At 59.6% G+C, this 55,672-nt stretch carries 55 protein-coding genes, 8 tRNA genes, 1 other RNA gene and 1 pseudogene (2 of these 65 cut by a window edge); 23 read left to right on the top strand and 42 right to left on the bottom strand.

The window, feature by feature from the left end; all coding sequences use genetic code 11:
• A protein-coding gene (locus CF15_RS00605) for a hypothetical protein (RefSeq protein WP_168371185.1) crosses the window boundary here: on the top strand, positions 1 to 166 show its 3' end. 170 nt of this gene lie to the left of the window's left edge; the window shows 166 of its 336 coding nt (coding positions 171–336); its start codon lies off the left edge, out of view; its stop codon occupies positions 164 to 166.
• Positions 167 to 173: 7 nt separating this feature from the next.
• Here CF15_RS00605 and CF15_RS00600 read toward each other — a convergent pair.
• The 5 genes from CF15_RS00600 to ppcA all read right to left on the bottom strand — a co-directional run bounded on the left by CF15_RS00600 (position 174) and on the right by ppcA (position 3,463).
• Positions 174 to 261 (bottom strand) — tRNA-Leu (locus CF15_RS00600).
• A gap of 60 nt (positions 262 to 321) precedes the next feature.
• A tRNA-Ser gene (locus CF15_RS00595) sits at positions 322 to 452 on the bottom strand.
• Positions 453 to 542: 90 nt separating this feature from the next.
• Complete coding sequence (gene speE, locus CF15_RS00590; RefSeq protein ID WP_083494390.1) at positions 543 to 1,460, bottom strand: polyamine aminopropyltransferase; 918 nt, start codon at positions 1,458 to 1,460, stop codon at positions 543 to 545.
• A gap of 171 nt (positions 1,461 to 1,631) precedes the next feature.
• Positions 1,632 to 1,709, bottom strand: a tRNA-Val gene (locus CF15_RS00585).
• 245 nt (positions 1,710 to 1,954) lie between these two features.
• Complete coding sequence (gene ppcA, locus CF15_RS00580) at positions 1,955 to 3,463, bottom strand: phosphoenolpyruvate carboxylase (protein ID WP_168371184.1); 1,509 nt, start codon at positions 3,461 to 3,463, stop codon at positions 1,955 to 1,957.
• Between the two features lie 155 nt (positions 3,464 to 3,618).
• On the opposite strand from ppcA, the gene CF15_RS00575 reads away from it, so the two are divergent.
• From CF15_RS00575 to CF15_RS00565, 3 genes are all read left to right on the top strand, one after another.
• Positions 3,619 to 4,563, top strand: a complete 945-nt coding sequence (locus CF15_RS00575; protein ID WP_058370067.1) for a homoserine kinase — start codon at positions 3,619 to 3,621, stop codon at positions 4,561 to 4,563.
• A 17-nt stretch (positions 4,564 to 4,580) separates the two neighbouring features.
• Positions 4,581 to 5,744, top strand: coding sequence for a trans-sulfuration enzyme family protein (locus CF15_RS00570; RefSeq protein WP_058370066.1), 1,164 nt, complete (start codon positions 4,581 to 4,583; stop codon positions 5,742 to 5,744).
• A gap of 64 nt (positions 5,745 to 5,808) precedes the next feature.
• Entirely contained in the window at positions 5,809 to 7,908 is a 2,100-nt protein-coding gene (locus CF15_RS00565) for a S16 family serine protease (protein ID WP_058370065.1), read from the top strand.
• Here the strand turns inward: CF15_RS00565 and CF15_RS00560 are convergent.
• From CF15_RS00560 to CF15_RS00545, 4 genes are read right to left on the bottom strand one after another with little or no spacing between them, the layout of a single operon-like run.
• A complete protein-coding gene (locus CF15_RS00560) occupies positions 7,905 to 8,783 on the bottom strand; it encodes a protein-tyrosine phosphatase family protein (protein WP_058370064.1) in 879 nt (292 codons plus the stop codon). The two genes, CF15_RS00565 and CF15_RS00560, sit on opposite strands and share 4 nt — an antisense overlap.
• 45 nt (positions 8,784 to 8,828) lie before the next feature.
• Entirely contained in the window at positions 8,829 to 9,233 is a 405-nt protein-coding gene (locus CF15_RS00555) for a CopG family ribbon-helix-helix protein (protein WP_058370063.1), read from the bottom strand.
• A 10-nt stretch (positions 9,234 to 9,243) separates the two neighbouring features.
• The gene (locus CF15_RS00550; RefSeq protein WP_058370062.1) at positions 9,244 to 10,110 is read right to left on the bottom strand and encodes a metal ABC transporter permease; all 867 of its coding nucleotides are present in this window, start codon (positions 10,108 to 10,110) and stop codon (positions 9,244 to 9,246) included.
• Positions 10,111 to 10,140: 30 nt separating this feature from the next.
• Positions 10,141 to 11,118 carry a metal ABC transporter substrate-binding protein gene (locus tag CF15_RS00545; RefSeq protein WP_058370061.1) on the bottom strand — a complete coding sequence of 326 codons (978 nt, stop codon included), beginning with the start codon at positions 11,116 to 11,118 and terminating at the stop codon, positions 10,141 to 10,143.
• Positions 11,119 to 11,197: 79 nt separating this feature from the next.
• On the opposite strand from CF15_RS00545, the gene CF15_RS00540 reads away from it, so the two are divergent.
• Positions 11,198 to 11,998 carry a metal ABC transporter ATP-binding protein gene (locus CF15_RS00540; RefSeq protein WP_070807795.1) on the top strand — a complete coding sequence of 267 codons (801 nt, stop codon included), beginning with the start codon at positions 11,198 to 11,200 and terminating at the stop codon, positions 11,996 to 11,998.
• Positions 11,999 to 12,046: 48 nt separating this feature from the next.
• A complete protein-coding gene (locus tag CF15_RS00535; protein WP_168371183.1) occupies positions 12,047 to 12,886 on the top strand; it encodes a Rossmann-like domain-containing protein in 840 nt (279 codons plus the stop codon).
• A gap of 29 nt (positions 12,887 to 12,915) precedes the next feature.
• Here CF15_RS00535 and CF15_RS00530 read toward each other — a convergent pair whose 3' ends face one another.
• From CF15_RS00530 to CF15_RS00510, 5 genes are all read right to left on the bottom strand, one after another.
• Entirely contained in the window at positions 12,916 to 13,608 is a 693-nt protein-coding gene (locus CF15_RS00530) for an RNA-binding protein (protein ID WP_058370058.1), read from the bottom strand.
• 26 nt (positions 13,609 to 13,634) lie between these two features.
• A complete protein-coding gene (locus tag CF15_RS00525; protein WP_058370057.1) occupies positions 13,635 to 13,979 on the bottom strand; it encodes a hypothetical protein in 345 nt (114 codons plus the stop codon).
• Between the two features lie 62 nt (positions 13,980 to 14,041).
• Positions 14,042 to 15,169 carry a hypothetical protein gene (locus CF15_RS00520; RefSeq protein WP_168371182.1) on the bottom strand — a complete coding sequence of 376 codons (1,128 nt, stop codon included), beginning with the start codon at positions 15,167 to 15,169 and terminating at the stop codon, positions 14,042 to 14,044.
• Complete coding sequence (locus tag CF15_RS00515) at positions 15,166 to 17,871, bottom strand: ATP-binding protein (protein ID WP_058370055.1); 2,706 nt, start codon at positions 17,869 to 17,871, stop codon at positions 15,166 to 15,168. Before CF15_RS00515 ends, CF15_RS00520 begins: the two co-directional genes overlap by 4 nt.
• Before the next feature lie 370 nt (positions 17,872 to 18,241).
• Entirely contained in the window at positions 18,242 to 18,616 is a 375-nt protein-coding gene (locus CF15_RS00510; RefSeq protein ID WP_058370054.1) for a class II SORL domain-containing protein, read from the bottom strand.
• 100 nt (positions 18,617 to 18,716) lie between these two features.
• Here CF15_RS00510 and sfsA point away from each other — a divergent pair, with 100 nt between their 5' ends.
• Complete coding sequence (gene sfsA / locus CF15_RS00505) at positions 18,717 to 19,469, top strand: DNA/RNA nuclease SfsA (protein ID WP_058370053.1); 753 nt, start codon at positions 18,717 to 18,719, stop codon at positions 19,467 to 19,469.
• Positions 19,466 to 20,266, top strand: a complete 801-nt coding sequence (locus CF15_RS00500; protein WP_083494387.1) for an HAD-IIA family hydrolase — start codon at positions 19,466 to 19,468, stop codon at positions 20,264 to 20,266. The genes sfsA and CF15_RS00500 overlap by 4 nt, the downstream gene beginning before the upstream one ends.
• A 13-nt stretch (positions 20,267 to 20,279) precedes the next feature.
• Here the strand turns inward: CF15_RS00500 and CF15_RS00495 are convergent, their stop codons facing one another.
• The 4 genes from CF15_RS00495 to hemB form a co-directional block, all read right to left on the bottom strand.
• Positions 20,280 to 21,083 (bottom strand): SDR family oxidoreductase, encoded by an 804-nt coding sequence (locus tag CF15_RS00495; RefSeq protein WP_058370051.1) that lies wholly within the window; start codon positions 21,081 to 21,083, stop codon positions 20,280 to 20,282.
• A 26-nt stretch (positions 21,084 to 21,109) separates the two neighbouring features.
• Complete coding sequence (locus CF15_RS00490; RefSeq protein WP_058370050.1) at positions 21,110 to 21,805, bottom strand: RNA 2'-phosphotransferase; 696 nt, start codon at positions 21,803 to 21,805, stop codon at positions 21,110 to 21,112.
• Between the two features lie 24 nt (positions 21,806 to 21,829).
• Positions 21,830 to 23,089, bottom strand: coding sequence for a phosphoadenosine phosphosulfate reductase family protein (locus CF15_RS00485; RefSeq protein ID WP_058370049.1), 1,260 nt, complete (start codon positions 23,087 to 23,089; stop codon positions 21,830 to 21,832).
• 110 nt (positions 23,090 to 23,199) lie between these two features.
• Positions 23,200 to 24,249 (bottom strand): porphobilinogen synthase, encoded by a 1,050-nt coding sequence (hemB, locus tag CF15_RS00480; RefSeq protein WP_236698061.1) that lies wholly within the window; start codon positions 24,247 to 24,249, stop codon positions 23,200 to 23,202.
• 111 nt (positions 24,250 to 24,360) lie between these two features.
• Between hemB and CF15_RS00475 the strand changes: the two genes are divergently transcribed.
• Together CF15_RS00475 and ffs are read left to right on the top strand one after the other, a co-directional pair.
• Entirely contained in the window at positions 24,361 to 24,993 is a 633-nt protein-coding gene (locus CF15_RS00475) for a hypothetical protein (protein ID WP_058370048.1), read from the top strand.
• Positions 24,983 to 25,294, top strand: an RNA gene (gene ffs / locus CF15_RS08425) — signal recognition particle sRNA. Before CF15_RS00475 ends, ffs begins: the two co-directional genes overlap by 11 nt.
• 216 nt (positions 25,295 to 25,510) lie before the next feature.
• On the opposite strand, the gene CF15_RS00470 is transcribed toward ffs, so the two are convergent.
• Entirely contained in the window at positions 25,511 to 25,984 is a 474-nt protein-coding gene (locus CF15_RS00470) for a hypothetical protein (protein ID WP_236698181.1), read from the bottom strand.
• A gap of 84 nt (positions 25,985 to 26,068) precedes the next feature.
• Entirely contained in the window at positions 26,069 to 27,391 is a 1,323-nt protein-coding gene (locus CF15_RS00465) for an RsmB/NOP family class I SAM-dependent RNA methyltransferase (protein WP_236698059.1), read from the bottom strand.
• 116 nt (positions 27,392 to 27,507) lie between these two features.
• On the opposite strand from CF15_RS00465, the gene CF15_RS00460 reads away from it, so the two are divergent.
• A complete protein-coding gene (locus tag CF15_RS00460; protein WP_058370046.1) occupies positions 27,508 to 27,858 on the top strand; it encodes a DUF7980 family protein in 351 nt (116 codons plus the stop codon).
• Here the strand turns inward: CF15_RS00460 and CF15_RS00455 are convergent.
• The gene (locus tag CF15_RS00455; RefSeq protein ID WP_058370045.1) at positions 27,829 to 28,650 is read right to left on the bottom strand and encodes a nitrilase-related carbon-nitrogen hydrolase; all 822 of its coding nucleotides are present in this window, start codon (positions 28,648 to 28,650) and stop codon (positions 27,829 to 27,831) included. The genes CF15_RS00460 and CF15_RS00455 overlap by 30 nt on opposite strands.
• A gap of 433 nt (positions 28,651 to 29,083) precedes the next feature.
• On the opposite strand from CF15_RS00455, the gene CF15_RS00450 reads away from it, so the two are divergent.
• Complete coding sequence (locus tag CF15_RS00450; protein ID WP_058370044.1) at positions 29,084 to 29,353, top strand: hypothetical protein; 270 nt, start codon at positions 29,084 to 29,086, stop codon at positions 29,351 to 29,353.
• Positions 29,354 to 29,573: 220 nt separating this feature from the next.
• On the opposite strand, the gene CF15_RS00445 is transcribed toward CF15_RS00450, so the two are convergent.
• From CF15_RS00445 to CF15_RS09345, 9 genes and pseudogenes are all read right to left on the bottom strand, one after another.
• Entirely contained in the window at positions 29,574 to 31,214 is a 1,641-nt protein-coding gene (locus tag CF15_RS00445; RefSeq protein WP_236698058.1) for an amino acid permease, read from the bottom strand.
• Between the two features lie 125 nt (positions 31,215 to 31,339).
• Positions 31,340 to 31,417 (bottom strand) — tRNA-Arg (locus tag CF15_RS00440).
• Between the two features lie 85 nt (positions 31,418 to 31,502).
• On the bottom strand, positions 31,503 to 32,285 hold the full coding sequence (tpiA, locus tag CF15_RS00435; protein ID WP_083494574.1) for a triose-phosphate isomerase: 783 nt from the start codon (positions 32,283 to 32,285) through the stop codon (positions 31,503 to 31,505).
• Positions 32,286 to 32,445: 160 nt separating this feature from the next.
• A complete protein-coding gene (fbp, locus tag CF15_RS00430; RefSeq protein ID WP_058370043.1) occupies positions 32,446 to 33,624 on the bottom strand; it encodes a fructose-1,6-bisphosphate aldolase/phosphatase in 1,179 nt (392 codons plus the stop codon).
• 856 nt (positions 33,625 to 34,480) lie between these two features.
• A complete protein-coding gene (locus tag CF15_RS00425) occupies positions 34,481 to 35,098 on the bottom strand; it encodes a hypothetical protein (protein ID WP_058370042.1) in 618 nt (205 codons plus the stop codon).
• A 187-nt stretch (positions 35,099 to 35,285) separates the two neighbouring features.
• Positions 35,286 to 37,127: a ribosome biogenesis/translation initiation ATPase RLI gene (locus CF15_RS00420; protein WP_058370041.1), complete on the bottom strand. Its 1,842-nt coding sequence runs from the start codon at positions 37,125 to 37,127 to the stop codon at positions 35,286 to 35,288.
• A 460-nt stretch (positions 37,128 to 37,587) separates the two neighbouring features.
• Positions 37,588 to 37,995, bottom strand: coding sequence for a hypothetical protein (locus CF15_RS00415; RefSeq protein ID WP_058370040.1), 408 nt, complete (start codon positions 37,993 to 37,995; stop codon positions 37,588 to 37,590).
• 34 nt (positions 37,996 to 38,029) lie between these two features.
• Positions 38,030 to 38,647, bottom strand: a complete 618-nt coding sequence (locus CF15_RS00410) for a phosphoribosyltransferase (RefSeq protein ID WP_058370039.1) — start codon at positions 38,645 to 38,647, stop codon at positions 38,030 to 38,032.
• Between the two features lie 322 nt (positions 38,648 to 38,969).
• Positions 38,970 to 39,149, bottom strand: a pseudogene (locus tag CF15_RS09345) (30S ribosomal protein S17e); the annotation flags it as partial.
• A gap of 140 nt (positions 39,150 to 39,289) precedes the next feature.
• On the opposite strand from CF15_RS09345, the gene thsB reads away from it, so the two are divergent.
• From thsB to CF15_RS00385, 4 genes are all read left to right on the top strand, one after another.
• Positions 39,290 to 40,990 (top strand): thermosome subunit beta, encoded by a 1,701-nt coding sequence (gene thsB / locus CF15_RS00400; protein ID WP_058370037.1) that lies wholly within the window; start codon positions 39,290 to 39,292, stop codon positions 40,988 to 40,990.
• Between the two features lie 136 nt (positions 40,991 to 41,126).
• On the top strand, positions 41,127 to 41,729 hold the full coding sequence (locus tag CF15_RS00395) for an adenylate kinase family protein (protein WP_236698180.1): 603 nt from the start codon (positions 41,127 to 41,129) through the stop codon (positions 41,727 to 41,729).
• A complete protein-coding gene (locus tag CF15_RS00390) occupies positions 41,698 to 42,345 on the top strand; it encodes a translin family protein (RefSeq protein ID WP_058370035.1) in 648 nt (215 codons plus the stop codon). The genes CF15_RS00395 and CF15_RS00390 overlap by 32 nt, the downstream gene beginning before the upstream one ends.
• 82 nt (positions 42,346 to 42,427) lie before the next feature.
• Positions 42,428 to 42,682 carry a hypothetical protein gene (locus CF15_RS00385; RefSeq protein WP_168371181.1) on the top strand — a complete coding sequence of 85 codons (255 nt, stop codon included), beginning with the start codon at positions 42,428 to 42,430 and terminating at the stop codon, positions 42,680 to 42,682.
• A 50-nt stretch (positions 42,683 to 42,732) separates the two neighbouring features.
• Here the strand turns inward: CF15_RS00385 and CF15_RS00380 are convergent.
• Positions 42,733 to 42,820: transfer RNA gene (locus CF15_RS00380), tRNA-Ser, on the bottom strand.
• 76 nt (positions 42,821 to 42,896) lie between these two features.
• Here CF15_RS00380 and CF15_RS00375 point away from each other — a divergent pair.
• Positions 42,897 to 43,628, top strand: a complete 732-nt coding sequence (locus CF15_RS00375; RefSeq protein WP_236698057.1) for a helix-turn-helix domain-containing protein — start codon at positions 42,897 to 42,899, stop codon at positions 43,626 to 43,628.
• Here the strand turns inward: CF15_RS00375 and CF15_RS00370 are convergent.
• Positions 43,591 to 43,977, bottom strand: coding sequence for a nascent polypeptide-associated complex protein (locus tag CF15_RS00370; RefSeq protein ID WP_058370033.1), 387 nt, complete (start codon positions 43,975 to 43,977; stop codon positions 43,591 to 43,593). The two genes, CF15_RS00375 and CF15_RS00370, sit on opposite strands and share 38 nt — an antisense overlap.
• Before the next feature lie 166 nt (positions 43,978 to 44,143).
• Between CF15_RS00370 and CF15_RS00365 the strand changes: the two genes are divergently transcribed.
• Positions 44,144 to 45,427, top strand: a complete 1,284-nt coding sequence (locus CF15_RS00365; RefSeq protein ID WP_058370032.1) for an MBL fold metallo-hydrolase — start codon at positions 44,144 to 44,146, stop codon at positions 45,425 to 45,427.
• Positions 45,428 to 45,666: 239 nt separating this feature from the next.
• On the opposite strand, the gene CF15_RS08705 is transcribed toward CF15_RS00365, so the two are convergent.
• The 3 genes from CF15_RS08705 to CF15_RS08700 all read right to left on the bottom strand — a co-directional run bounded on the left by CF15_RS08705 (position 45,667) and on the right by CF15_RS08700 (position 47,194).
• Positions 45,667 to 45,825, bottom strand: a tRNA-Tyr gene (locus CF15_RS08705).
• A 73-nt stretch (positions 45,826 to 45,898) separates the two neighbouring features.
• A complete protein-coding gene (locus CF15_RS00355; protein ID WP_058370031.1) occupies positions 45,899 to 46,741 on the bottom strand; it encodes a hypothetical protein in 843 nt (280 codons plus the stop codon).
• A 96-nt stretch (positions 46,742 to 46,837) separates the two neighbouring features.
• The gene (locus tag CF15_RS08700) at positions 46,838 to 47,194 is read right to left on the bottom strand and encodes a DNA-directed RNA polymerase subunit G (RefSeq protein WP_269082823.1); all 357 of its coding nucleotides are present in this window, start codon (positions 47,192 to 47,194) and stop codon (positions 46,838 to 46,840) included.
• A 143-nt stretch (positions 47,195 to 47,337) separates the two neighbouring features.
• Here CF15_RS08700 and CF15_RS00345 point away from each other — a divergent pair, with 143 nt between their 5' ends.
• Together CF15_RS00345 and tgtA are read left to right on the top strand one after the other, a co-directional pair.
• Entirely contained in the window at positions 47,338 to 47,796 is a 459-nt protein-coding gene (locus tag CF15_RS00345) for an Lsm family RNA-binding protein (RefSeq protein ID WP_058370029.1), read from the top strand.
• Positions 47,793 to 49,373 (top strand): tRNA guanosine(15) transglycosylase TgtA, encoded by a 1,581-nt coding sequence (tgtA, locus tag CF15_RS00340; RefSeq protein ID WP_058370028.1) that lies wholly within the window; start codon positions 47,793 to 47,795, stop codon positions 49,371 to 49,373. Before CF15_RS00345 ends, tgtA begins: the two co-directional genes overlap by 4 nt.
• A gap of 41 nt (positions 49,374 to 49,414) precedes the next feature.
• Here the strand turns inward: tgtA and CF15_RS00335 are convergent, their stop codons facing one another.
• The 3 genes from CF15_RS00335 to CF15_RS00325 all read right to left on the bottom strand — a co-directional run bounded on the left by CF15_RS00335 (position 49,415) and on the right by CF15_RS00325 (position 50,856).
• Positions 49,415 to 50,161 (bottom strand): proteasome assembly chaperone family protein, encoded by a 747-nt coding sequence (locus CF15_RS00335; protein ID WP_058370027.1) that lies wholly within the window; start codon positions 50,159 to 50,161, stop codon positions 49,415 to 49,417.
• Positions 50,158 to 50,670, bottom strand: coding sequence for a PUA domain-containing protein (locus tag CF15_RS00330; RefSeq protein ID WP_058370026.1), 513 nt, complete (start codon positions 50,668 to 50,670; stop codon positions 50,158 to 50,160). Before CF15_RS00330 ends, CF15_RS00335 begins: the two co-directional genes overlap by 4 nt.
• Before the next feature lie 62 nt (positions 50,671 to 50,732).
• Positions 50,733 to 50,856, bottom strand: a tRNA-Pro gene (locus tag CF15_RS00325).
• A 180-nt stretch (positions 50,857 to 51,036) separates the two neighbouring features.
• Here CF15_RS00325 and CF15_RS00320 point away from each other — a divergent pair.
• Positions 51,037 to 51,393: a hypothetical protein gene (locus CF15_RS00320; RefSeq protein WP_058370025.1), complete on the top strand. Its 357-nt coding sequence runs from the start codon at positions 51,037 to 51,039 to the stop codon at positions 51,391 to 51,393.
• 130 nt (positions 51,394 to 51,523) lie between these two features.
• On the opposite strand, the gene CF15_RS00315 is transcribed toward CF15_RS00320, so the two are convergent.
• Positions 51,524 to 51,793, bottom strand: coding sequence for a 50S ribosomal protein L38e (locus CF15_RS00315; RefSeq protein ID WP_058370024.1), 270 nt, complete (start codon positions 51,791 to 51,793; stop codon positions 51,524 to 51,526).
• A gap of 113 nt (positions 51,794 to 51,906) precedes the next feature.
• A tRNA-Thr gene (locus tag CF15_RS00310) sits at positions 51,907 to 51,982 on the bottom strand.
• A gap of 139 nt (positions 51,983 to 52,121) precedes the next feature.
• On the opposite strand from CF15_RS00310, the gene CF15_RS00305 reads away from it, so the two are divergent.
• Positions 52,122 to 53,123 carry a methionine synthase gene (locus tag CF15_RS00305; RefSeq protein WP_058370023.1) on the top strand — a complete coding sequence of 334 codons (1,002 nt, stop codon included), beginning with the start codon at positions 52,122 to 52,124 and terminating at the stop codon, positions 53,121 to 53,123.
• 73 nt (positions 53,124 to 53,196) lie between these two features.
• Positions 53,197 to 54,417, top strand: a complete 1,221-nt coding sequence (locus tag CF15_RS00300; protein WP_058370022.1) for a tRNA (guanine(10)-N(2))-dimethyltransferase — start codon at positions 53,197 to 53,199, stop codon at positions 54,415 to 54,417.
• Between the two features lie 39 nt (positions 54,418 to 54,456).
• Here the strand turns inward: CF15_RS00300 and CF15_RS00295 are convergent, their stop codons facing one another.
• Positions 54,457 to 55,362 carry an MBL fold metallo-hydrolase gene (locus tag CF15_RS00295; protein WP_058370021.1) on the bottom strand — a complete coding sequence of 302 codons (906 nt, stop codon included), beginning with the start codon at positions 55,360 to 55,362 and terminating at the stop codon, positions 54,457 to 54,459.
• Positions 55,363 to 55,622: 260 nt separating this feature from the next.
• Positions 55,623 to 55,672: the end of a helix-turn-helix transcriptional regulator gene (locus tag CF15_RS00290; protein ID WP_058370020.1), read on the bottom strand. It continues 382 nt past the right edge of the window; the window shows 50 of its 432 coding nt (coding positions 383–432); the start codon falls outside the window, past its right edge; its stop codon occupies positions 55,623 to 55,625.

Raw genomic sequence — 55,672 nt, 5'->3', positions numbered from 1 at the left:
CTGCCGGAGCCTAGAGGGCTGCATAACAGTAATGGAGCCGGTGACCGGGATCGAGGCGAGACTCTGCAGCCAGAGTGGCAGCCTAGCCTGCTCTAGGCAAGTCTACGTAATGAGGACCAGGGGCGGCAGCCTCTACATAGGGCCCGTGGTGTACAATGGAGGGTAGGTAGGGGTGGTGCGGGGGGTGGGATTTGAACCCACGCAGGCCTATGCCAGCGGGTCCTCAGCCCGCCCCCTTTGACCTGGCTCGGGCACCCCCGCGCCCAGCAGGCCCTCCCGGGGGATGGACAGAGCCCCCCGGGAGGTTTTGAAGCTTAAGTGTGGCGCCGGGGGCGGGATTTGAACCCGCGCGCCCCTCCACGGGGCAGTGGGTCTCCCGGAGCCTTGGGCAGCCGGAAAGGGATACATGCAGGTCTCGAGCCCACCGCCTTGGACCGCTCGGCCACCCCGGCGCCCAGGTGACCGGATAGCCTTAACATCGGACTGGGGGCTTTTACACTTGCTTCCCCCGGGCATAAGCCCACGCAAAAACCCAGCACAGCCTATACAGGAACATAGACGGGGTTACTATCGGTGGCTACGTCGGTGTAGCGTTCAAGGCTGTCACGTATGGGTTTTGGCAAAGTGAACATCCACTCGTGTGTAGCGCCATCGTAGAAGCGTAGAGTCCCCCTAATCCTCTCCCGGATCAGCCTGTCCACATCTGCGGCCCGGAGAGCCGCAGGATCAACGGCGTCGGAGGCTGCCACAAAGCCCCAGAGCCCATTATAGCTTCTCACATAGGTAACATAAGGCCTTACAATACGGAACACCGAGGCCATGGTGTTCCTTACAGTGGCGTAGACCCTTGGAGTGAGCACCGGCGAGGATGCCTGAGTCACCACTATCCCGCCGGGCTCCAGGACGCCGGCGACGAGCTTATAGAACTCAAGCGTGTAGAGGAGAGCCGCCGGTCCTCCCTCCATGGGGTCCACCAGATCAAGTATAACTGCGTCGAACCGCTCACTAGTCTCAGAGAGGAACTTGCGTCCATCCTCTAGCACTAGCTCCAGCCTCTCATCGTCGAAAGCTCCCTGGTGCCACTCGGGCAGATGCTTCTTAGCAAGCTCCACAAGCTCCTTGTCTATATCAACCATGGTTACGTGCTCCACACAGCTGTGCCTCAGCACCTCTCTGACAGTGGCGCCCTCTCCACCACCAATTACCAGAACCCGCCGGGGGCAGGGATGAGACAGCAGCGTCGGGTGTACCAGGGCTTCATGGTACCAGTGCTCGTCAAACAAGCTACTCTGCACCTTGCCGTCGAGGACAAGGGCCTTCCCTATGCCTGCAAGCTCAGCTATAAGGTATTCCTGGAACCTCGTAGATCCTGCAGCGTATATCTTCTTCACACTACGTATACACGCCTCTCCTTCATCCGTCCACTCGGCCACTATCCTCCAGGGAAGCTTATGCGCCAAGACGCCGCCCCCAAAGCCTCGCCTTTCTTAAAGCTCTGGAGCCCTCCCCTAAGCCCAAGAGGGGGAGTGCGTCTTGAGGGGGAGTAAAAGCATGGTGGAGAAGCAGCTATGAAGCGCAGGACAGGACGCACCAGAATGAGCGCAAGGAGCCTCTGAGAGGAGGCTGGAGAGTGGTGGGCCCGCGGGGATTTGAACCCCGGACCTCCGCCGTGTAAGGGCGGCGTCCTAACCAGGCTAGACGACGGGCCCGCCCGCGGGCCTCCATGCACCAAGGATGGCATGATCCTAACTCGTGGTTATAAGCTCTACGCCGGCTCCCCAGGATGAGGGTGAGGAAGCATAACTCGTCCAAGGGCTCTCATAGCTCAATTTTAAGCGCCAGCCCTAATGCCTTGAGGGAAAGCGGTGATGACGTTCGCTAGGGGCGAGCGCAGGCGATGAGCGTGTATGGCGGAGGCTGAAGAATCTCGTTAGCTTCATCCTACAGGTGGGTCTCAGCCCAGGCTCCCGCGGAGGACGCCTGCACGGGCTATGGCCTTCTCCGCAGCCTCCTTAAGCCCAAGCCTTATAGCGCGCTCAGCGCTCTTGAGGGCTTCCACATACTCCTCGGTGGGTTCCGGCGGGTCGCCTCCGACAATGCTCTTGGCCATCTCAACATCCTGCTCAAGGAGGCTAAAGGCTTTAGGATCCTTTATGAAGCTAGCTGCCACCTCAGGCACGTAGAACCTTAGATCATATTTTATGTCTTGCTTTAGCAGCGGCAGTGCATGGAGTAGATGCTCGACAGCATCGCTACCAAGCTCCTTCTCTACGCGTCTAAGCCCTCGGCCAAACCCTATGAGTGACGGGGGTATACCCATTGTGTATAGGCTAGCAGCGTAGGATATGGCTCTTGGGAGCTTGAGGCTCCTAGGAGGCTTCATGGAGAGAAGCTCCCGGTCCGCCGCGAATGCCAGGCTGGCCTCAATGCTCCGTGGATACTCTCCGTGGGAGAGCCTAGCCCTTCTACGGGGGACAAAGCTGGCTATATAGGGTATTATGTCGACTATACGCAGCACTAGGCGTAGGTACTCCGCGGTGAACACCTTGGCTATGCTTATTAGCAGCCTCTCCTCCTCCTGGCTAAGCAGCCTAGGCTGCGCGTGAAGATTACGGTGCAGCTCATCCACCACCTTCTCTACGGCCTTCGGCCCCTGGTCGTAGCGGAGGCCAGACTGGATGGTTACAGTCGAGTAGCCGGCATACTGCTTGACGAACTCTCTAACACTCCAGGGCGAAAGATGGCCGCGGAAAGGAAGCGCGCCAACACCCATTATAGGGTGTACACGTGTATTCTCCTTCTCGGCCCAGCGGTGGAGACGGGAGAGGGCATAGACCATAGCTATACTGGAGGCCACGTGGCCGTAAGCTAGCGCGGTGTCCGACTTGCCTAGGAGGACGCGGTAGTGGCTGTAGTGCAGTCCTAGGTAGGTTAGCAGCGCGTTCTTCATGCCCTCTAGTATCTTATCGACATGCAGGAGTGACTCCATGTCCTCAACGAGCGGTATAACCTCTATGTGGCCGGTCTTTACGCCGAGCTCCTCCTCTGCGAGCCTCTGAATCTTGAATATCCTGCGCTGAAGCACATAAACCTCATAGCCACTAGAACACATAGGAGTTATTATATACTTGACTGCCTGGCTGCCCGTCCTGACTATCGACCTCTTGTTGGCTGTTAGAACGCCCCAGAGCACCATTACCTGGCGCTCCGGGTCCTCAAGCCTCTCCGAGGGTATCCTAGGCGTTATGAGGAAGTCCTCCCCGGGCTGCAGCCCATAGCGGAGGGTCTCCTCAACAACCCACGCTACCTGGTGATAAGGCGTGAGCTTCCCCTCATAATCTATCATCTTCTCATCCAGCCCTAGGCCTCCACGATCCCTAGGGAGCAGGTCGCGCAGAGCCTCTTCGACCTCCTCCTCCGCGGTAAACCCTCTGCTTGCGGAGTCTGGATGCTGGGTAGCCATTGCTAGAGGCACTGGGTACCCTAGCACAGCCTCACTACCCCCAGCATCCCGGGGGGAAAACCCACATTTAAGCTACTCTCCTAGAGCTAGGGCTCCCCGAGGCATAGGGGAGTGACACTAGCAAGGAAGGGCCTCGAGGTGCCGGGGGGTCATGCATGCACGGAGGCGTGAGGGTTAGAGCATGTTCCAGCAGCGCCAACCTGGGCCCGGGCTTCGACAGCCTAGCGATAGCCCATACGGCGTTCTACGACGAGGTGGAGGCTCGCCTCACCCCGGGGAGGGGGCAGGTGGTTGTAGAGTCCGTCTATGGCCCCTACGCCCATGGAGCTGGCAGAGCCGAAACCGCCCGCAGAGCGGTAGAGGAGCTGCTAAGACTCGCCAAGAGGAGCATTGAAGGCCACAGCATAGTTCTCCGCATCTACAAGGGTGTGCCTCCTGGCCGGGGACTTGGGAGCAGCGGCGCCTCCGCAGCAGCGGCGGTAAAGGCTGTCCAGATACTCCTAGACCTCAAGGTTCCTGACAGCATTCTCGTCGAGGCTGCCGGCCGGGGGGAAGCGGCTGCCGCCGGTGAGCCGCACTACGATAACGTGGCTGCAAGCCTACTAGGTGGCCTTGCCATAGCAGCGCTTGACAAGAACGGTAGGCTTCATGTTACCAGCATAGACGTGGACGCTTGGATGACCCTCATAATACCTAGGGCCGAGGTAGGCTCCGCAAAGACAAGGTTCATGCGCCAGGTACTCCCCAGGGAGATGGAGCTAGATAGGGCAGCCAGGAACTGGGGTAGACTGGCGCTGCTGGTTGCTGCGGCGGCACGAGGAGACCTCAGAACCTTCGGCGCGATGATGATGCAGGACGAGATAATAGAGCCCGCCAGGTCCAGGTTCATACCATGCTACGACGTCATAAAGAATGCTGCCCTCGATGCAGGAGCTCTCGGTGTCACAATAAGCGGCGCCGGGCCCTCCATGATAGCGCTCACCGAGACTCGGGACAAGGCACTCAGGGTAGCAGACAGCGTGCTTAAGAATTGTAAGTGCTGCGATATAGAGGAGGTGAAGGTTGCGAGAACGGCTGGACCGGCCAGCGCGATAAGGTAGAGGGGAGAGGAGCAGGGATGAAGCGCTACAAGGCTACCAGAGCTATACACGGGGTCCATGAAGGACCCATCACCGCAGAGGACGTAGTTCCGCCTATAAACATCTCCGTGGTATACCGGTTTATCGAGGCAGCAACCAGCCCCGATGAGGAGATAAAGTACGGGCGCGAGAATAATCCAACCACAATGCGTCTCGAGTCGACGCTCGCCGAGGTAGAGTCGGGAGAATGGTGCCTTGCATTCAACACTGGCATGGCAGCCATAGCCACGCTTATTCTCAGCTTAGCGGGCCCGAGAAGGAGGATTGTCGCGAGCAGGCTTCTCTATGGCTCGACGAGAACGCTTCTCGAGAAGCTTACAACAGTGGGTAAGGACTTTGAACTTGCCTACGCAGGGCCACCATGGGACGAGCTGCTCGCCGCCATGAAGCCCGGAGATATAGTGCTTGTAGAGACTATAGGCAATCCCACCCTCCGAGTGCCACCCCTACGAGAGATGGCAAAGGAGTGCATTAACAGGGAGTGCACGCTCGTGGTCGACAACACATTCGCGACCCCCGTTATCTACAGGCCGCTGGAGGATGGCGCGAGCATTGTTGTTGAAAGCCTAACCAAGTACATAGCCGGTCATAACGATGTGCTGGGCGGCGCCATCTGCGGCCGCGAGCCAGGCCTCCGCAAACGCGTCTGGGAATGGAGGAAGCTCATGGGGACCATACTCCAGCCTCTAGACGCCTACCTGGCCGCCAGAGGGCTCAAGACGCTCCACCTACGTGTTAGATACTCCTCCGAATCAGCTATGACTATAGCAAAATGGCTTCGGGAGAGGCCCGAGGTGGCCAAAGTCTACTACCCAGGCCTCCCCGAGCACCCCGACCACGGCACCGCGGAGCAGCTATTCAACGGCCTCTACGGCGGTGTCGTATCCTTCGAGCTGAAGGGCGGGGCCCAGGCCGCCAAAAGGTTCCTCCAGGCGCTGAAGACGGTAACGCCGTCCCCGAGCCTGGGCGGCGCCGAGAGCCTCGCAGCCTACCCCTATGAGAGCAGCCACCGGGACCTCAGCGAGGAGGAGAAGAGGAGGCTAGGCATAACCCCCGGCCTCATAAGGCTCAGCGTGGGGCTAGAGGACCCGGAGGACATAATCTCTGACCTAGAATCAGCACTTATGAAGGCACGGGGCTAGGCTGGAAGCGCGACCGCTACCTGTATCAGAAGCCCGGGGGCTGGAGGGCCCTGGGGCTAGGGCAATGACGCCAGGTAGGCCTCTAGTGCTTCTCTCACTCCTCTTCCTCACTATGGCTACCATAGTAGCCCCCGTCGCGGGATCCACAGCCCCCGGGTACAAGTGGATTAACACTGTTGTAGTTAATGTACCCGGTGTTGTAGAGACGCCGGAAGGCTACAAGGGGGCTATGTCGCGGCTTATAGTCACCGTGGCCTGGCCGGGTAGCGGTATAGTCTACTTCTCCGCTAACCCGCTGACCGAGCTGGACACACAAGCAGCCGCCCGCATGGCGGCTCTCGTAGCCTCTATACTGGCTGGGGTTAACTACTACTCCTACGACTACTTCATAAGGCTCGAGTCCAACGCGACAACCATTGGCGGGCCTAGCGCTAGCGGGGCCATGACAGTCGCGATAATAGCCGCGCTGAGGGGCAAGAGGATACCGGAGAACTTCTCGATGACGGGTATGGTAGACCCCGATGCCACCCTCGGCCCCGTGGGCGGTGTACCCGAGAAGCTTGAGGCCGCTGCCAAGGCTGGTGTGAAAGTCTTCGTCATACCCGCCGGGCAGCGCTACAGCATAGACCTTAACACCGGGGATAGAGTGGACGTAGTTGCCCTTGGCAGGCAGCTTGGGGTCAAAGTAGTAGAGGCGGGCACCATAGCAGAGGCGTACGAGGCCGCCACTGGGGATAAGCTCTATACCCCGAAACAGCTCAACCTTAATTACCCTGCATGGCTGGCGGAGTCTCTTAAGAGGAGCATAGAGGTATACCGGGAAGCCGCCTCCACCAATCTGACCTGCGCCGAGGAGCTGCTGGCAAAACTGCCAGGTTCTATAGCAGACCAGCTCCACGGCATAATAGATGATGCCGGCCACAGCGTTAACGTGGGCCGAAGCCTCGATGCGGCAGGCAAGCTGTACGCTGCAGCCTCGAGATACTTTGCAGCCGCGATAGAGGCTACCTATGCTTGCGGTATAGCTAAGGCCTTCTCCAGCGACCAGCCGGCGACGACGATAATCGAAGAAGCTAGGAGCTACATAGACGCTGCCAGCGCCATGCTCGGCGACGCATACAAGCTGATGCATAGATTCCTGGAGGGGAAGAGAGACATCAGCGATGTAGAGCTGCAGCTGCTCACAGCCTCCGCTTCGAGGCTTTCCGATGCAAATGAGAGCTTAGAGGAAGCTGCCTCACTGCTGAAGACGGCGAGCAAGTCCTCCGGGCTTGCAGCGGCAAGCATTCTTGACAAAGCACTGCAGGAGGCTATCTACAGCTACTACCGCTCAATGACTGCAAGCCAGTGGCTCGAGCTAGCCCTAGCTGCGCCCAGCGGAAAGCCGATAAACATAGATACCTTGCCCAGGGTAGTGGATACCTACACCTACTTTGCCGAGTCAGCATTAAGCTACCTGCAGACCCTCGGAGTGGACGTGAGCGACGTAGCTGAAAGGGTGGCGGAGGCCAAGCAGCTCGCGGCCCAGGCGGCAGAAACCGGGGATAGGGTACAGCTTCTCCAGGCACTAGCCTACTCGGTGCAAGGGCTAGCCCAGGTCGACGGGAAGCTCCACCAGGTGTTCAACACCGGGATATCGGTGCTCGATGCATCCAGGAAGAGCCTAGACATACTGGTCGAGAAGCTGCTGGGCCTCGGGCTCACCCCACTCCTCCCAATGATGTACCGAGAGTACGCTGAGACCCTCGTCGACGTCGGAGGCAAGCTCGATCTCTACGTGCAGGCCTCAAGCTATGCACTGCTCCTGGCCATCATAGGAGGAAGCCGCACGGGGGCAAAGCCGCCAGCCGCAGCCGGGGCCACTACGGGAGGAGTGGGTGGGGCAGCAACCACCGTTACCATAACACATACGGTTACGGCGAAGGAAACGGTTACAGTAACCAAACCCAAATACTATACGCGCACAACGGTAAGCACCACCACGTTAACTAAGACGCTGGAAAAAACCACAACATTAACCATTAAAAGCACGACAGCAGGGGTTGCAGCAAACAATACACCTACACGGAGAGGCGCGGGCCTAGGCACGCCGGCAGCCTGCGTGGCCTTTGCCGGGATAGCGCTTGCTCTAGGCGCCCTGCTGGGGAGAGTGCTGAGAGGCTAAGAGAGCCAGGGCACATCCTCCGGCTTTCTAACCCTTACCACCGGCTCCACATCCACGCCCATAGTAGCGAGTATCGAGGCAAGACCTTTGCTCAGCTTCCCATGGTCTACCTGTGGTATCCTGCGTATCGCCGCCGGATGGGATCTCCTCGGAACCCATATGGTGAGTTCTAGAGCCACTTTCTTGCCGGCCTTCCTCGCCGCCATGCCCGCCACAGTGTAGCCGGCAATGTCGGCTAACAGCCGTGCCGCTCTGGCCAGGGACGTGTCAAGCTCTAACGCGCTGCGGAACAGCTCCTCCGGCTCAGCGCCCAGGTAGGAGGATAGACTGAGAGAGAGCAGTGCGGCATACTCGGGAAAGGGGTCGTCGATATCGCGGCTCCTGGAGAGCTCGCTGGCAGTACCGCTTCTCACAGCGAGCGAGTAGGCCTCGAGAACACTGCGCTGGGGCAGTGTCTCAAGCCCGCAGCCCGTCGTCCTGACGACCTCCGACTCGGCTGCGAGGTACGGCCTCACACCCATCTTCGCGACGAGCCAGGCGGCCGCCACAGTGGAGCTCCTCCCACAGCCTCGGAGACAGTGGACGAGCGCAGGCTCCTCAATGGACTCTATGATGTAGGACAACTCTACCAGTGTAGGCGCGTTATACTCGCCTATAGGCCGCCAGACGAACTTCACGCCACCCATGCCCTGAAGCAGCCGGGGGTCGTAGCCCCCGCTGAAAGCGTGCTCGGATGGAGACGCTAGAGAGACTACTGTACGGAACTTGGACAGCACCTCCTCTAGGTCGTCTGGCCTCGGCATAGGGGATACTGCTAGCCTGCCTTCAACCACCCAGCGGGGCTTCAAGCCCTCTGCGGGAGTGAAGTGCTCCATCCATGCAGGCACCCCCAGGGGGTAGGAGCGGCGCTCCCGGCGGGGCTAGTCCTCCAGGCCCCCATGCACGGTCGCGAATGGTATGTATCTCACACTGCATCCCTTTAGAGAGGAGAGCTCGGAATGCATCTCGGCTATCCTCTCCGAGGGCCCCTTAACAACTACTATCTCAATACAGTGGCTGTTAAGGTGTATGTGAGTTGTGGTCATAACTATATCCTTATACTTGTCTAGTAGGGAAGCCACCATGCCGGCATCGAAGCTGCTAACTATTATCATTACACCACTGCATACATGGTCGTTGAGATAGTGGCGGTACTCGTTTAGGAACGATATGAGAGCCTTCTCTACTAGCTTAGACCGGTCTACCCTCATCTTCATGGCGAGGGAGTCAAGCTCGTCGGCCACCGCCCTGGGGAGTGAGACGCCGAAACGCCTCCTTCCGGACAACGAGATCACCTCACCGTGCCAGCAGTACAAGCCCTATGTAGATGGTGAGCATGACTAGCCCCGTGGCGCCGGCGGGCGATATTCCTAATAACAGGCTTAGGGCGAGCCCCAGCCCTGCCGCGGTTACCGAGGAGACCACGGATAATAGTATTGCATCGCGCGCGCTACGGGCAGACATCGCAGCCGCTGCGCCAGGTAGGAGCATTAGGACATGCTCGAGCACGAAGCCTACAACCCGGACCATAACGCTCACTACCAGGCCCATTACGGTGAAGAATGCTAGGTCGTAGAGCCAGATTGGGATGCCGGATATCCTGGCCAAATCCCTTTCTATTCCTATGAGTATTTGCTCCCGGTAGCTTAGAGCCGCCAGGACCAGCACGAGGAGAGCCACTATAACGGTCATCCAGGCCTCAAAGGGAGTCACGAGCAGAGGGTCGCCAAACACTACCGCTGTGATCTCTGCGCCGCTGCTCACAGCCTCAGCATAGTAGACCAGTACTACGCTAAGCGACGCCGAGAACGATACAAGCACCGAGGTAGCCACATCGGGGTCAAAACCCCTAAATATCATATAGCCTGCCACGTATATCAACACTACTGCCAATGGAGTTGCAACAACGTAAGCCCTCGCGTTGAGGTCCCCGGCAAGTAGGACGGCGCCTATAGCAGCCAGTAGGGCCGAGTGGGGACTAGCACCCGCCAGGAAGAAGAGGCGGCGGGCAGCTATAAGGCCGCTCATAAGCCCAAAGGCCAGCCCAGCCGCAAGCACCGAGACCGCCGGGTAAACTGACACAGCCTGCCAGTAGCCATATAGGGAGAAGCCTGCAATAGAAAGGACCAATGCTATAAGGACGGCTCTATGCCTCCCCTTCACCGCTGACACGCACCCCCATGAAGCGCTCGGCTAGCTCTCCTGGATCGCGCTAGACAGCTTCTCCACATCCGTCACAACAGCTCTCAGCTTATTGACCATAGTCCCCGGGCCGAAGGGCGATGGCACACGGAGTACTGGGACATTATGCTTCTCTGCTAGTTCGAGAAGCTTCTCGTCTGCAGGAGTTGCAGGCTCACCATTGAACACAGCTATTACCGCAAGCTTAGCCTTACCCTCCTTCATCAGCTTCTCTACCTCCTCTATATCCTTTGGCGTGACTTGGACACCCGCATCCTTCTTAAGCAGCTTAACCACACGTATTCCCATCCAGCTTACCGCATACTGCGTGTAGGGAAGCGATGCAACCGCGGTAGCGTTTAGCTTAGGAATACTAGACATTAGAGCTTTTATCTGCTCCTCTATCCACGCGGCCTTCTCTAGATAGTGTTTCCTGCAGCTTGGCCTCAACGCTGAAAGCTTCTCAGCAACAGCCTTTACGAACACAATGTAGTTGCCTGGATCGTATATTATCATGTGGGGATTCCTCTTCCCGGTATCCGGGTTGATGAGAAACCTCATACCAGGTATATTGGGGACCTCTAGCAGCTTACTGCTCTCAACGATGTCCCTGAGCTTAAGCTCGAATGGTGCATGAGCTAGTGAGATGACGAGGTCTGCCTTCTTTACATGACTTATATCCTCCGGTGTGAGCTGGTACTCATGTGGATCAATAGCCGATGATGCTATCGGATAGACGCTGTCGTCGCTGCAGAGCAGCTGCTCTACGTCATACTTTAGGTTGGGGAACGTTACAGCTACTAGCAGGCCTTTACCGCCTCCTGTTACGGTGGTGCTCCCTAACGCAGTGGACACCGTCGTGGCCGTGGGGGCGGCCTTCCCGGTGGTTGCAGCGGGGGAGCTTCCACCACTGCTCATCATATATGCTGCTACGGCTACAGCTACTATTACGGCTACTAACGCTATCGCCATGACAGCCCTAGAGGTCATTGCATGCTGCCCGGATCCGCCTCCTCATGCACAGTACTTATAATGTTTACCCAGCTAGTGTGCACAACAGGGGCCTGTGTTGGAGCGCTGCAGCAGGGCAGAGATAGACATACACTCGCTCCAGGTAGGTTATGGGTCCGAGACTGTGCTCACAGTTGACCACCTGCACTTAGAGGGGCCAGCCCTGGTGCAGGTGCTAGGCCCTAACGGGGCCGGCAAAACCACCCTCCTCAAATCAATCCTCGGGCTGGCACCCCTAAGAAGCGGCCAGGTACTAGTATGCGGCCGAGATGTAACCGCCAGGCCTAGCAAGGCGGGGCGGTTTATAGGCTACGTGCCGCAGATAGTAACGACGGCTACACACTTCCCCGTAACCCCCTGGGAGCTTGTAGAGTATGAGATACATGCCCGGCGCCGCCTCCTGCAGAGGAGAGGCTGGAGAGAGACGCAGGCCCTAATCGAGGACTCTCTAAAGGCCGTCGGCCTGCCCCCGGAGGCATGGCATAAGCCGCTCCGCAGCCTGAGCGGGGGCCAGCGCCAGCGGGCCTTCATAGCCAGGGCCCTGGTGTATGAGCCGCCAATACTGCTGATGGACGAGCCGCTCTCAGCCGTGGATCCTAAGGGGAAACGGGACCTGGCCAACCTCATAGCATCGCTTGCAAAGAGCCGTCTCGTCGTCCTGACCAGCCATGACCCCATTATGTTTCTCAAGTATACAGACATGATAATACTTGTTAATCGTAGGGTAGTGGCCGTTGGTCCTCCCGAGATCGTGCTAAGGGAGGACATTCTCAGGGAAGTGTATGGCGAGTCTATACTATACGTCAAGGAACATGTACACATAAGCGACGAGCATAGGGTAGTCAGCTACAAGCACTGATTTCACCCCGCCCGGTACTACACAGCCCTCCATGCAGAGGATGCTGTGTTGAAGCCCCGATGTAGCCCAGACCTCGTGCCGAGGGATAACCTGCTCCGGCGAGCCCTGGAGACTTCTCTAAGAGCTGTAAGGGAGGCCTACCCTTCTCTCGACGAGAGGATCGAGGAGATAGTGCTCGCAAGGAGGTTCATTCTCGTACGTCTCCGGGGGCCTGGAGTGGGGCTAGCCTTTGTAGGCGACTACGAGCCTCCCCCCGAGGAGCTTGTACTCAGGGAGGTACGGGTATCCGAGCTGGTACGCTATGCCTGGGGCCACCCTACTCTGACGGGGCTGGCCCTGGCTGCAGTCAACGCAGCCACGGACGCTCTAGTCAAGGACTCTCCTAGTCTACCCGGCCTAGTTAAAGGCGGGGACGTGGTCGAGATAGTTAATCCGGGCCCCGGCGAGCTGGTAGCACTTGTGGGCTATATTGAGGGCATTGCACGCCGGCTGGCCGAGAGAGGAGCCCGTGTAGTAGTATACGAGGACAACCCCACCCATAGGGCGCTTGCTCGTAGAGACGGGTTTAAAGTAAATCCTGGAAGCCAGCTTCTCCTCGACGCGGATGACTTCGATATAGTTCTTGCAAGCGGGGCTAGCCTGGTGGAGCCACGCATAGGCCTAGTACTCCAGGCGGCTAAGAGGGCCCGTCTACGCGGCTTCGTAGGCCCTACGTCAAGCTTCCACGCTGCTGGGGCCGAAGCTCTCGGGGTAGACTTCGTGGCGGGAGTCAGCGTCCCAAGGCATAATGAGGACGTCGTAGTTAAGCTTGTAAAAGCCGGGTACGGGTTTAGGCGCGTATCAAGCCATGTTACCAAGTGGGTCTGGCTGAGCAGGCAGAGCTACTAGAGCTATAAGGCCCTCAAGGAGTAGAGCGCCTACCGGCCGCGTAGTACGCTATATATTATTTTCTCTAGCTCCCCCCTCTCCACCTCGCTTATTGGCGGCCTTTTACCCGGCGTGCAGCCCTCTATCCTCCCTCTGCTGCAGTACATCGCCTCGCTCAGCTGTCCTCTGAGCTCGACAGGAGGGAGTATCGCCACGGCTCGCAGGTCGCCTTTCCTCACATCCTTTATGTTTGTAACCACGGTGTAGGTGAACACGCCCCGTGCACGTGTGATGTAGAGGTTGTCGGCGTTGGGGTGCTTTGCCACGCTTAGCACTTCAACACATTCTATGTCAACAGCGTGTAGGGGGTCGTTATCGTCTCCGAGGCTGAGCCTTGCGGGAAGCCCGTAGAGCATCCTAATGGCGTACTTTACGTCGGCCATTACCCGCCTGGCCCTCTGGTCTAGCTGGGCTCTCTCAAGCCACTCTCGCGGCAGTAGTATGGAGGCTAGCTGCCGTGAAATCTCCTGGAGTTTCCTGGCTTCCTCGCTGCGGGCGAGCATCGTCGGCGGCATGAAGCTGTACTTCATCTGCATTAGGATAGAGCGCGCCTGGGCGTGTAGCTCCTGGGCCTTCTTCCAGTTTACGGGCAGGGGCAGCTTCTTGGACTTTATTATGGACTCCAGCATTCCGAGCGCGTGCTCGGCCATGAGTATCCGGTAGTCGCTCCGTGTATCGCTCAAGAGGACTGCACCCCTGGGGCTTGGTGCTACTCCTCGACCGCGGCTAGCTTCTCGAGCGCCATTCTCATCTGGGCGTAGACGAGGGGCTTCTTCTCCGCTATCTTTCTGGCAAGCTCCTCCACGTTCTTGGAGAAGCTGTAGAGGCCGTAGGGCGTGTAGAAGACGTCGCTACAGTGCCACATGTGAGGCTTTATAGCGCCCTCCGCAACGGTCTTGGCGTAGACCCAGTCGTAGTAGCTCGCGGCCGCTATCAGCATGCCGTCCTCGTCGCTGCAGTAGAGGAGGATGCATTCGCTAGACTCCTCTACCTCCACGACCTTCCTGCATACCCCGGTTTTCTTCAGCGTGTCGGCAAGCTGCTCGCGCGGCACCAGCCACCCCGGGGGGAGCGGGAGGGGCGAGCTGGGGACCTAATATCCTGGCCTCATACGTGCTAGTATGCGTGGAGGCTGCACCTGGCCAGTCCATGGCTGCAGAGCCGGAGTGCAGCCTCTAGCCGCTCCCTGCCCTGCCGGTACACCTCGAGCAGGTCTAGCACGTCGCGCTCCACCAGCTCTATGAGCAGCTCCTCCTCCTGGGGTGTTAGCCCCAGCCGCTCCCTGCCGGCAGCTATAGCCTCCATAGCCTTTCTCATGCTCGAAGCGGCCACGCCCACGCCGGCCGCCGATGCAATGCTTGAGGACAGCTTCTCCAGTAAGCGCCTTGTAGCGCTTAGCCTCTCGTAGGCTTTCCGTATCCTCGCTGCAACCGCCACGAGGTCCTCCAGCCCGCTCAGATTCATGAGGTCGGAGGCGCTATCATATGCTGACAAGATGCTCCCGATCACCCGGGAGAGCCAGCGGCAGAGCGGCGTCTCCGCGCCCATGCCCTCACGGCATATGTTGAGGGCCTCTGAGAGATCGCTCATACTGGAGCCAAGGGCTTCGAACAGCTGGGCCACCTCGGTAAGCCTGGCCGCCACCGCCTCAAGGTGCTCTAGAGCGGCCTCGAAGCTCTCAGCCTCTACCAGCTTTGACGCCAGCAGTACCACATCATGGATCTTCGCCAGCTCCCTAGCCTCGAGGCTACGGCCTGCATTATAGATGCTGAGTAGCTGCCTGCTAACGTCCTCCCAGCGGGTGGCTATGCGTCTAGCATTATATGCTACGTCGTTAAAGGTTGTAGCGCCTGCCCTAAGGAGAGAGCGGGTAACGGGAGCCAGCGGGCCGCTGGCATTAACCACAGCCACTACTGCCTTGACGGCATCCGGGGGAGGGCACTCCTCCACCTCGACATGGGCCTCCGCCACCGCTCTGGCTAGGGCCTGGAGGGCCTGCCTGCATACCGTTGAGGCCTCGAGGCGTGCCTTGTCGTAGCTCGATGCAGCCACGTAGTCCCTGACCGTCTTGAGCCTCGCGGCTATCTCGTAGCGCAGGGTCTCGGGCAGTGCCGTGAGGGCTGCCCTAGCCGTCTCCAGGCTTGCCTCTATACCGTGGAGCGCCTCTTCCATCGACTTCTTGGAGCTGAGGGCTGCCTCGTACTCCTCTACGAGGCTTTCAAGCGCCCATACCATAGGTATCACCCTGCTAGGGCTTCTTCTCTAGCCTCCTGGCCGGCGTAGCTAGCCTGGGTATAATCAGAAATTATCGAGTCAATTAGGCTTATTATCTTGTTCTTGAGGTCCTCTATCCCAGGGCCCTCCTGCTCGGAGAGAGTTCTCAGCCTCCCCACGAGGCTGACAGCCTTCGCCAGGTAGTCCATTGCCTCGGATAGGCTCTTAACGTTAGAGAGGTCGCTGGCTACCGCTTCCTCCGCTCTTCTGCGCAGCGCCTCCGGCAGAGCTGCCAGCTCGGCCTCAAGCCTCTCGTAGACCCTGCCGAGGGAGGCCAGCTCCTCGACAAGCCTTGAGGCTGCCGGGATAAACGGCGCCATGACCAGCCGTGCCAGCGCCTGCGCAGGGCCGCTGCTCCCTACCTCTTCCATGAGCGAGGCTGCTTCTTCAGCAAGCCTAGCCGCCTCGGCGAGCACACCGTGCCTCGGCAGGCGGCGGGAATAGGCTAGCAGCTTCTCGGCCAGCTCCGCCAGGTCCTCCGGGTTCTCCTCCGGCCGGTAGCTCTCGATGCCGAGCAGCAGTGCGACAATGCGTGGAGCCCGTATACCCTTGATGCCGGTGCTGCAGGATCCGGCTACGCCGGCTACAGCAGTGTACCCATTCTTCTCGAGCAGCGAGTAGATCCCCTCAACCTCGCTGAATACCTTGGCCGGGCTTGCCTGCCTCGGGGGAGCGGGGCCACCTAGGAGCTTAGCTATCCTCTCGCCCAGGCTCCATGCCCGCTGCTGGAGCCTCGCCGCCTCCTCGACCATCCTCCTCGCTGGCTCGACCCCCACAGAGCCTATGAGCGCTGCAAGGGCGTATGCCGTCTCGCCGTACTCGCGCTCCACGAGCCTAGCCCTAGCCTCTATGCTGGCTAGGCCGCGGCTGCCCCTAGATGCAAGCACCTCTATCAAGAGGCTACGCAGAAGATCGGCGTAGAGATTCACAGCCCGCCGGTCGTTGCCAGACAGGTTCTCGGGCAGGCAGCCCGATGTAGACACCGAGAGGCCGTAGAGCAGAGAGTAAATGAAGAGGCTCAGCCTTGGCCCCGCCTCGGCTACTAGGCCGCCGGAGAGATCGGCTACCGCCTCGAGGAGTCTAGGCAGCTTAGCCTCCCTGCGCTCCCGCCTTGTGTCTACTACGAGTACCGCCAGCCGCTCGCCGGAGAGCATCCTGCAGGCTATGCTCCGGGCTTGAGACTGGGCCAGCCGGAGAGGGAGCACCGCCAGCTTCATGCCATGCTTCCCGATCATGCTCTCCAGGCCTAAAACCTCGGACAGCTTAGCGCTATAGTCTAGCAGCTCGCTGAGGGACAGCGTTTCAACGACCTCTGCTACCTGGCTCGGCCCTACCCTCCTGGCGCATCCCACCAGAGGCGAGCTGCTGGCCACGGGGTAGATGCGGGCCACCATACCTGGCTTGAGCGCCGCCGCTGGCTCGTCGAGCCTCTCCAGCGGCGGGCTTAGGAGGTCGGGGCTCAGCGCCTCTATGAGCTGAGCCGCGTGGGGGTCGTCACTGTAGATCTCCCTGGCCACGTCGGCCGCCAGGGAGAACAGCTCGCGGAGCGACTGGGGCTCGTAGATCATGAGGCCGCCGCGGCTCCAGGCCTGCGCCACATGCTCCAGCGCGGACACCGCGTGTTCTACTGAGGAGGCCTGGAAGCCCTTCGCGCGCGCGTAACGGGTAATCCAGCTCTCCGCCTCAGAGAGGAGATCCTCCACCCTCACAGCCGTCCTCGAGTACACCACGGCCAGGCTGGCCTCGGGCAGCACCTCGCGGCCCAGCATCTTCTCGAGGAGCGAGAGCGGGACGGGGCCTACAAGGGCCGCGAGAAGCGGTACCAGCGCCTTATCCTCGACAAGCCTCCGGACCTCCCTGTAGCCCGTCTTGTCAAAGAGCGGCACCCCCTCGACTATCTCTCGGGAGAGGGCCTCCTCGCCTAGAAGCAGACTCTCCACCTTCTCGGGGCCACTCCGGAGCGCGCTAGCCAGCTTAGCGGCCACGGTGTCTACCAGCATCCGCGCCCAGGCTATACGCCCCTTAGAGGCCCACCAGACCGTGTTGGCCAGTAAGTCCGTGGCCTCGCCCAGGCTGTCGCCGAGCTTCTCCCTGACCATCCTCTCTATAACCTGCTTGGGGAGCAGGGGGAGTGTGAAGACGCGGCTGCGCCAGGCCACGGGGCCAAAGACGGCCTCCTTGAGGGTTGAGGAGGGGCCGAAGGCGAGCACGAGGTATACACTAGTGCTACGGGTCCTTATCGCCTCGGCGACGCCGCGGAAGGGGGAGGTCTCATACTCCACCACTCCGCGTAGGAGGTCGTAGCTCTCCTCCACCTCGTCCACGAGGAGTACCGTTACACCGTCTCCTCTGCCCAGCTTCTCTCTAGCATACTCCTCCAGAACTCTAGGCAGCTCCGACTCATGGACGCTGCCATGCCGCTCTATGATATACTCGACTATGTCTGATAGCTCGACCCTCAGCGCTCTGGTCCCTATTCTCCCAGCGTACCACTCCAGGTGGCGGAGCAGCGTAGTCTTCCCGGAGCCGTAGGGAGCCACTATAACCGGCATCCAGTACTCGTCGGCGTCGCCTCTCACATAGCTGGCCAGGAGACCCTCGAGAGCAGCCCTTATCCTACGGTGCTCCTCGCTTAGATCACACCAGCCCGTCTCAAGGCAGCTGGTCTCCATCCAGAGGGTCCCTTAGCGAGGTATAGTCCTAGCCGCCAAGCCGGAGTAGTAAAAACCCTCAGACACATAGGGACTTGTAACGCTGGATGTGATGACCCCGCGCCTACGGAGCCCTGCACCGAGGCAGCGCCGGGCTGTGAAGAGGGTCTTGAGTGCTGATTCCCCCTAGCCGGGTGGAGCGCCGGGAGAAGCACAGCCCGTTGGCCCTATGCCTAGAGAAGCCGTACAGAGAGTGGGCGGGACGGCGCGGCCGTGCAGTACAGAGGTGGAGGCTTATACAGCCAGGGCGCGGTGTCCGGCAAAAAGGGCCTCTCGGCGGCCGAGGAAGCGGAGAGGCCGGGCCTGCAGGAAAAGAAGTACTTGGGGCTCTTCACTCTACCTTTATCTCCTTGCGGGACTCCCAGAGGCCGTGGAGGTTGCAGTAGCCGAGCGCATAGAGGGTGCCGCTCTTCTCCAGCTTAATAGTTATAGTTATCTCGGGCTCTGCGTACACCGGCTCAAGGTCTATGGTGGCTATATGTATCGGGTTGAAGGCGCGGCCCTCCTCCTGGAACCATATCTCGAGGCGGCGTATGGAGTGCTGCACCTCGTTAGGGTGCGGGCCTACCTTAATGGTCACATTGAAGGGCTCGCCCTTCCTCACCTTCTCCGGCGCCTCTATCTTGGGCGCATGGGTCTCTGCCTTAGACGCGGCCGGGCCCCCGGCCTCCCGAGTGTATATTAGCTCGCCAAACGCCTTGGCCATGGCCCACAGCCTCCGGTTTAACAAGAGTTAACTTGATACAGAATAAAAGGGTAGCGACGCACATGCATGTCCGAGGCTCAGCGAGAAGGGAGGCGCAGTGTTGAGCATAGTACTGCAGGTTGACAATCTGATAGAGTGTAGGCTGCTGCGCAGGGTTAACCGCTTCGTCGTCGAGGCGGAAGCCGGCGGCGAGAGGATACTCGCCCACAACACCAATACCGGAAGACTTGCCGACGTGCTGGCTCCGGGCCGCCGAGCCCTCTGCATACCGGCCAGGAGGCCTGGTAAAACGAGGCTCAGGCTTATAGCAGTGGAGTACAACGGTGGCTACGCCGTTGTCGATACCAGGCTACAAGAGGATGCCTTCGCCGCCGCCGTAGACAAGGGCCTGGTGCCCTGGGCAGCCGGCTGCAGGGTGGCCTCGAGGAGGCCCCGACTAGGGGGCTCGGTGCTCGACTTCCTGCTCCGCTGCCCGGCTGGAGAAGTCTACGTGGAGTCCAAGAGCGCCGTGCTTATGGGGCCCGGCGGCCTAGCCATGTACCCGGACTGCCCGACTGAGCGCGGTAGGAGGCACATACGCGAGCTTATAGAGCATGCTCGGCGGGGTGTAAGGGCTGCCCTTGTATTTATAGCCGCGCTGCCCGGGGCCCGGGGCTTCGCCCCGAACCCCGAGGGCGACCCCGAGATACCGGGCCTCGTGGAGGAGGCCGTTAAAGCGGGCGTAATTGTGAAGGCGCTGGGCCTGAACTTCGACGCTGAGAGGCGGGGGGTTAGGCTATATGCACCCGACCTCCCGGTCGTGCTAAGGCGGCCCCGAGATTCCAGGAGCCATAGAGGGCTTCTACGGGGATGAGCGTGTTGGGCCTGGCCGATAGATATAGGCTGCTCCTTGTCGATCTTGACGGCGTCGTGTGGAGGGGGTCTAGGCTCCTCCGGGAAAACATCGAGTGGCTGCAGAGGGCGAGGGAGAAGGGAGCCTCCATAGTATTCGTCTCCAACAACTCCACTAGGAGTAGGAGGGTGTACTCGGAGCGCCTCACAGAGATAATGGGATTCAACGTGGCTGTGAACGATATAGTTACTAGCGGCTATGCCGTGGCGCGCTGGATCAGAGAGCAGGAGGGCCCCTCAAGAACACTCGCCCTGGGCGAGGAGGGGCTTGTCGAGGAGCTACTAGCCCAGGGCCATATAGTGTTGAGCGCTGCGGATGGAGGCCGCTGCCCGGTAGACTATGTAGTCGTGGGCCTGGATAGGAACCTCACCTACTCCAGGCTTAAGGCTGCCCACACTGCTGTGAGAAGGTGCGGGGCCAAGCTAGTGGCAGCCAATGACGACGCCTCAATGCCTGCCGAGAAGGGCGATGTGCCCGGCGCGGGGGCAATACTAGCGGCGCTCGAGAGGTCCACCGGTACAAGGGCGTTGTTTGTGGCCGGGAAGCCCAACCCCTACATGTACCGTCTTGTGCTTGAGGAGAGGGGCGTAGAGCCGGGAGAGGCTCTGGCAATAGGGGACCGCTGCGACACCGACATAGAGGCCGCCAGGAGGCTTGGCATAGACAGCGTGCTCGTGCTAACTGGTGTAGCCGGAGAGAGGGGAGACCGCTGTAGCGCCACTTACAGGGTGGAGACGCTCTCCCGCCTGCCCCTCTAGCCCCCGGGAGGGGCTACACGCACCCCGTCATAGCCCCGTCTATGACTATCGTAGAGCCATTGATGTAGCCCGACACGTCGCTCAGCAGGAAGGCTACAAGCCCCGCTATCTCCTCCGGCCTGCCGACCCTCCTCATAGGGGTGAGCTCTATCACCCAGCGGCGCCACGCCTCCTCAAATTCGACCCCCTTCATTTCGGCCAGCTTCCTTATGTTGCTCCTGGCGCCAGGGGTATCGAAGCTGCCCATGAGTATGGTGTTCGCCCGTATACCCCTGCCGCCGTAGTGGCGGGCGAGACTCTTGGCGAGCTGCACCAGCCCCGCGCGGGCCGTGTCGGCGAGCGTGAAGTGCGGCATCGGCTCCTTAACGGTCACCGATGAGAGGTATATGAGCGAGCCGCGGCCCTGCTCGAGAAACCTCGGCAGGAGGAGGCTCGTCAGGTAGCCCGGGGCTATGAGGTGGAGCTGAGCAGCCTCCATCCAGTCCTCGTAGCCCGCCTGGTCCAGGTAGCATGGCTCGCAGGACACGTTGCCAACATTGAATACGAGGGCGTCTAGGCCTCCCAGGCCGCTCCACGCCTCATCTACGAGCCGCTCCAGGTCCTCCCTCCTCCTCATATCGGCTATGAGCGCTAGGGGCTCCTCCCCGGAGGCTTTCACTATCTCCCTGGCAGCTCTTGTCAGCGACTCTCTGCTGCGCCCCACTATGGCTACCCTGGCACCCCAGGATGCAAGGCCCCGGGCCACGTAGAAGCCTATGCCCCTGGTGGAGGCTGTTACCAGCACACGTAGCCCGTTGAGGCTGAACTTCGCGCTCAATGCGGCCCCTGCCCCGGGCCCTTCTCTTAAACGGGGGTCTCCATGCCCTGGAGACGTTCAATCCTCTTTATGCACTCTGGGGGCACATGGGAGGCGAGATACATCACGTGGCTAGCCCTATACACAGGGATGCCCCGGCTGGCTAGGCACTGGGGGTCTATATGCAGCAATACTACGCGGTCTCCATGCCTCCTGGCCGCCTCGAGGGCCTCCTGGGGCCTGGCGGAGAGGTGCACCATTAGCCTCTTCATGGGCTTGAGGCCCTCCCTCAGTATTGGCCGGAGGTTCTCCACAACAGTGCCATGGTAGAGGACCTGGGGCAGCTCCCTACTGCTGAGGGGGCGGTAGCCGAGCCTTAAGCGGATACTATGGCCGTAGGCTGCCCGTATGCGGCGCATGTCCTCGGAGAGCTGGAACCTTCCCTTCGGGTCGAGGAGGGCAACCGCGACTATATGCTCCGGCGTTACCCACTGGTAGAGGTCGCGTCGCCTCCACCTCTCCCTAATAGCCCTGGCCAGCTCCTCCACCCTGACCCATCCCTGCTCGTCCAGCTGGAGCCCCGCCTCATGAGGTATGTGGCGGAGGAGGGCGCTCATCAGCTTACTCAGCCGGAGCCGCTGCTCAGGCGTCATGAATAGCTCGGCAGGCTTGCCGCAGTGCACCGGCTCCTCAGTGAAGACGCCACAGACCCGGCAGCGGTAGATGGGCCTAGGAGCCCCCATGACCCCGCTTCCCTGCGGAGGATATCAGGAGCCCTGGCCCCCGGATAGCCGCTCGGCCTCAACTAGCCTAGAGGCCTCAGCTGCCCTAGACACCGCCTCCTCGTAGGCCCCGCCCACGACCTCGCCTATCAGCTCCACCGCCTCCTCGGGCGTCACCCTCTTTGCCCTGGGCAGCGGGTTGACCCAGAGGCTGCGATACGCTGCCTCCAGCCTGCTGCGCCTTATCTCCTCCAGATCCATGCCTTCAACCGTCTTCTTCACTCGGTAGAGCTTCACCGCTACAGCGGGGTGATGCCTCCAGAGGTGTTGACGGCGGAACTCCTCCCAGGGGATCCCGGTATCACTGTAGTAGCGCCGGTAGCTAGTCTTAATCGCCTCCTCTATGAGGCCCGGATCCTCGAGTAGGTCCATCTCATCCTCGCTAAACTCGTGGAGCGCCTTGTAGGGGCACATTAGGCATGCAACGCGGGGCAGCCCCTGGAGGTAGTCCGGGTGCACTAGGCCGAGGTCCCGCACGATCTTCGCAACGTCCAGGAGAGTCCATATGTATATCGGTCTTATCCTGCCTCCATCATAGAGCCTGGGCCTCCTGGGGGACATCCGGTACAGCCTGTTAAACCTCTTGAACGCCTCTGTCATCCGGTCCCCGTCGGCTATAGCGTCGGGCCTCCTAGCCTTCCTCAGCCTCTTTATAGGCCGTAGCTTCATGTAGGTGCACCAGCGCTTCCCACGGTAGGGGAGCCCCTCCTCCAGCAGCCTCCTCCTCATAAGCTCCCTATCAGCCTCCACAACCTCTATCTCCACGCCGAGCCTCTCCGCAGCCTTGACTGCGAAGTCTATGTTCCTGGGCGGCTCCAGGTAGGAGACGTGGCTGTAGACCGCGTAGACGTGGAGGCCGCGGACACGCTCCTGCAGCCGCGCCAACACCGCCAGCGCTGCAGTGCTGTCCTTGCCCCCGCTGAAGTTCACCATCACGGTCTTGCCTTCGAGCTTCTCCCCGTACTCCCTGTAGACCCAGTCAACGTACTCATCCAGGTCCCAGGCCACGTAGACGAGGGGCCACGGTATGTCCTCGACCAGCCTCGCGTACTCCACCTGGACGCCGCCAGCCCCAAGCACGCCTCCCGATAGGAAGCTGTCTATCCTCACAGCCTCCTCGGCATCCAGCCAGAGGTAGCGGCCGCGCAGGCTACCATCCGGCCTATACAGTACACTGAACTCCACCGATGAAACAGCGTACCCTGTTACCTCGCCGCTACTGCTCAGCGCCGGATACCTCTCCATTGAGAGCCCCTAGCTTCTTGGCACAGCGCTAATCCCTCTATAAAGTCTGGCTTGAGCCCTCGAGGCTGCGCTGGCCCGGCGGGCAGGGGAGGAAATAATGGATTTAGAAATTAGAACGGGTTGTAGCCCTCGCGGAGCCATCTCGCCACGTCGAGCGCATGGTAGGTTAGTATTAGGTCCGCACCGGCCCTCTTGATCGCCGTGAGTATCTCGAAGGTGACCAGCTTCTCGTCGACCCAGCCCTTCTCGGCCGCAGCCTTCACCATCGAGTACTCGCCACTCACGTTATAGGCTGCCAGCGGGTAGTGGGGAAAACTCTCCTTGACCAGCCTTATCACGTCAAGGTAGGCCAGGGCAGGCTTGACCATCAGTATGTCGGCGCCCTCCTCAACATCGAGCATAGACTCCTTTATAGCCTCCATAGCGTTGCGGGGGTCCATCTGGTAGCTCCTCCGGTCCCCGAACCTGGGGGCGGAGCCGGCAGCCTCTCGGAAGGGGCCATAGAAGCCGCTAGCATACTTCACCGCGTAGCTCATTATGCCTACCTCGCTGAACCCCTCCCGGTCGAGGGCCTCTCGTATAGCCTTAACCATCCCATCCATCATTCCCGAGGGCGCTACGAAGTCCGCGCCGGCCTCCGCGTGGGTGACAGCCATCCTGGATATGACCTCGAGCGTCGAGTCGTTGTCTATCAGCTTCCTGCCTCTCTTTTCAACGGGTATCCCGCAGTGCCCGTGGCTCGTATACCCGCATATGCATACATCGGTGAAGATCAGGGGCTCCTCGCCGAAGTCGCGGCGTATAGCCTTAATGGCTCTAGGCACCGGGCCCCGGGGGTCGTAAGCGTAGCTGCCCGTATGGTCCTTCTTCTCGTCCGGGACCACCCCGAAGAGGATGAAGGCCTTGACGCCGAGCTCTAGAGCGCTCGACACTATATCCGTTACCTTCTCGACAGGGTAGCGGTACTGGCCGGGCATTGCCGCTATGGGCTCGGGCTCGTTGATGCCCTCACGGACGAATACGGGGTATATGAGGTCGTTCACCGTGAGCGCCGTCTCTGCCACGAGGTCCCTTATCGCCTTGGTCAGCCTTAGCCTACGGGGACGCAGCTCGGGGAACCTGGGCATGGCAGACACCATTGCTAGGGGCAGCCTGGGCATCCACGAGGTATAGGCGCACCACCAGGGATTATAGGTGCTGCCACAGCGCTAATCTATTACATAGCGCCAGGGCTCAGCAAGAGGAGTTACCGGTTACTGGGTCTGGACGCTATGGGGGAGCCAGAGTTCCTCATAGTCTACCACGAGCCCGGGGATCCCTCGGAGCACCGGAGGGTGCAGGAGCTGGCTGCACGTATAAGAGAGCTGGCAGGGGTAGAGCTGGAGGCCATCCCGCTCAGGGAGTTCAAGAGGTGTAGTAGGTGTAGACGTGTCTACCTGCTCATGTTCACCCGGGGTGGGCACTGGCTCAGCCTCCGAGAGAAGGGGGTTAACGCGGCCCACATACCGCCCTCGGTCACCGCCGCCGCCGTGGCCGAGGAGCTTGAGAGGCGCGGCCTGGACCGTGTAATGCTTGTGGCGTTGAAGGCCCGCCGGCTAGTGAGGGGGCAGTCCGAAGACCTGGAACTGATTGCCAGGCTCCTCCAGGCTAGGGGGCTCCGGGCGGAGGCGAGGATACTCGATAGCCTTGAGCCGCCGGAGAGGCCGGAAACCCGGGAGCCCGTGGCCCCGGTAGCGCTGCTCGCGGGCAGGCTTGTGAGAGCTGCATGCATGCTCACCAAGGGGCCCTGCCTAGGCCCCTTCATCGACTATGGCTGGTGGCACCTACTCGCATGGATTACAAGCGATATAAGAGCGGGCCTAGGGGAAAATCCCGGGGGGCCGAGGAGGGCTCCGCGCGGGTAGGGCCGGGGGCTCGCCCTCCCCCGAGCCCCGAAATGGGCGTAATGCGGGGGCCAGTAACCCGCACGTCGGCCGTAGTGGTCCAGGGCAGACCCGGCCGACCCATGACCCCCGTCCCGCGGGGCCGGCGGCGGCGGAGCCCCCTCCGGAGGGAGGGAGGCTACCGCCCTTACCGGGGGAACCAGGCCAGGCCCGGAAGGGAGCAACCTAACCCCGGACGCCCGGCGTTCGCGGGGCCACGGGGTGAGGCAACGGCCGGGCCCCCTGCCCTGGGCCCCTACGGCTGGCGTGCGGGGGCCGCGCGGGCCCTCGGCAACCCCCTGCCATCTGCTCCTCCTGGCCGGTTCACAGCCTAGGCGCCAGGCTACGATTTAATTAGGAGGGCCGGGAGCGGTAATTGGTCATGGCCCGGGTATCGCCCGGGGTGACTGCGCCGCGTAACGGCGCAGAAGGGGGATGACCCCGGGTATCCGTTCCAGGCCCCGTAGCCCTGGGGCACAAAACGCTTGGAGAGGAGAACCTACTCCGTCACAGCGATGTATTCTGGCAGCCATGTAAGCAGCTCCTCTATAACCTGGTCGGGGTCGCTTATCTCCTCTACTTCCTCCTCCTCGGCCGAGAGTATGCCCTGCAGAGCATGGATTATGGCGGACAGGGTGAGCGTATAAGACTCCTTCATCAGCCTTGAGAGCTTGTCGGCTGCATCGGTTATCCTCTTCCAGGCGTCCTCTGCCTCAAGGGCTACGCAGAAGTCGTCGGGCTGCTCGGTGCCGAAGTGGCAGGCCAGGTAGAGCTTGTCTGTTATCCTTACCCCGACTATCCTTGAGCCCCTGTACTCCTCAACGCCCACTACCGCGTGGCCTAGTCCCTTCTCCACTATCTCGCGGAGCGGGAGCCTCGAAAGGGGAGGCCCTTGAATGCTTCCACGGAGCTTTATGCCTCTCAGAGGCTCGAGCGCTTTATATACGTCGTCATACTTCACTGTAACCTGCATAGACAAGATGGAGTCTCCCTCCCGCTGCCCGTGTCCCCCGGGGCTGCGGCTGGAGAGGGCGGAGGGCTATACATGGATTTGCCGCTAGAGCTTGACCAGCTTGGCTATGAAGAAGCCCTGCGTGCCGTGCAAGTGGGGGAGTAGGCGCTGGCTCCTGGGCAGCCGGCGGGGCCTCTCCCCTAGCACCGGCTCCGGCTCCACAAGCTCTAGCTCCTGATGGCGCTCAAGGAGCCTCCTCACAACCCATATAGTCTCGCTTCTGGTCAGCGTGCAGACGCTGTAGACTATGGTGCTGCGTGGAGGAGCTGCCTCCGCCACCGCCGAGACTATGCGGAGCTGGAGCCTGCGGAAGTAGTGTAGGTCGCCGCGGCCAAGCCAGAGCTTAACCTCGGGCTCGTACTGGAGCCTCCCTATATCGGTACACGGCGGGTCCACGATTGCGGTGTCGAATCTCCTTAGGTAGGGGCTGCGGGCGTCTCCAGCTACGAGGTCTACCAGGTGCCCGATGGAGAGGCGGGCCCGGGTCCGTTTAGCCTCGACCAGCCTGGAGGGTTTAACATCGCCTGCAACGACGTAGCGGGCGCCCAGCCAGGCCATGTGGCTCGCTTTCACCGCCGCACCTGCTGTAGGGTCTACGGCCACCTTCCCGCTGGGCGAGGCCACCCAGGAGACCAGGGCTGAGGCCTTGTCCTGAATAACGTAGAGGCCCTTCTGGTACTCCTCGGTCCTGGCGGCCATGGAGTCGCCGGATACTATCCTGGCAACGTCGGGGAGGTCCCTATCCGGCTCAATAACCACCCCCTGGCGGCCGAGCCTCTCCCTCAGCCGCTCCATGTCCACGCCGGGCTTCACGCGTATCCAACGCACGGGGTCCCGGTTGAGGGCCGCAAGCAGCTTGGGCAGCTCGGGTATCTCGGCCTCCATAAGCTCCTCTATCATCCAGCGCGGAAAGCTGTAGAGGACGCTAAGCCTCTCAACCCCGCTAAGCCCCCGGACGAACTCCCCTGGATCCGCGCCGCGCAGCTCAAGGATCTTCTCCGGGTCGAGGCCTGCGCGGGGTGCCAGCCTACGGGCGCGGCTCGGCTTCAGCTTACCGCTTATCGCCTCGTAGGCAAGCGTGCGGGCAAGCATCCACCTCGTAGAATGGCTTGCTGGGCCATAACCGAGGCTGGTGAGGACCCTGTCAAGCAGGATGTAGTTACGGGCAACGCCCAGCGTTAGTACCCTCACGACAGGCTTCATATAGTCCAGCTCGGGGTGGCGGCTGAAGAACCTGGTCGCTGTGTCGCGCAGCGAGGTGCGGCTCCTCACCGTCTCGGCTAGCACTCTAGCGGCGACCTCCTCCGGAAGTACCATGGCGTCTACACCGTGTCCTCCAATCGCCGGCAGCCGCCTCTTCAACCCCATGGATTCTGGGCGGCTCCCAGGCAAGCATAAGAGCCATATTTGGGTTACAATACAATGTGATCTAGTGTACATCAATTCAGTGTAGGTGTAGTAGAGAATATCGAGGGCGGGGAGCTATGCCTGCCCCGGAGATGGCCGGCGCTAGGAAGAGGATCCTATGGGCCCTGGTGGGCGTCGTAGGCTACATTCTCAGCCCGCTCTCCTGGTGGAACGACGCGTTCGTAAACGTGCCCATAGCGCTGGCTGTTGCATGGGTTCTCGAGAGGCTGTTTGGACTAGCCAAGCCTCTGGGCTTCTACATAGGCTACACAGCGTCCAACGTGCTCGGCCTCTACCTGCTCGCCCTGGGTGTTGGCGGTGCGGCGGCTAGGAAGCCTACATGGCGTCAGCTGCTCAAGATCGCTGTAGTGGGCGCAGTGTATACTGTGATAGCAACACTAGTCCTCTCCTGGCTCGGCCTCCTCTAGCCCCATGAGCCTTGCCGCGAGGGGCTGGAGCCTGAGCAGGGGCAGGAGCCTGCGTACCTCCTCTAGATAGCCCCTGTCGACCTCAGCCTCCACATAGCCTTCGCGGGCACCCGCGTCTACAACCACGAAGCCCAGTGGATCAACAACCATGCTACGGCCGGTGAAGTCGGGCCCCAGAGCCGAGGCCACAGCAAGGTAGACGGTGTTCTCCGAGGCCCTAGCCTGGGCGAGGAAGCGGAGCTGCTCCTCCTTACCCGGGCCACGGTACCATGCAGTAGGCACCGCCACCAGCTCGGCGCCGCGCAGGGCCAGGCTGCGAGCCACCTCGGGGAAGCGGAGTTCGAAGCAGATGAGAGCGCCCACACGGAGCCCTGCAGCATTAACGATTCTCGGCGGCTCTCCTCCCCGGCAGAGCAGGCTCGACTCCCTGTAGCCCAGCGCGTCGAAGAGCAGAGTCTTCCGGTAGAGAAGCTCGACCCCGCCACTAGGCTTCACAGACACCACAGAGCTGTATAGACAGTCCCCGCCCCTCTCCAGAAAACCTGATACAATATATGCACCATATTCTGTCGAGGCCCTGCCCAGGGCTTCCAGGAAGACACTGTCCCCCAGGCCTTCGGCCCTTTCCCTCAGCCCATCACGGGAGAGGCCGGCGGGGTAGACGTTAGCGTACTCTGGCAGCAGTATCAGCCCGGCCTCCACCCTCGAACGTGACAGTATCTCTAGGACACGCTCACCACTCTCGCGGGGCTCGCGGCCCGGCTGGTACTGGAGCAGCCCAACCCTAGGCATGCTGTCAAACCCGCACGCGAGACGGGAACGCCGGAGAGGTGATCGCGATCGCACTGGGGCCTGCTCTGGCCCCTATACGTGTACCGGAAATGGGGCAGCGAAGAGGCCAGATATTGTAGTCCTTGAGCTGTCCTCAACCTCCTTGAGGATATCGGGAGACAGGGCTCTCGATATAGTAGCCATAATGGCCTTGGCTTCAACGTCGCTGGAGCACTACTTCCCAGGCATGTGAGGCATCGGGGCAGCGGCATCGGAACCATCCGCTCTATGGTGGATAAGGTGGTTTAAGGAGGCGTCACACGTCATAACCTTGTACCCTCTCAGCTAGCACTGTAGGCGCTTCCATCCCTGTCAGCTTCTTCTCAGAGACAGCCGGTGCATCCACCGCGCGTATAATAGTACCGCCTCACGGGTATGAGAGCGTTCTATTGTCGTGCTTCGAGCCGAGCTGCGAGAGGCTAGAGCAGGGATTATTGGAGACTACCCGTCTAGGAGGAGGGAGCTACTGGAGAAGGACAGGACGTGGTTCATGCGGAGAGCCGGGGAGTGGAGGAGGCCGAGGAGAATACCAGAGCTTGACGCTGGCGGAACCAGGGTTCTCTTCGCCGATGGTAGAGTCTTCGAGCACCAGGGCGTGAAGCTCAGGTTTACGGGGCCTCTATTCCACTGGGTGGAGTTGATGGGCCTCCGATGTACCTGCTAGGCTACATGCTCAACCGGGCGAAGCTTAGGAGAGCCGTGGAGAACGCTGTAAGGATAATCAGGGGCCTCTAGGCTGGATCTCGCTACATATGATCACCACTGGCTAGGGAGCCGAGGTCCCGGGAGAGGACTATGGAGGTTTGGAGGGAGACGGAGAGGCAGGAATGAGGCTTGTAACCGCCGCCGAGTATCCGGGTGGAGCCGGTGGCGCTCCGCTACCGCTAGCTGGTCCTCCTCTGCTCAGCCGGCTTCTTCTCTGTAAGCTTTAGGTAGCGGCCGCTGCGGCGGAGCCACTTCTCCTTCTCCTGGGGCGAGGAGACGTGTATATGGAGGGGGTGCAACTGGAGCCCCGCCTCCCTCCTAACCCTGGCCTCGAGCTTCCTGGATGACATCTTCTCGCTCGTGGCTACAAGGAGGTCCACGTCGTGCGACTGCTCTAGCTCCCCACGGGCTATGCCGCCCACGAGATAGAGCTCGAAGTCCCTGAGTACGCGGTTGAGCACCGCCACTACCCGTGGGATCCACTGCCTCCACCCCATCTTCAGCCTCTCCCTCTCAACGAGCCGATAGTCTATGTAGCCGGCTATCCTCCGGCCAGTAGCGGCCCGGTAGAGCCACTCCGCGGCGAACGAGCCCGCCAGGAGGAGCAGAAAGAGCGCCGCCTGGCCCGGCTCGCGGGCAGCAGTGTAGCCCACCAGGAGCGCCAGGACAGCCAGCGATGAGAGGAAGCCCGTGAGGGCTAGAAGGGGGTTAGCCTTGGCCTCTCTACGCAACCTGTAGGCGGCGAGGTCCACCATGGCGAATATGAGGAGGAAGCCAGCGCTGCCCGCGAAAGCTATGGCCTCTAGTCCCTCAGTGTTCACGAGCACGAGGGAGGCCAACGCTATTATTAACAAGCCCTCGGGGGCGTGCCTCCAGACGCTCTTGGCCATTACGCGCGGCAACTGCCCATACCTAGCCACCACGTAGCTTATCCCCGCTGTACCATATAGGGTAGCGTTTATCGCTGAGGCCGTCGAGGCCAGGGCGGCCGCAACAACGGTATAGAAGCCCGCCGAACCCATCTCCCTGGAGGCCACCTCCGCGAGCGCGTAGTCGCGGGCCCTCACGACCTCAGAGGGCGAGAGTATGCCGGCGGACACGAGGGCTATAGCGATGTAGACAGCTGTCACAGTGGCCACCGAGGCGTAGTAGGCTTTTGACAAGTCCTCCAGGGAGGAGGCCTCGCCCGCCGCATTGGCTATTAGCTCAAACCCCTCATAGGCTAGGAATATGATCATCCCTCCTACAACTATGCTTGATAGCTGCGGCCACCTGGAGGGGGAGAACCTGCTCCACTCAACCATCAACAGCCCCGGCAGGGCGACCAGGAGGAGGACGGCCAGCTTAAAGAACACGAGCGCATCCTCAACCCTGCTTGACACTAGCCCGCCGAGCGCATTGACGAGGGTGAATACGACTATAACCAGGCTAGCCAGGAGGTGGGAGAGCAGTCGGCCGCCGCCGGCCAGGCTGGCAGCGTAGCTCCCGAAAGCGTAGGCGTAAAGCGATATCATAACCGTGTAGCTCACTATGAGGAGGATGTTGAGCCCGCCGGCCACCAGCCCGGGGCCATAGCCCCGGACGAGGAACTCCACCGTGCCGCCGCGGCTCGGGTACCTCATGGTGAGCCTTGCGTAAGAGTAGGCCGTAGCAAGCGCAACGAGCCCGGCGAGGAGGAACGCCACCGGGGCCCCGGCCCCCGCCAGCTGCAGGCTGAGGCCCAGGACGGCGAATATACCGCCACCAATCATGCCCCCAACTCCGATGCTGAAGGCCTCTCTAAACCCCAGTGTGCCCCCTTCAGCAATCCTGCCGGACAAGGCCAGGAAGCCCTCTCTAGCAGCCCGGGTGGATGGAGATATCAGAGCTGCTTGGACCCACATGCCACGTCTATGCCGGGGCGGCCGGGAGCCCTCTAGGAGTGGCGTGGACCAGCAGGGGCGTGTGGCGGGCCCGCCGGGATTTGAACCCGGGACCTCCGGCTCCGGAGGCCGGCGCTCTATCCTGGCTGAGCTACGGGCCCAGCCAGCCCGGGGTGGCCCCGTGGCTTCCGGAGTCTCCACCGCCGGGGGGCTCTATACCCCTTCCGCCCCCCGGGCCGGCGGACTCTATCCCTGCTTCTCAGCAGCCTTTGCCAAGGCTTCGGCCAGCTCCAGCATCTTAGCCTCCGGGTCCTTGGCCTTCATAACCGCTGAGGCCACTAGCACGCCGGCTGCCCCAAGCTCCAGCGCCCTGGCCGCGTCCTCGCCGCTGGTTATCCCTGCACCGGCAAGCACCGGCACCTCAGGGTTGATCATCCTAACCATTCTTATACTGGATGTTATCACTTCCGGCTTAGCCTTGGAGACAGGTAAGCCCGTACCTATAAGCTCCGGCGGCTCCACAGCCACCATCGTAGGAGCGAACACAGCCGCAGCAGCAGCGGCAGCGGGGGTGTCCGCGCAGACAAGCGTCTCCAGCCCGAGGCTTGTAGCACGCCTAACCAGGAGGTCTATGTCGCTGAGGCGTAGGCGGCGCTCGCTATGGTTGAGCAGCGTGCCCTTTGCTCCAGCCTCCTTGACCGCCTCTAGCGGGATAAAGCCCGTGTAGGCGCCAGGCTCTACTGGATCCACGTGCTGCGCGTATACAACAACCTTGTCCAGAGCCTCGCTTATCCTAGCTATCTCGGTAGCTGGCACCGCCAGTATGAAGCGCACTATACCATCGTACTGCTCCGCGAGCTTCTCGGCCGAGAGCGCTATGGCTAGCCCGGCACTGCCGAAGGCTGTTGGATAAGCCTTGTAGTTCACAGCCAGCACCGGCAGCCCCCGGGGCTCCGGGGCGCCGCTGGTCTCCTCCTTCCTGTGCGACGTGTACTGCGCATGTAGCGAGGAGAGAAGCACCGTACCCATAATGCTACGCCCCCAGGCCAGGAGAGCCGGCGCCACAGCCTCAAGGATTTAGGGCTTAGCGCCCCGGGTAGGCGCGGTGGACGAGCCAGCTGAAGGACTAGACTCAGTGCAGTGGGGACGTAACTTTTAGGCTATTGGCTCAAAAACCCGGGGAGGAGCGCTAGTCGTGGGCCTCCGACTCCGCCTCCTTGACTACACCGCGCAGCTTCACGTGGACGTACTTGGTGTAGTACTCGGCGTCGGTGAACCTGTTCTTGAGCTTCTCGAGCACCTGGGGTAGCGTGGTGTACTCCATCTCCTCTGGGCCCAGCCTGTGGGGCATGAATGGGCCATGGCGCCTCATGTAATCGGCTATCTGCTGCGCGAGCCTCCTGGTCTCGTCAAACGCCGGATCGTCGAATAGATCTACCGGGCCTATCAGCCTACCCTTGGTTATGTTGAAGCCCAGCCCTATTATCCTTGGAGGGCCGTCGAATCTGGTGCACTTAGCGTCGCGCAGGCCGACAGGCATCAGCGGGCCCCAGTGGCTGCCCCTCATCCAGCCAGCCACGAGGTGGGGGAAGCTGAAGGGCTCGAGTATCTCGCCGAGCGCCGGGAACCCGCTCTGGGCACGCACGATAGCTACTGGATCATCCTTGCCCACGTAGCGGCCTGCTATCAAGTTGAGCCTCTCGCTGCTCACAACAGCTGCTATCTCATCGTCGCTCTTCCTATACACCCTCTTTATCACATAGCGGCTGGGTGTACCTATGAGAGCCAGCAGGTCATACATCTCCTCGGGCGAGTTTAGCACAACGTACTTGCCCTCATAGAGGTCGAGCACCTCAAACTTGAAGCCATCATGCATCCTCGGGTCTATCACAAGACCGGCAGTGTTGAAGGGATCCGCAAATATCTTGAAGAGCGGCAGGTTGAAAGCGCCAGGCTCGGTCTTGTCAGCCATGAACACTACTATTGGCTCGCTGCGCCTCTCCACTATCTCCATCTCGGCTACGCCGGGGCCCAGACCCCGCACATTGCCGGAGAATGCGTCGCTGAGCAGATCCTGCCCGGCAGCATAGAGGCCTAGCTCCTTAGCCACCTCAGCCGCCTTCTTGAAGGCCTCCCAGGCGAGGCCATGTATATCAGAGCTGTCAACACCCTTACGGTGTGTCATTATGAGCTGGAGGTCGTCACCAACGTGGGTTACATAGTAGTCTATGATGGTGCCCTTTCTCTTAGCCTCGGCGAGGACACGTGCCGCTGCAGCCATGGTGTCAGGGTGAACCTTGTGGTGGCCGGCTATACTCCCTATATCAGCCTTTATCACGCTTATCGTTACACGCCTCTCGTCGGACATTGTGGACTTCACCACTCTAGCCACCATAAATGCGGTTGTATAAAGCCTCTTCTAGCCAAGCAAAATTCCATGAGCAAGGGGTGGGGTGCTAAGAGTCAATTGTCAATTCCAATTAAGAGGAAGGAAGAAGCCTCGAAGAAGAGTACCTGGTAATACCCTTGCTGGGAAGGACTCTATCCTGGGTAGCCTCATAAAACCTTAGTATGAAGAAAATTCTTATTATTACATACTGCTTGATGGAATTTAAAGAGGTTTTGCTGCCTGGACAGGCGATTGGCGCTGGCATGCAGGCCTCTTGCTTAGCCTGACAGGCTACGTGCACTGTTAGCCCCTCCCTGCAAGGTATCATAGCGGCGCATATCTCATGTTAACCTGTTATGCATTTATGTAACAATTATAGAGAGTTTACCTATATATTAGGCGATATGAACCCCGTACCATAGGGATTACGGTTGATCCGGGAGAGCCCCTGCATGCACCCGCACAGGATAGAAGCCCAGGCCTATATGAGGGTATGATGCTCCATGTAGCTCGAGAAGAGAAAATTTGCTGCAACCACTCCACTTATTAGATACAAAAATTTATAAATTATGGTAGTTTATGATAGTAGTAAGTGTTTCATCCATTAGCGATGATCGTTGATGGACAGCCTAGAGGCTCGCCGCATCTTTCACGCGCTTCAGGGAGGAGGACGAGGGATCCAGACCTGCAGCCTAAGCATAATCATGTCGGGGTAAGCTTCAGAGGTAGCTCATAACCAGCACGGGCCCTACCCGGCTCCTAGTGGGGTGGAATAGCGGAGTTACATAAAGGCGCGCTGTCTTGGGGGATGGGGTCTTTAGGGCCATCCCCGCGGTTAAATGGTGCCTCCCCTCTCTGCAAGCTTGACAGCCAGTTCTCTGCTCACCAGCCTGGCCCCGGCTCCTAGAGAAACCGTGAGCTCCTGGAGCGCGTATAGGAGGAGAGGTACTTCGCCCCATATCCTCCTGCCGCGGAGCTTCTCCGTGAGCCTCGCAAGCCTTCTACCCACAAACCTGGCAAGGGCCTTTATGGCGTCCTCGATGCGTGATGCTAGGTTCACTGCTTCTCTCCGGGCCATCCTCCTCGCACCTACCGTAAAGCCGCGTGGAGCGTAGATTATGTATACTAGGTCGGCCCTGTTGAACACCTTGCCTCTCAAGCTGGCTACACGGCTGCGGAGCCTCCTTATGCGGCGTTGCAGCTGGCTCGGGGAGATGGGCCTGCTCTCCTGCGTGCTTGTGTAGAGCGCTACTACCAGGGGGCTGCTGGCCGGAAGCTGCAGAGTCACCACGGTGACCGTGTAGTCGCTGGACTCGTCTACCCTTGAGACGCCTGTCAGGAGCGGGTTGACCAGCCTCCATGCAGTGTAGTACCGTCTAGCACCCCTTAGTAGGGGTAGTAGTAGCTGGTTGACAGCCTCGAGCCGCCGCTGGCGCCGCTGTAGGCTGTGCATAGCCACCGTGTCCCCCGGGTTCGACCCCCCGGGGCCTGTGGTAGATGATGCGTTTCTGGCTCTGAGGATCCTAGCCGTCCTGACAGGGAGTGGTAGGGCTCCGTCCCCCGGTATCAGAGTGCTTCTCTCCTGTCAGGGTCTATGGACTATCGCGCCAGGCTTAAGGCGCTGCCGTCCCCGGCCGGGGCTACTCCTCCGTCTCTCCCTCCTCCTTCTCGCTGGGCCTCGGTAAGTAGTAGTACTTGCCTAGCCTCTTCTGCATCCTGTCCAGGAAGCTTCCCTCCTTGTTGATCCTAGGCCTCCCGGTTTCAGGGTCCTTCCTTATCGTTATGCCCAGCTCCTTTAGGAAGAGGTTCATGCCCTCATGCAGGGGGAGGGGTCTTGAAGCCTTTCCATGCCGCCCTGGGGTGCCGGTGAACACTAGTATCTTGCTGGCTATGTAGTCCTGCACCGCTATATCGTGTTCAACAACGATGGCGGCAGCGCTTCTGGCCTCTGTGAGCCTCCTGATAGCCTTGGCTACGGTGAGCCTCTCCTCCACGTCGAGGTATGCTGAGGGCTCGTCGAGTAGGTAGATGTCCGCTTCTCTCGCCAGCGCGGCGGCTACGGCAACCTTCTGTAGCTCGCCGCCGCTTAGCTCTCTAAGCTTCCGGTCCAGTAGCCGGTCTATGCCGAGCCTCCTCACAATCTCTACGTTAAGCCAGGATCCCGGCGAGAGTGTGGAGGGGTTGGCCTCTCTGAGTAGCTGCTCTACAGTCTTCTCCTCGCCGAGCACCTCGGGGTTTATATACTGGGGCTTGTAGCTCACCTTGAGCTGCCCCTCTGGCTTCTCCACGCTTCCCTCTGCGGGCTCCAGCTCGCCGGCTAGTGTGCGCACGAAGGTGGTTTTGCCTATGCCATTGGGCCCTACTACGCCGAGCACCTCGCCCTCGTGGAGATCCCCGGGCTCGGCCTCTAGGCGGAAGCCGTTCAGGCGCACTAGGAGCCTACTCCAGCCGATGTAGCGTTTCGCCTCAGCGCTGGCCTGCCGGGTGAAGCTTATAGTGTATCTTATTGGCTCGCTCCTTATCCTCATGTTCTCGGCTGGCAGGTAGCCTTTGAGGAAGTAGTTTATACCGGCGCGCACACCGTAGGGCTTGGATGCTATGCCGTAGACTCCCGGCTCGCCATACATTATGGCTACGTGGTCTGACAGGTAGTCTAGCATAGCTATGTCGTGCTCCACCACTACGGTGTAGCTATCCCTGGGCACATAGCTGCGGATGGCCTTTGCCACTCGTATGCGCTCCCTTATGTCGAGGTAGCTGCTAGGCTCGTCGAAGAGGTAGAGGTTGGCGTCCTTGCTCAGCACAGCTGCAACCAGGAAGCGCTGTAGCTCGCCGCCGCTGAGCTGCCTCACGTCGCGGTCGAGAAGACGCTCCAGGTTAAGATCCCTGGCCAGGTCCCTCCATAATCCACGTTCGTCGGCCCGCTCTAGCAGGTCCCGCAGCCGCCCCTTTACCCTGCGCGGTACAAGGTCCACGTACTGTATCTTGTGTGCGGCTCTTATCTTGCCGTCCGCGAGCATTTTAAAGTAGTTCTGCATCTCGGTGCCACGGAACCTCTTGATTATCTCGTCCCAGTCGGGTGGCGCCCCCTCAACTATACCCAGGTTGGGCCGCAGCTCGCCGGCGAGTATGCGGAGGGCGGTAGACTTCCCTGTGCCGTTCTTACCTATTATGCCTAGTATCCTCCCCTGCCGGGGCACGGGTACCCCGTAGAGCTTGAATCCATTAACCCCGTAACGGTGTACCAGCATGCGTTCGAGCTCGTCTGGAAGGTTCACTATGCTTATGGCCTTGAAGGGGCACTTCTTCACGCATATGCCGCAGCCTATGCAGGTCTCCTCATATATGACGGGCTTCCTCCTCTCTGGGCTCATCTCTATAGCCTTGCCTCCTGTCAGGTTTACGGGACAGAACGCTATGCACTCCTGGTGGCACTTGCTGGGCTTGCATAGATCATAATCTATGACAGCTATCCTCACCATTCCAGCGCTCCCTGAGGAGAAGGCCCACAGGCCCAGCGGCTCATAAGGCTCTGGCGGCGCGTACATCCTAGAGGCAGATGACGGTACCTATATAGGGCTCTAGGAATGGCCCAACTTGGGGGTATGGGGAGTGGTGACGGCACCGAGCCGCTCCTCGGCCTGCTAGTTGAGAGCCCTTGCCTTAAAAACCCGGGGAGACGGCGGTGAAGAAAGGCAAGGTATGCCGACGCCCCTCGTTACCTTACCACTCCTCTTCCTCCCACTCCTCCTCCTCTTCCTCCTCTTCCCACCATTCCTCTTCTTCCTCTTCCTCTTCCCACCACTCCTCTTCCTCGTCTAGTATGAGCCATTTCATTATGCCTCACCATGCTTGGCGGGCTCCATGCTCCCCGCTCTTGGCGCTTTTCTTTAACTCTTATCCTAAAGGCCTCCCCGGAGGCTATGAGGAATCAAAAGGGGCCTACTCGCCCTGCATCCGGTAAACCCGCTCGCGCAGCGGGAAGACAGCAAGCCTCGTCTCCCTAGTCCGGTCGCAGCTGCCGGCGGTGCAGGAGCTTGGAGGCTCTAGGACGCCGGGGATAAGGCTCTGTGGCAGTCGGTTTGCGGGGTAGACGGCTACGATCAGCACACGGCCTCCTGGCCGGGGCTTGTAGCTATGTAGGACGTCCGCTATGTTGCGCTGGCCGGCGAGGTATAGGAGGAGGTCTATCCCGGGGTTCCTAGCTATGCCAAAGCCCCTTACCCTGGCAGCGTACACCGCGAGCGCGGCGGAGGCTATCTCCTCCGGGCAGTAGCGGCGAGCCAGGCTCTCCGCAACCAGGGATACCAGTGCTTCGCGGCCATCGGCAGGGCTGAGCTCCTCCTCCAACCCCTCCCGGTACCGGGTGCAGAGCAGCTCGACCTTAAGGTTGCCTATTCCCGGCAGCAGCTGTACCCAGCTGGCGCGTGTTGAAAACCCTCTTGAGGAACCCAAGGTCTTCACCCGTTATTCTCGCCGCCTCCTCGAGGGTTAGCCCCCTCTTCTTTACAAGCTCCTCGACGGTCTCCGCCTTATCCCAGGGGAAGATTATCCAGGCATCAGTCTCCTCGGCGTAGAAGTCAGGCCGGTACATTGACCAGGGCTTGAGGTAGAGGGCGGCTGTGAGTATCCTCCGGGGCCCGTAGTGGGAGAGGAAGCTCACAGCCATGTTGAAGGTCTTCCCGGTGTCGGCTACATCGTCTACTACCAGCACTACCTTATCCCTTATGTCGGCTATAAGGGGCTGGGTGACTACGGGCCTCTCAGAGGTCTCGCCGATCCCCCGGTAGAACTTAATCTCGAGGGCCCCCATCACGGGTGTGCCTAGATAGTCTGAGAGCAGCCTGGCCGGGATCCATCCGCCCCGAAGGACTCCCACGATGACGTCAACCTTTATCCCCTTACTTAGCACCTGCTCGGCTATCCTCGCGCAGCCGTCCTCTACCTCGCGCCAGGTTACAGGCTTAAACTTGACAGGCTCTGGATGGCCTTGACCCGCCAAGGCATCTGGCGCCCCCGGTTGCCGGCGTCACTCCCATCCCATGGCTCGTGGGCTCAGGCCCCCGGGCTTTTGGGCCTCAGGGTGGCCTAAGGGTGCTGCGCGGACGGGGGTAAAGGAGCCGGGCTCCCTAGTGCGGGCCCGGGGCTGTTGTAGAGGCTTATGTCTAGCTCTCCGCTGCTGGCTGGCCTTCGCCGGCCTGCTGGGGCTGTTGCTGCTGCCCCGCCTCTGCCGGCTGCTGCGCCGCCTGGGCTAGCAGCGCTGCCCTGGTCTCCTCGGCGTGCTGCTGCTCTATAAGGTACTGCAGCTGCCCCGTCCTCTTGTATATCTTATATAGCCTGGTGACGTAGCCTGCTATCTGGTTCCTCAGCTTCTTCGAAGGCGTCTCTATAAGGTTTGATACCACGCGCTTGTTATGCTCGAAATCCTCTGTGAAGAGGTCGGGATACATTGACAGCAGCTTACGCGCGGTGCGCTTGACTACCCCGATCCTTACTTTACCCATTACATGCCCCCGGGACCGGCCCCGGCTCTTCCGCGGGAGATATACCTTGTGGAAGCCCCGAGAGCAAGGTTTATATAGAAGCACTCTGAAGGCAACCTACCCGGACGTAGCGCATCAAAGGGATGGCTAGAGGTGGAACCATGTCTGCGCCCGCGCGCGCGGTCACAGTGGAGCCCACCGGTGTGCCGGTGCTCATACTCAAGGAGGGCACCCAGAGGACCTACGGCCGCGAGGCTCTACGCGCTAACATAATGATAGTGCGGGCGATTGCCGAGACTCTGCGCACCACCTACGGCCCCAAGGGCATGGACAAGATGCTAGTCGATAGCCTCGGCGACATAACTATAACCAACGACGGCGCCACCATACTTGACAAGATGGATGTCCAGCACCCGACTGCCAAGCTCGTAGTACAGATAGCTAAGGGCCAGGACGAGGAGGTGGGTGACGGCACCAAGACTGCCGTGATACTCGCTGGTGAGCTACTCCGCGTAGCCGAGGAGCTCCTCGATAAGAACGTGCACCCCACAATCATAGTCAGCGGCTATAAGAAGGCGGCAGAGGAGGCCATAAAGAAGCTCCAGGAGCTGGCCGAGCCCATAGACATAAACAACGATGAGATACTCAAGAAGATAGCCAGGACCAGCCTCACCAGCAAGGCTGTGCACGGCGCCCGCGACTACCTGGCAGAGATTGTAGTCAAGGCAGTCAAGCAGGTCACCGAGAAGCGCGGCGACAAGTGGTACATAGACCTGGACAGCATACAGATAATAAAGAAGCATGGTGGCGGTCTCCGCGACACCCAGCTAGTCTACGGCATTGTGCTCGATAAGGAGGTTGTGCACCCAGGCATGCCCAAGAGGGTTGAGAACGCCTACATAGTGCTGCTCGACGCCCCGCTCGAGGTGGAGAAGCCGGAGATCGACGCCGAGATAAGGATCAGCGACCCGACCTACCTGAAGAAGTTCCTCGAGGAGGAGGAGCGCATACTAGAGGACATGGTGGAGAAGATCTACAACGTTGCCGTTGAGAGGATGAAGAGGGACGGCATGGAGCCTGGTAAGGCCGGCATAGTGGTGATAACCCAGAAGGGCATCGACGAGGTGGCCCAGCACTTCCTAGCCAAGAAGGGCATAATGGCCGTGAGAAGGGTCAAGAGGAGCGACATAGAGAAGATATCCAAGGCCACCGGAGCCAAGATAGTGAGCAACATTGAGGACCTAACTCCAGAGGACCTGGGCTTCGCCAAGCTAGTTGAGGAGAGGAAGGTCGGCGAAGACAAGATGGTGTTCATAGAGGGCTGCCCCAACCCCAAGGCGGTGACTATAGTGATACGTGGTGGTCTCGAGCGGCTGGTTGACGAGGCTGAGAGGAGTATACAGGATGCTATGCACGCAGTAGCCGACGCTATAAGGGACGGCAAGATAGTCGCGGGCGGTGGCGCTGTCGAGGTAGAGCTGTCCAAGTATCTGCGCGAGATCGCTCCGAAGATTGGCGGCAAGGAGCAGCTAGCGGTAGAGGCCTTCGCCCGCGCCCTTGAGGGCCTGCCGATGGCGCTGGCCGAGAACGCGGGCCTGGACCCCGTGGAGATCATGATGAAGCTGCGCGCCGCCCACTCCAAGCCGGACGGCAAGTGGTATGGTATCAACGTGTTCAACGGCAACGTTGAGAACATGATGGAGCTTGGCGTAGTGGAGCCTGTAAGCATCAAGGCTAACGCCATCAAGGCCGGCACCGAGGCTGCAACCATGGTGCTGAGGATAGACGACATAATCGCCGCCGCCCGCCGCGAGGAGAAGGAGGAGAAGGAGAAGGAGAAGAAGGAGGAAGGGGAGGAGTAACCCCCTATTCATCCAAACTCGTTTTTAAAGGAGTAGAACCACTCTATAAGGGGCTTTCTGTCGCCCTGCCTACATTAGTCTCTTAGTAGGGTCTTAGCCTCCACCTGCTCCACGGGAGCGTAGCGTCTTGATTGTTGTGGCGGGTGTGCCCGGTACCGGCAAGAGTCTTGTGGGCTCGCGTGTGGCCAGGCTCCTCCTGCGCCGCTTTACAACACTCTCGTGGATTGTCCTGGAGAAGGGGCTCTGGACGGGCTATGATGCTGATAGGAGAAGCTTCATAGCAGACTATGATAGGCTTGTAAGGGAGATCCGCTACTACCAGGACTATGTTGTTGAGACCCACTGGCTGGAGCCCTTCGAGACCATTCTCGATGCCATTGAGGCTGTTGTAGTGACGAGATGCAACCCCCTGGTGCTCCTGGAGCGGCTGCAGAGGCGTGGGTGGCCTCCAGCAAAGATTGCCGAGAATGTTGAGGCCGAGCTGGTGGGGGTAGTGGCTGCCGAGGCCCGGCGGCTGGTGGATAAAGGCGTCCCGGTGGTTGAGATTGATACGACCCAGATGGATCCCGATGACGCTGCAAAACTTGTGGTTGATATGATCGGCAGGGGAGTGTCTCGCTGCTGTATAGACTGGCTCTCCGTGCTAGAGGGGGATGAGCTAGGGTTTTTGCTTGAAAAGCTCTCTAGCCTGGGTGGTGCCCCTCTGCATGAGCGGCGCGGGAGTGCCGAGGCTGGCTGAGATACGTGTAGACGAGCTGGCTCAGAGGTTTCGCGGCATTATATCCGAGATAGACGCTGTGCTCTCCAGGAGGGAGGAGGCTAGGGATAGCCTGATAAAGACCGGCCGGGACATTATCAAGATGTCCGGCTGGGCTATAAATGCTCTTCACCGGGGCCTCGTCGATGAGGCGCGTGGCTACATTGAGGATATGGATAGGATTGTTAAAGAGTTCCTGAAGCTTGCCAGGAGCGATAGCTTCCTGCTGGAGAGCGGCTTCGTTTACAACGTCTTAGCAGAGTATGTCGAGGCCAGAGTGTTCTACAGCATAGTGGTTGAGGGGAAGATACCCAGCCACCACGACCTTGGAGTGGGAGAGGTCCCCTACCTCCAGGGGCTGGGCGACGTCCTAGGGGAGCTCCGCCGCCTTGCACTAGACCTTATGCGTTCCGACAGGCTGGAGGAGGCAGAGGTAGTACTTGACCTAATGGAAGCCCTCTACTACGAGATGCGTGCACTAGAGTACCCTGATGCGCTCATACCAGGCGTCAGGCATAAGGTTGACGTAGCACGGCGGCTCATAGATGATACTAAGTCTCTGCTCCTCAGCGTAAAGGCTAGGAGGGGATGCGGGTAGATCGGCGATGAGAAGCTATCGGATGGACCCGCTCACGGCTTTTATGGATACCTTTTGCCGCTATCTACGCGACCGGGGGGTAATGGCTCTCTCGATGGCTAGGGCTACTGGCCAGAGGAGGCTTCGAATATCCCTCTACGGCCTCTGGCGGCGCCACGAGGCAGAGGAGACAGGATATATGAGATTCATGGATGTTGTAGAGGAGCTGCTAAGATGCGGGGAGTGCCTGGAGAAGCTCAGGGAGAAGGGAGTGGAGAAGATAGATGCTTCGAGCAAGGAGCCCTACATGGTTGTAGATGTTGATAAGCTCCAGCAGCTCCTCCGGGAGTGCAGGTAGGTGGGATGATGCGGGAGAACGGGAAGGCGTCTGGGCCCTCTGCAGCTCGGTGGCGCCGGGGGCGGGATTTGAACCCGCGCGGGGTGGACCCCCACCGGCTTAGCAGGCCGGCGCCCTACCAGGCTAGGCGACCCCGGCATCCATTTCGAACTATAAGGCTGAGGGCATAGGGGTTAAATCCTTTTCTGTAGATATTAGGGGTGGTATAAGAGAGATGGTCGAGCCCTCCTGGCCCCCGCGTGTGGTGCTCGAGAAGATAGCTAGGCATATCGCTGGAGAGATTGTCATGAGTGAAAGTCCTGGCAGCGTGCTCAGGAAGTGGAGAGAGATATTCGCCGCCAGCCAGCTTGACGTGGCAAGACACATGGGCGTCACCCCCAGCGTTGTAAGCGACTATGAGAAGGGCCGTAGGACGCCTGGCTCTCAGTTTATACGGAGGTTCGTTGAGGCGCTGCTGGAGATCGATAGCGAGCGTGGATGGAGCGTTGTCTCCCACCTGGCTAAAATGCTTCAGCTAAACTACCTTGGAGCCGTCATAGATATGCGCGAGTTTGAGAGCGGCGTTGAGCTGGAAAAGGTGGTTACTAGCGTGAAGGGGTTCCCCGTAAACTCATACCTGTTGAACGAGCGTATATACGGCTACACTGTTGTGGACAGCCTCAGGGCCATAATGAGTCTTAGCGGGAGCGAGTTCCTTCACCTGCTGGGCTCTACTACGCAGCGCGTGATAGTCTTCACTAGGGTCACCACGGGCAGGAGTCCGATGATAGCTCTACGAGTATCAACGATTAAGCCGGCAGCCATAGTGCTGCATGGGCCGCGTAAGCTGGACTACCTGGCCCTCTGGATGGCTGAGAGCGAGAGGGTCCCAGTGATACTAAGCCTGGCGAAGAGCGTCGACGAGCTCGTCAGCGGCCTTCGCCAGCTCGCTTCCTCTCCTCGATAAGCATTATTGCCGCTGCTATGTCGCCCTCGGCTTCCTCTAACGCCTTTCTGGCCTCCTCGAGGCTTACCCCAGTCTGCTCCGCCACCAGCCTTACGTCCTCCTCGCTAACTTCTGCTCCCACGGTCTCCAGCCCTGCCTCCCTCTCCTCGACCTGCTGGGCAAAGGCCTGCAGCATGAGAGCCCCGCCGGGCATCTTAACCACTAGGGCCTGGGGGGTTATGAGGACCAGCTCTCTGCCCTCACGCTTCCTTATAACAATCTCCTCAGCCTCAAGGGTCTCTATGTCAACATTCTTCAGTCCAAGCCTCTTGAGCTGCTTCTTAAGCTCATTCGGGTTGAACCTAAGCAAGAGCCGGGCGCACCCCGCTTACCCTGCTACGGGTCAGCGGCGTGAGCCATTATAGTATATAATGGCTAGTTTGCGTTGCATGTTCAGGGGTGCCACAATTCGTTGTGGGAGTGTGTGAGGTTATGCCTCCTCCGGCCCTTGAACACATGTCGTAGAGGGGGTAGCCTTGGGTAAACCTGTGATCAGAGTACTAGGTGGAGGCAAGGAAGTCGGCAGAATGTCAATACTCGTGAGGAGAAACAGTGGGGATAAGAGAGGCATACTACTTGATGCGGGAGTCAACTTTGATGACGAGGATAGGCCGGTATTCGCAGCCACCTATCCGCCAAAGTACATTGACGCCATTATACTCAGCCACGCCCACCTAGACCATATAGGCACTGCGCCGATGTACTTCATCTCCGGCAATCCACGGGTCTATGCTACGCGCCCAACGATCCAGATGGCGAAGCTCATGCTAGAAGACTTCCTCAAGCTTAACGGCTACTACTCGCCCTATGAGCACCGTGAGGTGCAAACGCTCCTCGAGGCGGCAGAATACATAAGGTACGGCCAACGTGTCGATATAGATGGTGTCGAGGCTTCAGCCTACTCGGCGGGCCATATACCGGGCAGCACCTTTGTTGTGCTCGATATAGATGGTGTCAGGATAGGGTTCACGGGAGACATAAACACTATCGAGACGAAGCTGATGAAGCCTCCGCAGCTCGACGCCATAGGGAGAATTGACGTATTAATAACCGAGGCGACTTACGGAGCCTCCCTTCACCCGCCGAGGGAGAGGGCGGAGAAGCGCCTACTCTCAATAGTAGAGGAGGTTGTAGACCGCGGCGGTACCGTGCTGATACCATCGTTCAGCATAGCTAGAGGCCAAGAGATGATGATGATCCTCGCCGAGCACGATCCCGGAGTGCCTGTGTACGTTGACGGTATGATAAGAAAGGTGACAGAGATATTCCTGGAGAATAGCGAGTACATTAACAACCTACATCTCCTCCGCAAGGCCTACGAGGAGTTCAATATAGTAAAGGGCTGGCGTGATCGTAATAGGGCTTGGAGGCAGCCCAGCGTAATAATAGCGTCGGCAGGCATGCTTAAGGGGGGACCAAGCCTCTACTATCTAAAACGTATAGGCGGAAACCCCAGGAACGCAGTAGTCCTAGTTAGCTTCCAGGCGCCAGGGTCCAATGGCCGTAGGATAGTGGAGGAGGGACTTATGCCAGGAAGCGAGGAGCCTGTAAGAGCCAGGGTTGAATGGCTAGACTTCAGTAGCCATGCTGACTACAAGGGGCTGCTGGAGGTTGTGAAGGCTACCAAGCCTAGAATGGTGGTTATAGTGCACAGCGAGGAGGACGTGGCTAAAGAGTATGCGAAACACGTAATGGATACGGGGATACCTGAAAAGATCGTAATAGGAGAGAATAATAGTGATATAGCGGTGGATGCCTAGCTTCACCGCTTCAAAGCCTTGGACCCTATACATGCTCGCGTGCACAGCCGCTATCTAGTTTTGTCGGCTGAACCCCCTCCGGGTCTGGCAGCTCGTGGCTTGCAGGCCGGACTTCTACTACCTATTTAAATCGTTCAAGACCCTAGCTGCATCAGTGGTTTGCACCGGCTCTCGCCGGTGGCATGTGGCGTGAGTGTGGTCTAGGAGCTAGCAGGGGGTGGGATGGGTTGCCCGGGCGGTGGTCCCGCCGCGGGGATTCGAACCCCGGACCGCCCGGTGTCTGCCCCCAGGCCCCCGTGCCGGCGCGCCCTCATCCAGGCCCCCTGCGGGGGCGTCGGGCGCGTGGGGGGCCTGAGCCCCACCTACAGCCGGGCGCTCTGCCGCTGAGCTACGGCGGGATCCCTCCAGTGGACCGCCATGTAGGGTACGGACAGCTAGACCGGGTTTAATAGTGTTTCTCGTATTGGTGTTTTAGATCTTCAACCCCCTGCATGGAGCAAGCTTGTTCGCGTAGTCGCTGTACTGGGTTATCACTATGCATTTCTCTACATTGTAGTCTTCGGCCAGTCTCGAGAGAATATTTGCGGGAAGGTCAAGGGGCTCTATTATAACGAGCGTGCTCGGCCCGGCTCTCTCTAAGGCGGAGAGCATGCCAGCTATCTTATCGCTTATATAGAGCTTGTTTCCAAGCCTCTCTACAGTAATCTTGCCAGCCCCATCAACTTGCAGGCTGGCCAGAATGTTTTCGTCCAGAAGGTTCTTCAGATCTATAATGAGTACTGGGCCCTTGCTGGCACCCGCCAGCTTTCGCAGGAGCGGTGCGATCAGCTTTGCTCTAATCTGCGTGGCACAGCACTCCGTGTTGGTGTGAGCTTTCGCCGTAGGCCTTGTACATGGAATCGCCTTTATGCTATCCATGTACGAGTTCAATATCTCAATGAGTTCGTGCTGCGTTATTGAGGCTCCTTCTACGAGGAGCAGGGCCCTCGGAGGAGGCCCCTCTACGTTGTACGTAACCCTTCTGGATGTAAGGGATAGCCGGCGGATCAGATGCTCGAGATTCCTTGCATCATTGATGAGGTTTTTCTTGGGGGCTATCTTTGAGGATATAAGCTCTACGCATATGGCTGCTTTCCGCCTGCTCCGAAGGTAGTAGCCGGCCAGCACGGCCGCCAGGCCCGCTGCAAGGACCCCGGGGTGTAGATGGTGCGCGAGACCTGGAAGCATATGTGCTATACCAGTTATGGGCATCCCTACCCCGTATGCAAGGAGCGCTATAGCCGCTGCCGTTGCAAGCGCTGGCAGCTTATCCACGGCAGGGTATTCCCCGGAGGCTGGGCCTTGTTGTGAACCCCTCTTACACTGGTCAGCGAAACAAATGATACTCCATGTCCCTAGGGGTCTTCTCCTCTAGAGCTTGGAAACCTTAACATAGAGCTTCTCAGTCGGCTTCACGTCTAATTCCTTTGAGGACCTAAGTATGAAGAGGAGCCCCCCTAGTGATATGAGGACTGCTTTGCGCCCGCCCTCATCCTTCATCGAGACAACAGTGCCCCTCCCCACGAGGTCCTCTCCATCCTTATAGGCTGGCAGCTCTCTCGAAACGGTTACCTCCACCTCCGTGCCAGGCTCGTAGACCACAAGGTCTCTATGTATATCCATTTCAACCTCATAGACGCCGTCAAGGCTCTTAATACGGGCCAAGAACATTCGCGGGATAAGCTCCCGCTCAACAGACTCAACCCTTCCCCGGAACTGTGCTATCACGTTGCCCAACTCTCTATTGCACCCTGGACGCCCCCTGGCCTGCCGAGCTAAAATCCCCACCCTCCATGGGGGCTGGAAGGCTGATGCACCCTCTGTAGCTATAAAACTCCATGCGTCCCTTGTGTACCAGTGGTGCACCCTAGATGGCCTCAGCAATCGCCCCGGCTGCGGCGAGACGCCTAGTCGCAGAGCTGAACAATCTTCTGGGAAAGCGCGTCGAAGTAGTCCTAATGGATGGACGTAAGTACAAGGGAACCCTTCTCGGCTTCGACCACCCCGAGATGAACCTGGTCCTCGGCGACGTGGAGGCGGGAGAGACAAGGATACCCAGGCTCTTCATAATGGGCAGAGTTGTGGCCGAGATTAGGGCCTATGAAACAACCATGTTTGACCCGCGGGAATTCGCCAACTACGTCGCAAGGAGACTAGGACTGCGCCCTGATGCGATAAAGGTGTTCCAGGACGCCGGTGTCGTGGTAATATACAACAGTATAAGGGTCACAGCCAACGGCGTTGAGGGCGCGGGGCCCCTCGCGGCCAAGGTAAGCTACGTGCTAAGAGAGTATATTGAGGCGAAGAAGAGGGGAGAAGAGCTCCGTTGACCCGGATAGGCGTATTCGAGGTAAAGGATAAGGATCTTGCAGGGAGAATAGGGAGGCTCTACACCCCACACGGGGTCCTCGAGACCCCCGCGCTACTCCCAGTCATAGATATAGCTAGGCAGGAGGTCCCACTAAAGGATATAGAGTCGATGGGCTTCAATGCGGTAATAACCAATGCCTACCTGCTGTGGAAGAGGATGAGAAGCAGGGCGCTCGAGCAAGGCGTACACGGCATACTCAATTTCAATGGCATAGTTATGACTGACTCGGGAGCCTACCAGATACTCCAGTACGGCAGAGTCGACATAGATCCGCGCGAGGTGGTAGAGTTCCAGAAGGGCATAGGCAGCGATATAGCAGTGATCCTGGACGTGCCTACCGGCAACGCTGGGGACCCCGTCCAGGCCCGCTATAGTGTTGAGGAGACGCTACGCCGGGCTCGTGAAGCCCTAGAGCACATAGATGACGAGAGAATATGGACCCTACCGGTGCAGGGTGGACCCTTCCGGGAGCTTCTGGAGAAGAGCGCCAGGGAGTCGGCAAAGCTACCACGCTACCGCCTCTACGCCCTTGGAAGCCCCACAGTCCTCCTAGAGCGCTACGATTACTCCACGCTTGTGGAAATGGTGTTTACCGCGAGACGCTATCTTCCAAGAAGCAAGCCTCTCCACCTCTTCGGCGCGGGGCACCCCATGATAATTCCCTTCGCCGTGGCCCTTGGCGTGGACATGTTTGATTCAGCCTCATACATCCTATATGCAAGGGACGGCAGATACATGACCCTCAGCAGAACCTATAGGCTGGAGGAGCTAGACTACTTCCCCTGCAGCTGTCCAGTCTGCAGCAAATACACGCCACAGGAGCTAAGGGAGATGCCAAAGCAGGAGAGAACAAGGCTCCTGGCACTCCACAACCTCTACGTGCTTAAAACAGCCATAAACGAGGTAAAAACAGCCATAAAGGAAGGGAGGCTCTGGGAGCTCCTCGAGGAGAAGAGCAGAGCCCACCCATCCCTGGCCAAGGCCTTCAGCAAGCTCGCACAGTACAGCAACTATTTAGCCAGGCTGACGCCACGAGCCAAGGGCTCGCAGGCCAAGGGGATATTCCTCTACGGTAACGAGAGCCTCCACCATCCCAAGCTGGTAATCCACCGCGAGAGAGTCGTCAACTACTACAAGCCCAGGAAGGGGAAGGCCCTGCTAATCCCGGTTGACCCCTCGGAGAAGCCCTTCACGCACTCAAGGATATACAGGATGGCGGTCCGCGGGCTCGACCGTGGCTATCACGTGGTGGGTTATAGCCCCTATATAGGGGTGATTCCAGAGGAGCTCGCGGAGACTTACCCCCTCTCCCAGTACGAGATGAATGATTCTCAATACAGCGACGTCGTAGAGCGGACAGTAGGCTATGTTACAGAGTACTTCAAAAGGCATATAGATACCTATAGTGAAGTTATAGTGATAGAATACTCGGAGCTGCCCTGGAGCACCAGGCTAGCTCATCGCATAGCCCAAATGCTCCGAGAGCTGGGGCTACGTGTGGAGCTAAGGAGAATCGACCACCTCGGAGAAGATTAGGGAGCCCTCATCCGGCCCCTCGGGAGGGGAGGAAAAGAGGGCTACATGTAAGCCCGTTCGCTGCTGGGCGGCGTCATCATCTCCCTCTGCTGCTGCTCCATCATAGTAATCATCTCCTCTATCTTCTTTGCCTGCTCCAGCAGCTCCTCAACGCCGAAGCTCAGCCCGTAAAGCTCGTTTATCTTCTCAATGGCCACAGCGGCTGCCCTAGGATCCGGCCTAGCCGCCTCCGTGTAGGGGAGCACGGCCAGCGTCGGATAGCTCCTCACCTCTGCATAGAAGAGCAGAAGGGCCAGAGGCCCAACCACGTAGAGGCCTTTATCCATACGGGGCTCCTCAAGCCCACGGCTATAGGCGGAGGTAGCCACCCAGCGTAGCTTCTCCTCGCCCTGCCTGAACCTGGAGTCAAACCCGCCTATGAGAACAGCCTCCTTAACCTCGGCGGCCTGTAGGAAGTCCACTATAGCCTCGGCGAACCTGCTCCTCTCCTGGACAACCGGTATATCATGGTTGACGAGCAGCGTTATGCGCTTCCCAGAGTTCTCGCAGTAGTAGAGCGTGAAAGGGCCAACAACGCCACGCGAGCTGGGGGTAACGGCTTCGGGCATATACTTTGTTATTACATAGCCAGCTTCCCTGCAGTCAGCCGTGTCGGCAAGATGAAGCGTAGCTATATAGCCTACAGCCCCATAGCCCTTGAACCCTGTGATAAAGAGATCGGAGCCCCTCACATCCTCGGCGTACGCTACGCGGATAGTCCGAAACCTGTGAACGTTATACCTGCTCACCCTGGCTGCACCTCCCGCTGCCCAGGGGATACAGCCTTCTCAGCAAATTTACGTACACGGATAGCCTCTCCCCAGCACTCTTCCTCCAGAATCTCCTCGGGGGAGAGGCGGAGCCTACCCACGCCGAGCAGCACTCCACGCTCATCCAGAACTATAACCTCATCCCCTGCGAGGAGGCTTGTATCCAGCCTCCTTACCGCCCTGCACGGTATACTCTTCCGAAGCTCGCCCATGGCGTCCGGGGAAACCCATGCCCGCAGCCGGGGCTCAGGCAGCGATAGCAGCCGGCGCGCACCCCTCGGCGACAGGGAGAAAAGATAGTCGTGGGCCCGCAGCACCGCTAGAAGCCCTTCCTCGCCGTACACCTCCCTTATTCTCCGCGTCCCCGGCGAGACCCCCACGACAGCGTCATCGGGTATGAGGAGGTCGCCGGCAGGGTAGCCGAACTGGTAATCCGCTATCCCCCTTAGCCTTAGAACCTCCTCCCTCGTGGCCGGCCTAAGTATCATAGCCATCGAGCCCCTTAACGACCGCCAGAACAGGGCGGGTGACCGGCGGCTGGCGGAGGAGATGGTGGGCCCGCCGGGATTTGAACCCGGGACCACGGGGTCCCGAGTCGGGCACACCCCCGCCCTCACGGCTTCCCGGGCGGGGCTGTGTGTACCCCGCATCCTACCAAGCTAGACGACGGGCCCACCCACGCCGCCAGAGACTCCAATTACGGGGGATTCCAAGACCCTGGGGCGCTGTTATTTAGCTTTCTGGCCAGGGGCTAGGGCCGGGGTAGATACCGATTTAACCCCCAACAGGATGCATACCCAGCGTTGGCCTCTTTAAAGCCGCGTAGGAGCCCTATTGGAGATGGTGGCTAGGGAGTGGCAGGCAACGCTACCAATGTAAGCTCTCTCACAAGCCTGATAGCCGCAGCCAGCACTAACCCGCAGCTACTGGTAGCTGTAGTTCTGCAACTTCTCCTAGGCTTCGCGGCGGGCTACTATATGGCAAAAATAGCAAAGTACATTATAGCGCTCATAGGTGTGTTCCTGCTAGGTACATTGATAGGCGTGTGGGGAGCCTCTGGTAGTGTTAACGACCTAGCATCGAGGATAGAGGGACTGGCGAAATTCAAGGATCTCATACTAAACGCTGTAAAAATGCTCGGCTTCATAGCCGTAGGCCCTACGTCGATAGGCTTCATTATAGGTATAATAGTGGGCGTCACGCGTAAATAGGGACAAAACTACAGCATTTTCCCTCCCATCCCGCCCTTGAGGATGAGGGATGCCCAGGGCCCATACCGTAAAGACCCGGGGGCTAGCGCGGGATAAGCTAGAGTGTTGAAGCTAGAGCGTTATCTACAATTCACTTAAGCCTATCCTCCATCTCAGGGTCGAGAACCCGGAGGCTCTTGCACCTGCCCTTTATCGACTTAACGAACTCTACACCCTCGTCAATATTGTTGAACACCAGGGTGTAGAGATAGCTGGGGGTCCTGGCCTTAACCTTCAGCACCTTTATCCTCTTGGCCCCTTCCCCTGTTTCAACCCTCCGGTATCCAAGCTTGACACGGCACTCGCTAGCCCTCTCGACAACCTTGAGGAATTCCTCCTTGCTCTTTAGCTCGACGGGCATGCCGGCAACCCTCCGGGCTCCGTGACGCCCGTGGAGACCCCTTCTTAAAGGGAACTCTCTGCCCCCTTAGAGCGGCGGGCCCGAGGAAGGGAGAAGGCGGGGAGGCCCGCGACTGGAGCCGCCGCCGGGATTCGAACCCGGGACCTCCGCCTTACCAGGGCGGCGCTCTGCCGGCTGAGCTACGGCGGCGCCTCTCCAGGCTCAGCCTAGCCCGTCCCGCTGAGGGGTAAATCCCTTACGGCCTACTAGGCGCTCGGCCTTGGCTACGTGCCTCCGGGGTAGTAGAATTATATGCCGGTTCGCTCCTCGCCCCCTCCCGGGTGTTTCCATGAGCTACGAGCTTCCCAAGGCTCTTGTAACGACGGTCGTAGGCAGCTATCCCAAGCTGCCCGAGGCGGAGCAGGCCATACAGAGGAGGAAGCGCGGGCTCATAAGCGAGGAGGAGTTCCATGAGCTCGTAAAGCCTGCTATAAAGGCGGTGGTTATGGACCAGATAGAGGCCGGCGTAGATGTAATCAGCGACGGCGAGCAGGCCCGCGAGGACATGGTTGTATACTTCGCCGAGCGCATTGAGGGCTACCAGAGCGGCGACTGGGTGAGGATATTCGATAACGTGTACTTCCGGAAGCCGATAGTAGCCTCCAGGCTCGGCTACAAGGGGCCCATGGCGGTCGCTGACTGGGAGTACGCTAGGAGTATAGCAGAGGGCAGGCCGGTGAAGGCCATACTGACAGGCCCCTACACCATGGTTGACTGGAGCTTTGACCTAGCCTACGGCGATCGCCGCGAGCTAGTGCTCGAGATGGCTAGGGTGCTGCGCCGCGAGATAGAGGAGTTCGCGCGCCGCGGCGCCGAGTTCATACAGGTCGATGAGCCCGCTCTCTCTACAAGGCCCTACCGCGAGGAGGCCGAGCTGCTCAGGGAAGCGCTCGAGATAATGTTCAAGGGTGTAAGTGCGAAGAAGATAGTACACATATGCTTCGGGAGGATAGAGAGGATACTCCCCTACGCCCTCGAGTTCCCTGTAGACCAGCTTGACCTGGAGTTTAAGAACAGTAACTTCCGGCTGCTCCCCCACCTTAAGGAGTATGGCTTTGACAAGGAACTCGGCTACGGCGTCATAGACGTGCATAGCACCCGGGTGGAGACGGTGGAGGAGATAAAGAATGATATATACAGGCTGCTAAAGATGGACATACTGCCTCCCGAGAAGATATACGTAGACCCCGACTGCGGGCTCAAGAGGCTCCCGAGGGAGATAGCAAAAGCAAAGCTCCGCAACATGGTTGAAGCCGCCAGGCAGGTCCGCCGCGAGCTGGGCTACGAGTAGCCGGCAGACCCCCTGGAGCAACTAGAGGCCTAAGGGGGCCTGGGGCCCCAACGTCATAGTGGGGCCAGCTGGTATGGTGGCGCTGCATGAGCTACCCTACCCTACTAAGAGGATACGAGAAGGCGGTGTAGAGATCCTGATCCCCGACCCCAATGCATACCGCCGCAGCGATGGCGTTTACGAGCCCGCCTGGGCCCCGGTCTTCTACAATCCCCGTATGGGGTTCAACCGTGACATAGCGGTTATCCTCGCAGCAGCCTACCGGGAGCTGGCTGGCCTCGAGAAGCTAGTTGTCGTCGAGCCTCTCGCAGGGAGCGGTGTGAGGGCTCTGCGCTACGCAGTGGAGGCGGGCGCCTACGTCTACGCTGCCGATATAGATCCGGACGCGGTCCACCTGGCGAGGATAAATATTGATATCAATGGCGTGACGGACCGCGTGAAGATTGAGAGAGCAGATGCCAACGAGTTCATGGCCAAGCTCCGGAGGAGCGGGGTAAAGCCCAGCATAGTAGACCTAGACCCCTTCGGCAGCCCTGCCCCCTTCATAGACGTCGCGATACAGTCTATCGGCGTTAGAGGAGTCCTGGCTGCGACAGCCACCGACACAGCACCCCTCTCCGGCGCCCATTCCAGGGCACTCCGCAGGAGATACGACGTAAAGCCCGCCAGGACCGCCTGGGAGAAGGAGCAAGCTGTGAGAATACTGGCAGGCTACATAATCAGGAGGGCAGCGAGCCACGAGTATGGCGCAAGAATCCTCCTAGCCTACTACGCCGACTACTACGTACGAGTCTACGCCGAGCTTCGGCGCGGAGCGGGCAGGGCCGACGATAGCCTCTCAAGCCTGGGCTATGGCGCCTACTGCCCCTACTGCGGCTACACGGGCTACATACAGCAGCCGGACACCCGCTGCCCCTACTGCAGCGCCCCGCTCCAGGCCACCGGCCCCCTCTACACCGGCCCCCTCTGCGACCCGAGGCTGGTCCAGCTCATGAGAAGGATTGCAGAGGAGAGGAGGCACACACTCTCGGACTACGAGCGCGTTGCCAAGCTTCTCAGCCGGCTAGGAGAGGAGTGCAGCATTGTGAAGCCCTACTACAGGCTGGACCGCCTATGCAGCCTGCTCCGCATGAACATGCCCAAGCCTGCTAAAGTGGTTGAAGCCCTCCGGTACAAGGGCTACCGAGCCACGCTCACACACTTCGACCCGCGGGGCTTCAGGACGGATGCTCCACACCCGGTGGTCGTGAACACGCTTGTTGAGATGAGGGCCAGCGGGACCCGCCAGGCATAAAAAGACGGAGGGCTCGGGAGGCTATAAGCCCCCGAGGGCCTACCCTGGGCTCCGGAACACTGCTGTATAGCCTGCTGTGATCCGGTGGAACCTATCCCCATAGACCTCCGCCAGCCTGCTCTCAGCTCTCAAGCCCGTACAGTGACCCGGGTAAACCTCCTCTACACCGATTTTGCGGAGCATGCCGGCTATCTCATCTATGGTGCCCCGCTCGGCCGCGTAGAGGTGGAAGCCGCCCATTACAGCCTTAACATCGTCTTTTAGGGCGCGGGAGGCATGTACAGCTATATTGGTTATACCCGAGTGCCCACAGCCACTAACAACCACGAGGCCATAGCCCTCAATCCTTATCGCAACACCTGTGTCGTCCCTCAAGCTATGAGGTACGAGCTCACCGTCTACAATGGTATAGGCGCCCGGGAGGCCTGGGGCCAGGTCCTCCCTCTCCCTCTCCACCTCCCCCAGGTAGTAGACCCCCGGCACCACCTCGAGAGGCCTCCGCGTCTCAACGAATATAGCACCGGCTCTCTCGGCCTCCCCCCTGCTCCAGCCCGGCCCGAGATCCATGAGGCCCTGCCCCCCGCCAACGTAGATTGAGGGCTTGAACACGTCAGGATGAACAACCACCGGCACTCGACGCCCTATCTTCTCCAGCACGCCTATAAGCCCGCCAGTATGGTCGTAGTGGTTATGCGAAAGCACTATGGCATCAACGTCTTCGAGGCTAACGCCGAGAAGCCTGGCGTTATGAATGATTGCTTCAGCATACTGGCCCGTATCGAATAGAACTTTATAGCGCTTCCCCTCGCTGCTCTCTACCTCTATAAGGGCTGAAAGCCCGTGCTGGCCCAGTATGTTGCGCTTTGTTGCTAGGAAGGAGCCTGCAGTATCCTCCGCGAGAAAAGTTACGCGGGCTTCCTGGACCGAGCCCGGCGAGGTTAACACCCCTACACATGGCTTAGAGCATACATGTATCGTTCACATACAGCGCAGAACCCACAGATATATCATTTACTATTTCACGCTTGATAGCTGTCAACCATTATAGAATCAGTGCGGGGAGGAGGGTATAGAGTCACGCCAAGTACAGCCCGCGAGCCGGAAGACCGAGGAGCCCTCCAGGACCACCTGGGAGACACTGCGACGGAGGGGCTGCGGGATGAGAACACGGCTCCCGGCGCCAAGGCTAGGGGCGATGCTATATGCTATGAGGACATGCTGCGTTTCAGTCTAGCTATCTTCGAGGCCAGCCAGT

This window comes from Pyrodictium occultum, from assembly GCF_001462395.1.
GTDB lineage: Archaea > Thermoproteota > Thermoprotei_A > Sulfolobales > Pyrodictiaceae > Pyrodictium > Pyrodictium occultum.
Note: the sequence above shows the minus strand (reverse complement) of the source record. Positions and strands in the feature narration are given on the sequence as shown.

Excerpts from the sequence above, each read along its gene's own strand:
- ppcA (WP_168371184.1), bottom strand. The coding sequence starts at position 3,463 with ATGGCTACCCAGCATCCAGACTCCGCAAGCAGAGGGTTTACCGCGGAG.
- CF15_RS00575 (WP_058370067.1), top strand. The coding sequence starts at position 3,619 with ATGCACGGAGGCGTGAGGGTTAGAGCATGTTCCAGCAGCGCCAACCTG.
- CF15_RS00570 (WP_058370066.1), top strand. The coding sequence starts at position 4,581 with ATGAAGCGCTACAAGGCTACCAGAGCTATACACGGGGTCCATGAAGGA.
- CF15_RS00565 (WP_058370065.1), top strand. The coding sequence starts at position 5,809 with ATGACGCCAGGTAGGCCTCTAGTGCTTCTCTCACTCCTCTTCCTCACT.
- CF15_RS00560 (WP_058370064.1), bottom strand. The coding sequence starts at position 8,783 with ATGGAGCACTTCACTCCCGCAGAGGGCTTGAAGCCCCGCTGGGTGGTT.
- CF15_RS00545 (WP_058370061.1), bottom strand. The coding sequence starts at position 11,118 with ATGACCTCTAGGGCTGTCATGGCGATAGCGTTAGTAGCCGTAATAGTA.
- CF15_RS00515 (WP_058370055.1), bottom strand. The coding sequence starts at position 17,871 with ATGGAGACCAGCTGCCTTGAGACGGGCTGGTGTGATCTAAGCGAGGAG.
- CF15_RS00510 (WP_058370054.1), bottom strand. The coding sequence starts at position 18,616 with ATGGCCAAGGCGTTTGGCGAGCTAATATACACTCGGGAGGCCGGGGGC.
- CF15_RS00500 (WP_083494387.1), top strand. The coding sequence starts at position 19,466 with ATGAGCGTGTTGGGCCTGGCCGATAGATATAGGCTGCTCCTTGTCGAT.
- CF15_RS00490 (WP_058370050.1), bottom strand. The coding sequence starts at position 21,805 with ATGGGGGCTCCTAGGCCCATCTACCGCTGCCGGGTCTGTGGCGTCTTC.
- CF15_RS00485 (WP_058370049.1), bottom strand. The coding sequence starts at position 23,089 with ATGGAGAGGTATCCGGCGCTGAGCAGTAGCGGCGAGGTAACAGGGTAC.
- hemB (WP_236698061.1), bottom strand. The coding sequence starts at position 24,249 with ATGCCCAGGCTGCCCCTAGCAATGGTGTCTGCCATGCCCAGGTTCCCC.
- CF15_RS00475 (WP_058370048.1), top strand. The coding sequence starts at position 24,361 with ATGGGGGAGCCAGAGTTCCTCATAGTCTACCACGAGCCCGGGGATCCC.
- CF15_RS00470 (WP_236698181.1), bottom strand. The coding sequence starts at position 25,984 with ATGCAGGTTACAGTGAAGTATGACGACGTATATAAAGCGCTCGAGCCT.
- CF15_RS00465 (WP_236698059.1), bottom strand. The coding sequence starts at position 27,391 with ATGGGGTTGAAGAGGCGGCTGCCGGCGATTGGAGGACACGGTGTAGAC.
- CF15_RS00460 (WP_058370046.1), top strand. The coding sequence starts at position 27,508 with ATGCCTGCCCCGGAGATGGCCGGCGCTAGGAAGAGGATCCTATGGGCC.
- CF15_RS00455 (WP_058370045.1), bottom strand. The coding sequence starts at position 28,650 with ATGCCTAGGGTTGGGCTGCTCCAGTACCAGCCGGGCCGCGAGCCCCGC.
- tpiA (WP_083494574.1), bottom strand. The coding sequence starts at position 32,285 with ATGGGTACGGTGCTTCTCTCCTCGCTACATGCGCAGTACACGTCGCAC.
- fbp (WP_058370043.1), bottom strand. The coding sequence starts at position 33,624 with ATGTCCGACGAGAGGCGTGTAACGATAAGCGTGATAAAGGCTGATATA.
- CF15_RS00425 (WP_058370042.1), bottom strand. The coding sequence starts at position 35,098 with ATGCACAGCCTACAGCGGCGCCAGCGGCGGCTCGAGGCTGTCAACCAG.
- CF15_RS00420 (WP_058370041.1), bottom strand. The coding sequence starts at position 37,127 with ATGGTGAGGATAGCTGTCATAGATTATGATCTATGCAAGCCCAGCAAG.
- thsB (WP_058370037.1), top strand. The coding sequence starts at position 39,290 with ATGTCTGCGCCCGCGCGCGCGGTCACAGTGGAGCCCACCGGTGTGCCG.
- CF15_RS00390 (WP_058370035.1), top strand. The coding sequence starts at position 41,698 with ATGAGCGGCGCGGGAGTGCCGAGGCTGGCTGAGATACGTGTAGACGAG.
- CF15_RS00385 (WP_168371181.1), top strand. The coding sequence starts at position 42,428 with ATGGCTCTCTCGATGGCTAGGGCTACTGGCCAGAGGAGGCTTCGAATA.
- CF15_RS00375 (WP_236698057.1), top strand. The coding sequence starts at position 42,897 with ATGGTCGAGCCCTCCTGGCCCCCGCGTGTGGTGCTCGAGAAGATAGCT.
- CF15_RS00345 (WP_058370029.1), top strand. The coding sequence starts at position 47,338 with ATGGCCTCAGCAATCGCCCCGGCTGCGGCGAGACGCCTAGTCGCAGAG.
- CF15_RS00330 (WP_058370026.1), bottom strand. The coding sequence starts at position 50,670 with ATGATACTTAGGCCGGCCACGAGGGAGGAGGTTCTAAGGCTAAGGGGG.
- CF15_RS00315 (WP_058370024.1), bottom strand. The coding sequence starts at position 51,793 with ATGCCCGTCGAGCTAAAGAGCAAGGAGGAATTCCTCAAGGTTGTCGAG.
- CF15_RS00305 (WP_058370023.1), top strand. The coding sequence starts at position 52,122 with ATGAGCTACGAGCTTCCCAAGGCTCTTGTAACGACGGTCGTAGGCAGC.
- CF15_RS00300 (WP_058370022.1), top strand. The coding sequence starts at position 53,197 with ATGGTGGCGCTGCATGAGCTACCCTACCCTACTAAGAGGATACGAGAA.